Annotated in this window: 38 protein-coding genes and 1 pseudogene (2 of these 39 cut by a window edge); 21 read left to right on the top strand and 18 right to left on the bottom strand. The window is 48.9% G+C overall.

All coding sequences use genetic code 11. The features are described from left to right. From ptsP to ACO6UY_RS05220, 5 genes are all read left to right on the top strand, one after another. Window positions 1-2,412, top strand: the 3' portion of a protein-coding gene (gene ptsP / locus ACO6UY_RS05200; protein ID WP_422449817.1) for a phosphoenolpyruvate--protein phosphotransferase. The gene continues 153 nt to the left of window position 1, outside the view; 2,412 of the gene's 2,565 nt are visible here — the last part of the coding sequence; its start codon lies beyond the left edge, outside the window; the stop codon is at window positions 2,410-2,412. Between the two features lie 230 nt (window positions 2,413-2,642). Next, the gene (locus ACO6UY_RS05205; RefSeq protein WP_422449818.1) at window positions 2,643-5,135 is read left to right on the top strand and encodes a DMSO/selenate family reductase complex A subunit; all 2,493 of its coding nucleotides are present in this window, start codon (window positions 2,643-2,645) and stop codon (window positions 5,133-5,135) included. Window positions 5,136-5,156: 21 nt separating this feature from the next. Continuing rightward, window positions 5,157-5,792 carry a DMSO/selenate family reductase complex B subunit gene (locus ACO6UY_RS05210; RefSeq protein WP_422449819.1) on the top strand — a complete coding sequence of 212 codons (636 nt, stop codon included), beginning with the start codon at window positions 5,157-5,159 and terminating at the stop codon, window positions 5,790-5,792. A 2-nt stretch (window positions 5,793-5,794) separates the two neighbouring features. Further along, window positions 5,795-6,643, top strand: coding sequence for a dimethyl sulfoxide reductase anchor subunit family protein (locus tag ACO6UY_RS05215; RefSeq protein WP_422489273.1), 849 nt, complete (start codon window positions 5,795-5,797; stop codon window positions 6,641-6,643). A gap of 393 nt (window positions 6,644-7,036) precedes the next feature. Next, complete coding sequence (locus tag ACO6UY_RS05220) at window positions 7,037-7,432, top strand: hypothetical protein (protein WP_422462193.1); 396 nt, start codon at window positions 7,037-7,039, stop codon at window positions 7,430-7,432. A gap of 1,019 nt (window positions 7,433-8,451) precedes the next feature. On the opposite strand, the gene ACO6UY_RS05225 is transcribed toward ACO6UY_RS05220, so the two are convergent. The 9 genes and pseudogenes from ACO6UY_RS05225 to ACO6UY_RS05265 form a co-directional block, all read right to left on the bottom strand. Next, a complete protein-coding gene (locus ACO6UY_RS05225; protein ID WP_422467814.1) occupies window positions 8,452-8,799 on the bottom strand; it encodes a PcfJ domain-containing protein in 348 nt (115 codons plus the stop codon). 99 nt (window positions 8,800-8,898) lie between these two features. Beyond that, a complete protein-coding gene (locus ACO6UY_RS05230) occupies window positions 8,899-9,237 on the bottom strand; it encodes a 5-methylcytosine restriction system specificity protein McrC (RefSeq protein ID WP_422462214.1) in 339 nt (112 codons plus the stop codon). 9 nt (window positions 9,238-9,246) lie between these two features. Next, on the bottom strand, window positions 9,247-9,411 hold the full coding sequence (locus ACO6UY_RS05235) for a hypothetical protein (protein ID WP_422462191.1): 165 nt from the start codon (window positions 9,409-9,411) through the stop codon (window positions 9,247-9,249). Between the two features lie 7 nt (window positions 9,412-9,418). Next, the gene (locus tag ACO6UY_RS05240) at window positions 9,419-9,727 is read right to left on the bottom strand and encodes a hypothetical protein (RefSeq protein WP_422462189.1); all 309 of its coding nucleotides are present in this window, start codon (window positions 9,725-9,727) and stop codon (window positions 9,419-9,421) included. Between the two features lie 33 nt (window positions 9,728-9,760). Continuing rightward, on the bottom strand, window positions 9,761-9,928 hold the full coding sequence (locus tag ACO6UY_RS05245; protein ID WP_422462187.1) for a hypothetical protein: 168 nt from the start codon (window positions 9,926-9,928) through the stop codon (window positions 9,761-9,763). A gap of 3 nt (window positions 9,929-9,931) precedes the next feature. After that, window positions 9,932-10,273: pseudogene (locus tag ACO6UY_RS05250) on the bottom strand (hypothetical protein); the annotation flags it as partial. Between the two features lie 4 nt (window positions 10,274-10,277). Further along, complete coding sequence (locus ACO6UY_RS05255) at window positions 10,278-10,448, bottom strand: hypothetical protein (RefSeq protein ID WP_422462186.1); 171 nt, start codon at window positions 10,446-10,448, stop codon at window positions 10,278-10,280. Then, window positions 10,441-10,683 carry a hypothetical protein gene (locus ACO6UY_RS05260; protein WP_422462184.1) on the bottom strand — a complete coding sequence of 81 codons (243 nt, stop codon included), beginning with the start codon at window positions 10,681-10,683 and terminating at the stop codon, window positions 10,441-10,443. Before ACO6UY_RS05260 ends, ACO6UY_RS05255 begins: the two co-directional genes overlap by 8 nt. A 5-nt stretch (window positions 10,684-10,688) precedes the next feature. Continuing rightward, complete coding sequence (locus ACO6UY_RS05265) at window positions 10,689-11,039, bottom strand: hypothetical protein (RefSeq protein WP_422489275.1); 351 nt, start codon at window positions 11,037-11,039, stop codon at window positions 10,689-10,691. A gap of 1,588 nt (window positions 11,040-12,627) precedes the next feature. On the opposite strand from ACO6UY_RS05265, the gene ACO6UY_RS05270 reads away from it, so the two are divergent. Genes ACO6UY_RS05270 through ACO6UY_RS05280 form a run of 3 tightly spaced genes read left to right on the top strand, consistent with a single transcriptional unit; the run spans window position 12,628 to window position 14,387 of the window. Further along, window positions 12,628-13,548: a reverse transcriptase domain-containing protein gene (locus ACO6UY_RS05270; protein ID WP_422489298.1), complete on the top strand. Its 921-nt coding sequence runs from the start codon at window positions 12,628-12,630 to the stop codon at window positions 13,546-13,548. After that, complete coding sequence (locus ACO6UY_RS05275) at window positions 13,529-13,981, top strand: group II intron reverse transcriptase/maturase (RefSeq protein ID WP_422489277.1); 453 nt, start codon at window positions 13,529-13,531, stop codon at window positions 13,979-13,981. The genes ACO6UY_RS05270 and ACO6UY_RS05275 overlap by 20 nt, the downstream gene beginning before the upstream one ends. 1 nt (window position 13,982) lies before the next feature. Beyond that, on the top strand, window positions 13,983-14,387 hold the full coding sequence (locus tag ACO6UY_RS05280) for an HNH endonuclease (protein WP_422489279.1): 405 nt from the start codon (window positions 13,983-13,985) through the stop codon (window positions 14,385-14,387). A 275-nt stretch (window positions 14,388-14,662) separates the two neighbouring features. Here the strand turns inward: ACO6UY_RS05280 and ACO6UY_RS05285 are convergent, their stop codons facing one another. Next, entirely contained in the window at window positions 14,663-15,091 is a 429-nt protein-coding gene (locus ACO6UY_RS05285; RefSeq protein WP_422449829.1) for an HNH endonuclease family protein, read from the bottom strand. Window positions 15,092-15,795: 704 nt separating this feature from the next. On the opposite strand from ACO6UY_RS05285, the gene ACO6UY_RS05290 reads away from it, so the two are divergent. After that, entirely contained in the window at window positions 15,796-17,400 is a 1,605-nt protein-coding gene (locus ACO6UY_RS05290; protein WP_422449830.1) for a glycosyltransferase, read from the top strand. A gap of 141 nt (window positions 17,401-17,541) precedes the next feature. Here ACO6UY_RS05290 and ACO6UY_RS05295 read toward each other — a convergent pair whose 3' ends face one another. Then, window positions 17,542-20,820 carry a hypothetical protein gene (locus tag ACO6UY_RS05295; RefSeq protein WP_422489281.1) on the bottom strand — a complete coding sequence of 1,093 codons (3,279 nt, stop codon included), beginning with the start codon at window positions 20,818-20,820 and terminating at the stop codon, window positions 17,542-17,544. Between the two features lie 449 nt (window positions 20,821-21,269). On the opposite strand from ACO6UY_RS05295, the gene ACO6UY_RS05300 reads away from it, so the two are divergent. Genes ACO6UY_RS05300 through ACO6UY_RS05310 form a run of 3 tightly spaced genes read left to right on the top strand, consistent with a single transcriptional unit; the run spans window position 21,270 to window position 25,186 of the window. Further along, window positions 21,270-23,699, top strand: coding sequence for a DMSO/selenate family reductase complex A subunit (locus ACO6UY_RS05300; protein ID WP_422489283.1), 2,430 nt, complete (start codon window positions 21,270-21,272; stop codon window positions 23,697-23,699). Window positions 23,700-23,720: 21 nt separating this feature from the next. Next, window positions 23,721-24,341, top strand: coding sequence for a DMSO/selenate family reductase complex B subunit (locus ACO6UY_RS05305; RefSeq protein WP_422449833.1), 621 nt, complete (start codon window positions 23,721-23,723; stop codon window positions 24,339-24,341). Between the two features lie 2 nt (window positions 24,342-24,343). Further along, complete coding sequence (locus ACO6UY_RS05310; RefSeq protein ID WP_422449834.1) at window positions 24,344-25,186, top strand: dimethyl sulfoxide reductase anchor subunit family protein; 843 nt, start codon at window positions 24,344-24,346, stop codon at window positions 25,184-25,186. Window positions 25,187-25,305: 119 nt separating this feature from the next. On the opposite strand, the gene ACO6UY_RS05315 is transcribed toward ACO6UY_RS05310, so the two are convergent. The 4 genes from ACO6UY_RS05315 to ACO6UY_RS05330 all read right to left on the bottom strand — a co-directional run bounded on the left by ACO6UY_RS05315 (window position 25,306) and on the right by ACO6UY_RS05330 (window position 30,873). Continuing rightward, complete coding sequence (locus ACO6UY_RS05315; RefSeq protein WP_422489285.1) at window positions 25,306-28,317, bottom strand: pilus assembly protein; 3,012 nt, start codon at window positions 28,315-28,317, stop codon at window positions 25,306-25,308. Window positions 28,318-28,681: 364 nt separating this feature from the next. Beyond that, on the bottom strand, window positions 28,682-29,092 hold the full coding sequence (locus ACO6UY_RS05320) for a hypothetical protein (RefSeq protein WP_422462169.1): 411 nt from the start codon (window positions 29,090-29,092) through the stop codon (window positions 28,682-28,684). Window positions 29,093-29,159: 67 nt separating this feature from the next. Next, the gene (locus ACO6UY_RS05325; protein WP_422449837.1) at window positions 29,160-29,282 is read right to left on the bottom strand and encodes a hypothetical protein; all 123 of its coding nucleotides are present in this window, start codon (window positions 29,280-29,282) and stop codon (window positions 29,160-29,162) included. 64 nt (window positions 29,283-29,346) lie between these two features. Next, window positions 29,347-30,873: a hypothetical protein gene (locus ACO6UY_RS05330; protein WP_422489287.1), complete on the bottom strand. Its 1,527-nt coding sequence runs from the start codon at window positions 30,871-30,873 to the stop codon at window positions 29,347-29,349. A gap of 510 nt (window positions 30,874-31,383) precedes the next feature. Between ACO6UY_RS05330 and ACO6UY_RS05335 the strand changes: the two genes are divergently transcribed. Further along, window positions 31,384-35,310: an ankyrin repeat domain-containing protein gene (locus ACO6UY_RS05335; RefSeq protein ID WP_422462164.1), complete on the top strand. Its 3,927-nt coding sequence runs from the start codon at window positions 31,384-31,386 to the stop codon at window positions 35,308-35,310. 81 nt (window positions 35,311-35,391) lie between these two features. Here the strand turns inward: ACO6UY_RS05335 and ACO6UY_RS05340 are convergent, their stop codons facing one another. After that, a complete protein-coding gene (locus tag ACO6UY_RS05340) occupies window positions 35,392-35,775 on the bottom strand; it encodes a hypothetical protein (protein ID WP_422489288.1) in 384 nt (127 codons plus the stop codon). Window positions 35,776-35,955: 180 nt separating this feature from the next. On the opposite strand from ACO6UY_RS05340, the gene ACO6UY_RS05345 reads away from it, so the two are divergent. Beyond that, entirely contained in the window at window positions 35,956-36,138 is a 183-nt protein-coding gene (locus ACO6UY_RS05345) for a hypothetical protein (protein WP_422489289.1), read from the top strand. Window positions 36,139-36,224: 86 nt separating this feature from the next. On the opposite strand, the gene ACO6UY_RS05350 is transcribed toward ACO6UY_RS05345, so the two are convergent. Then, window positions 36,225-38,081 carry a hypothetical protein gene (locus ACO6UY_RS05350; RefSeq protein ID WP_422489291.1) on the bottom strand — a complete coding sequence of 619 codons (1,857 nt, stop codon included), beginning with the start codon at window positions 38,079-38,081 and terminating at the stop codon, window positions 36,225-36,227. A gap of 569 nt (window positions 38,082-38,650) precedes the next feature. Between ACO6UY_RS05350 and ACO6UY_RS05355 the strand changes: the two genes are divergently transcribed. Continuing rightward, complete coding sequence (locus ACO6UY_RS05355; protein ID WP_422468369.1) at window positions 38,651-39,973, top strand: TatD family hydrolase; 1,323 nt, start codon at window positions 38,651-38,653, stop codon at window positions 39,971-39,973. A 241-nt stretch (window positions 39,974-40,214) separates the two neighbouring features. After that, entirely contained in the window at window positions 40,215-40,784 is a 570-nt protein-coding gene (napF, locus tag ACO6UY_RS05360) for a ferredoxin-type protein NapF (protein WP_422468371.1), read from the top strand. Window positions 40,785-40,917: 133 nt separating this feature from the next. Here napF and mutL read toward each other — a convergent pair whose 3' ends face one another. Continuing rightward, window positions 40,918-42,882, bottom strand: a complete 1,965-nt coding sequence (gene mutL, locus ACO6UY_RS05365) for a DNA mismatch repair endonuclease MutL (RefSeq protein ID WP_422462902.1) — start codon at window positions 42,880-42,882, stop codon at window positions 40,918-40,920. Between the two features lie 466 nt (window positions 42,883-43,348). Here mutL and ACO6UY_RS05370 point away from each other — a divergent pair, with 466 nt between their 5' ends. From ACO6UY_RS05370 to ACO6UY_RS05390, 5 genes are all read left to right on the top strand, one after another. Continuing rightward, window positions 43,349-44,329 (top strand): transposase, encoded by a 981-nt coding sequence (locus tag ACO6UY_RS05370; RefSeq protein ID WP_422449846.1) that lies wholly within the window; start codon window positions 43,349-43,351, stop codon window positions 44,327-44,329. Between the two features lie 572 nt (window positions 44,330-44,901). After that, window positions 44,902-46,155 carry an ankyrin repeat domain-containing protein gene (locus ACO6UY_RS05375; RefSeq protein WP_422462900.1) on the top strand — a complete coding sequence of 418 codons (1,254 nt, stop codon included), beginning with the start codon at window positions 44,902-44,904 and terminating at the stop codon, window positions 46,153-46,155. 113 nt (window positions 46,156-46,268) lie between these two features. Beyond that, window positions 46,269-50,915, top strand: a complete 4,647-nt coding sequence (locus ACO6UY_RS05380; RefSeq protein ID WP_422489292.1) for a DUF4116 domain-containing protein — start codon at window positions 46,269-46,271, stop codon at window positions 50,913-50,915. 218 nt (window positions 50,916-51,133) lie between these two features. Beyond that, a complete protein-coding gene (locus ACO6UY_RS05385; protein WP_422468547.1) occupies window positions 51,134-53,188 on the top strand; it encodes an ankyrin repeat domain-containing protein in 2,055 nt (684 codons plus the stop codon). Window positions 53,189-53,309: 121 nt separating this feature from the next. Further along, window positions 53,310-57,671, top strand: the 5' portion of a protein-coding gene (locus ACO6UY_RS05390) for a DUF4116 domain-containing protein (protein WP_422489294.1). The gene runs 252 nt beyond the window's last position; only the first 4,362 of its 4,614 coding nucleotides appear in the window; the start codon lies at window positions 53,310-53,312; the stop codon falls past the right edge of the window.

A 57,671-nucleotide genomic window follows, 5' to 3' on the forward strand; every position in this document is an offset into this window, starting at 1 on the left:
ACGGACTCTGTGGTACTGGCACCGTGCGCCGGTACCATCAGCCAGCTCCATGACGCCAGACATGCCGTGGCGATCAAGACAGATTCCGGTGTGGAAGTGTTGATCCATGTGGGCATCGATACGGTTGTTCTGCGTGGTGAAGGCTTTGAGACCAACGTTAAAATAGGCGACAAAGTGTCTGTTGGTCAGCAGCTGTTGTCGTTTGATCCCGAGTTTGTCGGAGCCAGGGCGGCCAGCCTGCAGACCGCGATTATGATCACCACCGGGGAAACCGGTGTGGTGGTAAATCCCCGTACCGAAGTAACAGCGGGGCAGGATACCGTATTTGCCATTGGGGCTGAGCCTGAAAAGGAGATGTCCACCGAGAGCAAATACAGCCGCCAGGACAGCATTACCCTGACAGACGATTTTGTGTTGATGAACCCATTGGGTCTTCATGCCCGCCCTTCTGCCACTCTGATTCAGATTATCAAAGGCTTCAATTCTGATGTGATGATTCTGAACAAAGACACTGGCAAAGAGTGCAAGGCCAACAGTCTGACTGCTCTGATGGGGCTGCAGACGGTGCTGGGTTCTAACCTGCAAATCACCGTCACCGGCCCTGATGCCAAAGAAGCGATGGCAGCCATTCTGGATGGTTTCCGCAGTGGTTTGGGTGAAGCCGTGGCCGACGTGCTGCCGGGCGCTGATGAAGCCATGGAAGAAGAAGCGCCACTGCTTGGACCGGTAGAAGGCTCCGATGGTCGTTTACCCGGCGTTAAAGCGGCACCGGGTATGGCCATTGGCAAGCTGCACCATCTGGTTCATGAACTGCCCAGCTACCCGGAAGAGGGTGTTGGTGTCAGCGATGAACTGGGTCAGCTTGGCTACGGTATCCAAAAAGCCCGGGAGTCCCTGCAGCAGCTGGTGACTAAAATGGAAGCGGATCATGTAGGTGGTCATGCAGAAGTATTTGTTGCCCATCAGCAGTTACTGGACGACCCGGCGATCAGTGATCGTGCCCGTGAACTGATTGAAGCAGGCAAGAGCGCCATGTGGGCATGGCACCGAAGTTTTCTGGCCGAAGCGGATGAAATGCGCAAGCTGGATAACCCGCTGCTGGCGGCCCGGGCCATCGATGTAGAAGACGTTGGTCTTCGGGTTCTGCGTTACCTGATGGGCGTTGAAGGCGGCACCGATCAGCTGCCGGAAAACACCATTCTCTGTCTGGAAGACATTACGCCTTCTGAAGTGGTGACTCTCGATCGCCAGCGCGTGATTGGTATCGTGACCCTGCACGGCGGCGCGACTTCCCATGCGGCGATTCTGGCCGGTTCCCTGGGTATTCCTTACCTGGTCAACGTACCGGGCAGTGTTCGTCAGTATGAGAACGGTACCGATGTTATCCTGAACACCAACAAGGGTTACATGCTGGTTAATCCTACTCAGGAAGAGATCGACAGAACCGTTGCCCGCCAGGAACGTGCGGCGGCGGAACATGCTGCGGCGCTGCAAGTGGCGGACCAGCCTGCGGTGACTCTGGATGGCCATCATGTTGAGATCGCTGCCAATATCGCCAACCAGGACGATGCGGAAAAAGCGGTCAAAATGGGTGCTGAAGCGGTAGGTCTGCTGCGTTCCGAGTTCCTCTATATGGAACGTGCAACCGAACCCACCATGGATGAGCAGATAAAAGCCTACGAAGGTATTCTGGACGCTATGGGTAAAGACCGCCCGGTCATTATCCGTACTCTGGACGTCGGTGGTGACAAGCCTCTGGCTTATCTGCCCCTGCCAAGAGAGGAGAACCCGTTTCTGGGTGAACGTGGCGTGCGTATCGGTATTAACCGTCCGACCATGCTGCGCAAGCAGGTTCGTGCGATCCTGAAGGCGGCTCATGCCGGTCATGCCCGTATCATGTTCCCGATGATCAGCTCCCTGGATGAATTCCGTGCCGTGAAAAAACTGGTGCTGGAAGAGCAGGAAACGACAGGCGTCACCGTTGAAGTGGGTATTATGATTGAGGTGCCGTCCGCTGCGCTGCTGGCCGATCATTTTGCTAAAGAAGTGGACTTCTTCTCCATCGGTACCAATGACCTGACCCAGTACACCCTGGCTGTTGACCGTGGTCATCCAAAACTGGCGGCACGGGTCGATGGTCTTCACCCGGCAGTATTGCGCCTGATCGATATGACGGTGAAAGCAGCCAACAAAGAAGGCAAGTGGACGGGTATCTGTGGCAGCCTGGCCAGTGACCCGAATGCGGTGCCTATCCTGGTCGGCCTGGGCGTTCAGGAACTGTCCATCAGTGTCCCGGCAATCCCGGTGGTTAAGGCCCGTGTTCGCAGTCTGAACTATAAGCACTGCCAGAGCCTGGCCCGTGAAGCGCTGACTCTGGATTCAGTAGAAGACGTAAGAAGTTTGACTGCCTGATCGCAGACGATCGTCTTTCTGAAAGCCCCCTGGTTTTGGCCATGGGGCTTTTTTATTGCTGTCTGAAATATGTAGTTTTCCTGAGTTAGTACGTAGTTGTACTTTAAATCACATGGTCTTGATTCAGGTCATCTGCCGGTTAATTACTGTCCAATTATAATGCCCACCATTTGGTTGGCGGCACTTTTTGTTCACACCTTTATGTCTGCAGGGAAAGCAGAATCTGATAATTGTCTGAGCAATCTGTGATCACGACCAGTATTTATGATGGGGTGGCGATATCAATGAAAGAAATTGTGGATAAAGTGCTTGCTTCCACGGTGAAGCGAAGAACGTTTATGAAGTGGGGAACCGCTGCGGGCGGTGCGGCAGTCGTTGCTGCGCGCACACTACCTGTGAAAGCTTCTGCGACAGAGGCCAAACCTGCGGTTGAAGAGATCAAGTCAGTGTGGTCTGCCTGTACGGTCAACTGCGGCTCCCGCTGTGCACTGCGTCATCAGGTAAAAGACGGTGTGATCATCCATACCGAAACCGATAACACCGGTGACGATATCTATGGTGACCACCAGGTTCGGGCCTGTCTCCGTGGTCGTTCCTTCCGCAAGCGCGTCTACAACCCTGACCGTCTGAAATACCCAATGAAGCGTGTCGGTAAGCGTGGTGAAGGTCGATTTGAGCGCATCAGCTGGGATGAAGCGTTTGACACCATCGCTGATAACCTGAAGCGCATCAAAAAAGAGTATGGCAATGAAGCCATCTATCTCAACTATTGTACTGGTACGCTGGGAGGCACGGTTTCCAAATCCTGGCCACCAGCCGCCACACCGATCGCCCGTCTGATGAACTGCTGGGGCGGTTATCTTAACCACTATGGTGATTACAGTACGGCCCAGATTGCCGTGAGTTTACCGTATTTGTACGGCGGCAGCTGGGTAGATAATAACTGTACGTCAGATGTTGTGAATACCAGGCTGGTGGTCAATTTTGGCAACAACCCGGCGGAAACCCGGATGAGTGGCGGCGGTATTGTTTATCATCTGACCGAAGCCCGGCAACGCAGTAATGCACGTATGATCACCTTTGATCCGCGCATGACCGATACGGTCCTGGGTGCCAATGATGAGTGGGTTCCTCTGCGACCGGGTACCGATGCCGCAATGGTAGCCGGTATGGCGTGGGTGATGATTAGCGAAAACCTGGTGGATAATGAATTCCTGGGCAAGTACACCATCGGCTACGATGAAAACTCACTGCCTGCCAGCGCACCGAAAGGCGCTTCCTGGAAATCCTATATTCTGGGCAAAGGCGATGATGGTGTTGAAAAGACCCCGCAATGGGCGGCAAAAATAACCGGTGTCCCGGCAGACACCATCATCCGTCTGGCCCGTGAAATTGCCATGACCAAACCCTGCAATATTATGCAGGGCTGGGGACTTCAACGCACCGCCAATGGTGAGCAGGCCAGTCGGGCTATCTGTATGCTGGCGGTAATGACCGGTAATGTGGGTATTCCCGGTGGTGGTACTGGTGCCCGTGAAAGCAGCTACTCCATGCCCTTTGCGGTCTTTCCGACACTGACCAACCCGGTATCAACGTCCATTCCCATGTTCCTCTGGACGGATGCCATTTACCGTCATGATGAAATGACCGCGTTGACTGCGGGTATTCGTGGTGCAGAAAAGTTGACTCAGCCCATCAAATTTATCTGGAACTATGCCGGTAACTGCATCATCAACCAGCATGCGGACACCAATCGCACCCATGACATTCTCCAGGATGACAGCCAGTGTGAAATGATTGTGGTGATCGACAACCACATGACGCCCAGTGCACGCTATGCGGATATTCTGCTGCCCGATTTGACCGCGGCTGAACAACCGGATTTCGCCCCTAACGGGTACTGCGGAAATATGGGTTACACCATTTTCTGTGATACTGCGGTTGAGCCGTTGTATGAATGCCGTTCTGTCTATGACATGTGTACCGGAATTGCCAAACGTCTTGGGGTAGAAGCACAGTTCACCGAAGGTCGGGACCAGGAAGCCTGGCTGCGTCATATTTATGCAGAATCCCGGAAAATGAACCCGACACTGGTGGATTTGGACTTTGAGACTTTCCGTGAGCAGGGCATTGTCAAGCAGAAGAATCCCGGTGAACCTCATGTTCAATTCCGTGAGTTCCGGGAAAACCCCGAAAAGCATCCACTGGATACACCCTCCGGTAAAATTGAGATTTATTCAGAACGCCTGGCGAATATTGCCTCCAGCTGGACGCTGGGGGACAGCGATATTATTCGGGCACTGCCTGAATACGTTTCTTCCTGGGAAGGGCATGAGGCAGACCACGCGCAGCAGTACCCGCTGCAGATGTTTGGTTTCCACTTTAAAGCCCGTACTCACTCCACTTATGGCAACGTCGATGTGCTGCGGGAAACCAACCGGCAGGAAGTGTGGATCAACCCAGTTGATGCTCACAAGCGCAAGATAAAAGACGGTGACATGCTGAAGGTCTGGAATGACCGTGGCGAGATCCGTGTTGCTGCGAAAGTGACTGAGCGCATTATGCCCGGCGTGGTCGCCATGGGGCAGGGCAGCTGGTACGCACCAGACCGCAGTGGCGTGGACCGGGGCGCGTGTATGAATACGCTGACCACCCAGCGCCCATCGCCACTGGCCAAGGGCAATCCCCAGCACAGCAACCTGGTTAACATTGCCAGGGCATAACAGGACAGGAATTAAAGTTCGATGAAACAACCCTCAATAAAACAACTGGGATTTTACGTCGACACGGCCAAGTGTACGGGCTGCAAAACCTGTCAACTGTCGTGCAAAGATGAGAATGACCTGAAAGTTGGCGTGAACTGGCGCCGGGTTTATGAATACGGCGGTGGTAGCTGGCTTCAGAACGAAGACGGCACCTATGCCCAGGACGTGTTTGCCTACTACACCTCCATCAGCTGTAACCACTGTGCCAAGCCAGCCTGTACCAAGGCTTGCCCAACCGGTGCCATGCATAAGCGTGACCAGGACGGCCTGGTGGTGGTTAACGCCGACGTCTGTGTTGGCTGCCGTTACTGTGAAATGGCCTGCCCCTACGGCGCACCGCAGTTTGATGCCGAGAAGAAAGTCATGACCAAGTGTGATGGCTGTTTCGACCGGGTTGAGCAGGGCAAGCAGCCGATCTGTATCGAATCCTGCCCGCTGCGTGCCCTGGATTTTGGTCCGATCGAAGAACTGCGTGCCAAATACGGCACGGAAGCGGATATCGCGCCACTGCCGGACTCTTCTCTGACTGAGCCATCGCTGGTAATAAAGGCGAGCCGTCATGCCAAACCTTCCGGCGACAAGACCGGACGCATTATGAACACTCGGGAGGTATAACCATGCATGAGTTGTCACTGGTATTTTTTACGGTGCTGGCACAGGGCACCGTTGGCCTGTTCCTGGTACTGGCCAGCCTGCTGATGGCGAACAGTGATACTAAGCGTCAGCAGTTGTTGAATAAACTGCTGATGGTGGTTCTGGTGCTGCTGGGTATCTCCGGCGCTGCCGCCATGACTCACCTGGGGCAGCCATTGCGTGCCATAAACGTGATCTTTGGTCTGGAGCACCTGTCGGCACTGAGTGTTGAGATCATCACTACTGCGCTGTTTGGTGGTGCTGTTTTCACTTATGTGGCCATGGTGCACTTCGGTATTCTGGCCAAGTTGCAGAAGCTGGTTCTGGCGGGAGCCATGGTATTGGGCGTGCTGTTACTGCTGGCCATTGCCAATGTGTACACCCTGGCCACAGTGCCTGCCTGGAACAGCGGCTGGACCATCTTCCAGTTTGTTATGACCGCTTTTGTGGTGGGTATCCCGGCAGCGGCGCTGATGCTGAGAAGTCAGTCGGCCTCTTTGGGTGCTTTCCAGAAAAACGCTGATCGTGCGCTGGCCACCCTGGGCTTTATCGCGTTGGGTCTGGTGCTGGTGGGTTACCCGCTGTACCTGTTCTGGCTGGGTCAGGTTGACCTGCCTGCTAACCCGCTGGGTCTGTTTGACTACCACGGTCGTCTGATGCTGGCCCGTCTCGGTCTGCTGTTTGCCGGTCTGGGCGTTTGGGTGATGGCTGCCACTCGTGGTAATAACACAGCGGCAGGTCTGGCAGGGGTGAGTACCGTCCTGGTGCTCACGGCGGAACTGTGTGGTCGTATCTTCTTCTATGACCTGCATATGTTTGCCAGTGGCATGTAAATAAGTACAAAGTTCCTCCTTCACAAATGAAAGGAGGAACTATTCAAAAACTCCGGACGCGTGAACGCACAACAACTGTTACCAGCTTCGCCTGATCAGGCCGTGGTCATAGCAGCCCAGAATAGTCAGGAAGAAGACACCCATATTTACTGGAAGAAACAGGGGCTATTTTTTGGAACTAACGTAACAAAATCACGAAAATCACAAGCCTTTTGCAATATTTACTTTTTCGTCTTTTCTTGGTGTTTTGGTTAATTTAATACTTTCGTATTATTTTTGTGGAGCAGGGTAGACAATTAATTTACACCTTAAAAACAGTTGTTGAAACTTTTTAGTAAAAATGAAGTCTATTAAAGTGAAATATTCCGATAAACTTTGATAGAAGTAATTTTTATGGATGTATCATGCTCAACTGCTAAAAGTTTTTTCTGTCCCCCCGGGACTGAAGATCCCTACAAATTGGCTGTCATAGTATGTGCAACGGAAGGTTATATTCTTGGTGGGTTTTGTACCTGTGCTAAGGTGTCAAAAACTTTCGCTTATTTTTGTCTCGGCGCTTCTGGGGGCGCGGTAGCAGGAGGTGCTACAGGCCTTGCTGCAGTGAGTGGAGTCGTTACCTGTTGCCAAGTAGCACAACGTAAAATCGCTCACCAATCTTCCATTGAACCCAAGGTGATCACACAACAGCCCGGTTCGCCCTTGATTATCTCTCATGCTCCTGAAGTAACTGTCGTACCGACAGAAATTCAAGGTGAAGTTGGATCAACCAATAACGAAACCGTGTTATGACCCCCACCCCCGGGAATTCCAGCACCATGCACCATGATCTCTGAGTTTCATGGGGTATGGCGGTGGTGACCCGAGTCGGCTGTTATCCCCTGCGGGTGCGCATGGGAACCGACCTTCGTGAAGTGTTGTTCAGGGTTTTACGACAATCTCATTTACCTACAGGCAGCTAAGCAGACAGATAATTAGCATGAATTATCCGCGGCCTGCTCTTTTAATTCCCCGAGCTTCTGTTGCTCTTAATCCGACAGCCTCCAGGCCACGAGAGTGAATCTGATGACATACTGGCAGCCTCTTCGTGGTATTGCGATGCTTGTAGTACTATCGTATATTAATTACGGTTACAGCGTAGGGAATTAATTTACAGATTAAGATAATTTGCAGAAACTTTTTAGAAAAAATGAAGTCTAAACAGTGAAACATCCTGATAAATTTCTAAAAAGGTAAAAAAATATGAACTCTTTAGGCCAATGTGCTGCTATTAAGGATTCCTTATGCCACCCAGACACTCACGGTGCATACAAGTTTGGTGCTGTTGCAGGTGGAGCGTTAGGTTATTTGGGTGGTCTGCTTGTGACGAAAGAACCTCTCCGCGTAGCTGTTTTCAGCAGTTTGGGATGCGGGACAGTAGGAGTTATTTCAGGCCTTTCATATGTGGCTACATACGTGGCCTGTGTCAACTTAGTTCCTGATTGTACTTCTTGTCCACCTCCCATAGACTCCAGAGTGATCACAAAACAGCCCGGGATGTCCTCGATTATCACTCAGGCTCCTGTATTAACTGTCGAATGGACAGAAACTCCGGATGAAAAGGAACCAGTTGATAAAATAGCCGTGTAATGCCCCCGGCAATTGCCTGCACCATGCACACCCGAACTAACCACCATGATCTCTGAGTTTTACAGAGTATGGCGGTGACGGACTCAAGTCGGCTTTTATGCCCTGTGGGTGCGCATGGGAACAGACCTTCGGAGAGTGTTGTTCAGGAATTTACGACAATCTCACTATCAGGAGGTGTTTCATCAGGTAATTGTCCAGGTAGAAAATGTGTTGGAACCTGCCGTCAATAATGCCAATGGCACCTTCAGGCCAGGCTCCCAGGACGCTCTATCATTCAGCACTCGCCTTAACCAAGACATGACAATGTCATAAGCACCCTTTTCAGGCGTATGATTTCTGACACCCTTGATCTGATCATGGCCGGTAATGACACCATTTCTGATGTTGACACCAATGGTCAGGGGCTGTGGAGAATGCATGTGGTAGACAAAATATTGTCCCTCTTGCACCCGGCGGGTATAGCTGGCCACGCAGTGTTTCATTTGTTTTCCCTCATTCGCCAGATCTTCGGGTGTTAATATCGGTATGATATCAACGGTTCCGGGATCGGGTTTGAACGAAGTAAGTCAGCCATTTCCAGTCTTTTTAACTTTTCACACCAATAGATGTGCTCTTGAGATTTCGCCAGATTATCCTGTTGAAGCGAATGAGTTCCTGCCATAGGCAAACATCTGGTAGAAGTCCCCCTGTGACAAGGCAAACTTATCCGTACTGTTTTCTTTGTTGCTATCCAGCAGTTTCCACTTGGTGTCCAGTACCATCAATGGTTTGCCATCCTGCTCAATCAACAGGTCTGGCTTCAGCCGCAACCGGGGATCACTGTTGAAGTGAACCTTGGAACTTGCCTGTTCCCTGAGATGGAGTGAGGCAGGGAGTTGCTGCTTTAGTATGCGGACAACATAGGCTTCAAATACCGATTCCATGGGGAACAGTAGTGAGAAAGCCCGGGTTTTCCCGGATACAGTCAGTGGCTAGAATCAATCTGGCCCAGGATAACGGGCTTTGATAATGATCCATTCCCCGGCTGCGCCATTGCAAAGTCTTGCCGGATCAAAGGAAGCCTTGCTTATTCGACGACAGCGATCGCTTTCAATCCGGGTGCTGAGAAAGTCGTGTTCAAAAACCGAAATAGTATTGTTCATCGGTTTCTCACTGACTGATTACTCTTAAATAAGCATCCGGGTTGGCGAAGGCGTCGTCATTAATGGCATACACTTCGCGGTCGTCTGATAACTCGTCAGAAGGAAAGTCATCACCAAAGAGATAGCGGACATCGCTTTCCTGTTTTGTCACAAATTGCAGCGCAGCCTCACCTTTCCGGTTATCTCCCAGTATCAGGCGAATCTTGCCCCAGTCCTCAAAGAAATACTCCTGTAGCAGAGGCAGAATTTTCTTTTTGAATATGGAACCCAATTCATCAAACTTGTCATCTTCACTCTCTCTTTCAGCGATAGGCATAAAGAAAGCGTGGCCAAGTGTGTGCTCACGGTCTTAGAGATACTCGATACGATCATTCAGCGTGCGCAACAGGGCTCCTATGTTAATGCCTTTCACCGTCATGGCATCCAGCTGTTGGTAATCGGGCATCATTTCAATAAAATCAAAACGACGACGTAGGGCAGTATCCATCGTAGCCAGAGAACGGTCTGCTGTATTCATGGTGCCGATGATATGCAGGTTTGCCGGAACCGTAAATGTGTCGCCTGAGTAGGGGAGCTGTACCGATAAAGCCTCTTTCTGCCCCGCCCGTTTGGAAGGCTCAATCAGGGTAATCAGTTCGCCAAAAATTTTAGAGATATTACCACGGTTGATTTCGTCGATGATCAGTACGAACGGCTCAGGGCTGGATACGGTAATCGACTCATCGAAAACAGGTACATCGTACTCTTCAACCAGGTGGCTCAGAATCGCTTTGACATATGAAGGGTTATAAATTCGTTCATGGTTAACCCCCTGATACTCATTCCAGAGATGTTCAATAGCTACCGGGTAGCCCCTTTCCAGATTTTCATTTAGCCTTTAACAGAGCATCGTACTCTGCTTTCAGTTGATCACGATCCTGACAATCGTTGAACTCTGCCTGGGCAGTTTTAACGGCCTTTTCTATTACATGGTAAGTTTTGCCGGTTCCGGGAGGGCCGTAGAGAATAGTATTTGTTCCGTTTTTCACGTTATTCATAGTTCCCTGCTTTCACATAATCAGTGGGCTGACATTCAGCAATGGCCGGTGCTTCTTCCAGGTCGTCTGCGGTGAAATTGCTGGCTTTTTGATAGAGCTTCCAAAAAGCAATATTTCTTTGGTAGATATCCAATTCATCGGAAAACAGCGGTGCAGTCGCCTTTAAAACATTGAGGTTAACCTGACTCCAGTTCCCACGCGTTTCTACATTCACCAGGAAGTGTTGTTTTAACACTTTTGCTAATTTTTCTGTGCGGATTGTAATACTAAAAGAGACAGGGCACCTTCAGAGTGATTCAGCCTCACAGCTTCAAAACGGAAGCGAATCTTGCGTTTTATTTGTGATGGATCACGAAAATCAGGCTCAGCAAAGCTTACTTTGGTGACTACACCTTTGGCAACAAGACCACGGGGCTCTTGACCGGTGCGCATCAAATAGACGATGTCGTTTATTTTGGGTTGTTGGCTGTAGCACGACCAGGTGATTTCATCACCAATTTGGCAGGATGAATCGTCTTCTTCTCCAAATGAGAATAAGTTGGGATTCCATGTCAGAAGGTATGCACTCATTTTATCGCTGTCGTAGCTCACAGTAAAATCGATAAAGGCAGGAATATAATGGAAAAAAGATGGTGATGGTTATCAGTTAAAACCGCAGGCTATAAACGGTTGAACTGAAGGCAATTGTCGTTTTTACAGCCTTTGAGGATTACGCTGTGAAAATTATTTTGGAGTGCAATAAGCGTTTCTGTATTCATACTTTCCTTACCCTGAATTTGCAACTCACTATTGCCATTACTGGTCTCTGCAATAAGCTGGCCTTTCAGAATTGACTTGGATTTTCAAGATTCACTGCCCGGGTTTGGCAACAATTACTTTGTGGCCTTCTCTTGGTATTACGGTGATTGCAGTACTTTCGTATCAGAATTACGGTTACAGAGTAGGGGAATTAATTTACAGCTTAATAGAAATTGCAGAAACTTTTTAATAAAAATGAAGTCCATAAAGTGAAATATTCTGATAAATCTCTAAAAAGGTAACAAGTATGAACGCTTTAGGCTCATGTACTGCTACTAAAGATTGCTTATGCCCCCCCGGCGCTCACGTTAACTACAAACTTTGTGGTGGGTCAGGTGTAATGATAGGCGGTGCTTTTGGCATGCTGTGTTCATGTTGTACAAAACCTATCGAGGTAAGTACTCTCATCTCTTTGGGAAGCGCGGCAGCAGGAGGTGCTTCAGGTCTTGCATTAATAGCTGCAGGCACGTCCTGTTATCACTTGATTCGGAACGATGATACCATTAATCAACCTTCCATTGGCTCAAGAATAATCACACAACAGCCCGGGATGCACTCGATTATCTCTCATGCCCCTGTAATAACTGTCGAATTGACAGAAATTTCAGGTAAAAAGGGAACAACCATTAAAATAACCGTCTGACACTCCCTGCCCTTCGGGCGCGATAGGGCGGGGAGTGTCGTGCGCCGTGTAAACGGTGTATTGGAGTGCCACAAACGTGGCTGAGATTGCTGGTATATCTCATACCTACTGTAGTTAGGTACGCCTGGTAACAGGCTGAATTCCTGAAAAGGAGTGCTGAACATAGCATCTACAGAAAAGGCTGAGCAAAGGGGAGCAATCCGAACGATGCCGGTCAAGGTAATGTGCCTATGGTTAAGACCATACCGTTTAAACCCTAGTCATGGCGTTTCACCGCACCCGCAGCCCATGATTGCTATTGAGTTGCGCCGACCTTTGAGAGACCTCTGTGACGCCTGGGTCTGCGAATGCAAATCTCGACCAACAGGGTCGGGCCACCTGAGATCAGAGCAGGATAAATGACGGACAGGGAACCTAAGGGCATAGCATCTCTTATACACTGGAAACATGGGATCGCCTAAGCTGGTCTTGACCTGTATGGCGACAGAGTCTCCGTAGTACCCAATGTCAGGCTGTAATGGTACTGGCAGTCGGTAAACAATCCGGCCTATCCGGACGGTATAAGCAAGCAGTGATGCGAGTGAAAGCCGAAAGGGAGAAGGGGGGCAGTGTTGTGTGATCTTTAATTTTCGACGGTAATGGATAGTGAATATGCTTTCCGGAAGAACACAACGAAAATTAGAGGGACTTGAGATTTGTTCTCGAAATGGGAAGTACCGATGTCGAGACTTGTTCAAAATGGCGCTAGAGTGCCGTGACCTCTGGTTGCAGGCATACGCCAATATCTATGCCAACAGTGGTGCAACCGCTGTGGGAAGTGATGGTGTGAGCCTTGATGGGCAATCGATTGAAAGAATTGATCATCTGATCAGTCTTTTGAAAAACAACGAATACTTCCCAGTACCATCAAGACGAGTCTACATACCCAAAGCAAATGGGAAACAACGCCCTCTGGGTGTTCCATCGGGTATGGATAAACTCGTTCAAGAAGTGTGGCGCATGTTACTGGAAGTGGTCTATGAACCAACATTCAGTATCAACTCCCATGGTTTCAGACCGGGACGATCCTGTCACACAGCTTTGAAAGAAATCCAAACCAGTTGGACAGGCTCCAAGTGGTTCATCGAGTTCGACATTAAAGGGTACTTTGATAATATCGATCATCAGAAATTGGTGTCGATAATAGAGAAGCGCATTGATGACAGGCGATTTATTTCTGTAATCAAGCGGATGTTAAAAGCCGGATACATGGAAGAGTGGCAATTCTACAAAACCTACTCTGGTACACCGCAAGGTGGGATAATTTCACCTATTCTTGCGAACATTTATCTCAACGAGTTAGATGATTACATCAAGGAGCTTCAAGCCTCAGTTACATGCGGTAAGAAACGGCGGGATAATCCGGATTACAACTGCATTAAGCGTCAGAAAGCCAAGGCTGAGAAAGAACTTGAACGTGTCAGGCAGCATGGTGATCAAGAGGCCATAAAGAGAGCAAACCAAGAGGTGAGGATTCAGCAGGAGTTGCTTTTTAAAACCTCATCAACGGATCAGCATGACCCCAGTTATCGTCGGTTGAGATATTGTCGCTACGCAGATGACTTTCTACTGGGATTTATCGGTTTAAGGCAGGAAGCTAATGCGATCTACAGCGCTTAAAAGCCACGTTGAGACCGATCTGAAGCTTGAAATAGCAGAAGAAAAGTCTGGGATCAGGCATGCGCCGACCGAGGGATGTCAATTTCTTGGGTATAACATTGACGCAAAACCAACACCAAAAATACTGTGGGTCAAGCGAGATGGCAAACGCTTCAAGAAGCGAACAATGGCGCAACACATCTCACTAAGAGTTCCAGCTGAAAAGCTGCGTGGCTTCGCTCGCAAGAATGGCTATGGCAACTATGCCAACAAGACAGCCATTCATCGGGCACGGATGTTAAGCCAAAGCGACGTGGAAATCGTGTTACAGGTGAATGCGGAATTGCGGGGCTTCTCGCAATATTATTCGCTGGCCAATAATGCGAAAACGGAGCTTGCGGCAATTGTAGAGGTTAAGCATGCTCAAAACATTGGCCTCGAAACACAAGTGTAGTGTGAAGACGGTCAGTGGAAGGCTTCGAGCAGGCAACCGGCGAGGAGTAAAAGCCGCAGACAGATTCTATCCACTGTGGACGCTCAAAGATCTCAGAAAGTCATTGCCAGCCAAACCTGATTTGCTCCCGGCCACTGCAAAATACAGTGGTAGGACAGAGCTAATTACCAGAATGCTGGCAAAACGCTGTGAATATTGCGGCAAGACTGAAGGGAAATTTGAAGTACACCATGTACGCAAGCTGAAGGACATTAAAGATGGTACAAAGACATGGCAAAGACTCATGATAGCGAGAAATCGCAAAACTCTCGTACTCTGTGTTGAATGCCATGACCTGCTGCATGCTGGCAAGCTGCCAGACAACAGGTACAGTCCTCGTAACAGCATGGAGAGCCGTGTGCAGTGAAAGCTGCACGCACGGTTCGGAGGGGGGGAAACGGCAACCTGTTTACAGGAGCACGTTCCCTACCCACTAGGAGGCTGTCCGAGAATAGCGCCCGTAGCGAGGATGGCAGAAAATTGAGGATAAAAATTCCGTTTTGTGAGGTGAATAGCGGGGCTATTTGCCGAACAAAAAGGAATTTTTAGGCCAATTTGCTGCCACCGCAGTAGGGCAGTCTGACTTACCCACAGGCTGTTGTTAAGCGATGGTGAGAATTAACGACAAATATATTGTATAAGTTATCCACGGCACTTCTGCTCTTCTAATTCCCTGAACTTCTGTTGCTCATAGTCTGACAGCACAAGACCATAGCTTTTTACCACGCGAGTGAATCTGGCAACATACTGGCAGTGGAAAGACTTCGAAGGTGGTAACCACTCAAGGGCACCTGATGCCCCTTTCTGGCGGTTGACACTGGCCTGGACGGCAAAAAGGTTCACTTCATCATTGGCAAACTGCACTCTTTTTGCCTTCGACCATTGATCAGCCCCACGATCCCACGCCCATCTCAGAGGCACTAAATGGTCGATATCAACCTGGCGAGCTTCATAAAACGTCTTTCCCGTATAGGGATCAAGCCATCTGCCCCGATATACTGCGCACTGGTTCCCGGCGGTATCTATCGCGCTGGTACTCTGCTTCATCAGAAGCTCGTGGCGAGTGTTCATACAGTCCCTGTCTTCATCAGCCCAATCACCAAAATATGAACGGTCATATTTTGCCGGACTCTGACGGTACGTTGCCGCATTCGACTTTTTTAAGCCTGATCCTTTAGGAAGTCTGCCGCCGGAGCTGAGGCAATCATTGAGAGAGTAGAAGGCAGTATAGTTTTTTGTTCTCTCATAGCTGGAGCTAGAGATATCGTGACAGATGCCTGACTTGCTCTTTTTTACCAGTTCTGCACTATTTACAGAGGTGCTCAAGAGTGCCAGAAACGTTATCAGGAGGTGTTTCATCGAGAAATTGACACAGGATTGAATATTAGACGACAAAATACATTAAAAGGACTATTGAATAAATACCGCCTCTTGTACGGTGCTGGCTCAGGGAACCGTTGGCTTGTTCCCGGTACTGGTCTGCCTGCTCCCGCTGGGCCTGTTTGACTGATATGGTCGTCTGGTCTGGTTCGTCTACAGAGTCAAACTCGGATAAATATAATTTTTTAAGTAGGAACGTTGAAAAGCTATAATGGCGTAGCGGGAAAGAAAATAAAAGCGACGTTTGTTGTATTACTATATGACCATTTCCTTATTATCAAACACTCGTACATTAAAGTATGAGAGTCGAGTAATAAAAATATTTGATCACTATCGAATGAATAACCTACTGTTTAATCCTAATGATAAAAACTTGCATATTTAGTGAGTGTTAAATGAAGCCAATTTCATCAACTCAAGTTACAAATTTATGCCTGCCAGATGATGATCAGAAAGTTAAACAAAACCACATACACATTTCTACAGAAGGTTACCGGTACACTGTTGGCGGTAACGGCGTTTTTGTAAACACCTTTTGTAAGGCATTTCACGAGCGTAGTTGTAGAAATATCATGGTTCTTCCACTGCTTGATTTCGTAGAGGATACAGATGTAAAAAAATCAATCACTGCTGGCTGTCAGCTTTCTTCTGGTGAATTAATATTGGTTGAAAGATGCAGTGATATGCCTGAATGTGATGTCTATAGAGTCCAACCAACAGGGGGGCAGAAAAGGTATTTTGAAAAGCATATTAATTCATACAATATAGAGCAAGAATACAAAGACTCTTTGGCAGAGGATCTTTACTTTAAAGAACAAGGAATTAATGATTCTGATGAAAGGTTGAAATTTGCTGGTGCTATATCTCTAAAAATGTGTGTGTTTAACCAGATAGCGGCAAAATTTGTCAACGAAGTGCTTTTGCCAACAATGGGAAGCAAAAATGTATATATTCATGATCATTTTTTTGGAGGATCCCTTCAATACGTTAATCACTTCGAAAACGTTAAAAAAGTGAACTGGGTACATTGCTTAAGTCCCCATACGGGTTTTAGCGACTGTATGGCCAATAAAAAGCCTGTTTATACAACCCAGAGCTATATGAAGATGGATGAGAGCAAGTTCTGCAAGCTACCGGATTATGAAAAACCTGCAAGAGAGAGGGCAATTAAACATGCTGATGTAATTTTAACAGTATCGAAATATGCCCAATCTTTTCTGACATTTAAACATCCTCTCATATCAAAGTTCTTGAGGATTCACAAAAAGGCGATCCGCTCAATCAAAAGCTGCTCAGATTTATCAAAATTTAGCCTGGGTGCTACCGCCAAAAAATACGGGTTAGAAGGAACTCCGGAAAAAAATATCAAATCAAAACTCAGAGACCTTTTCTTTGCTGGAAAATTGCCTTTAAAGCCACCATTGAATAGCAAAGGATGTGTGAACCCAGTCACTAAAAACTTACCAATTGTTTTTTTTATGGGCAGGCCTCATTTTGAAAAAGGGACAGAGCATGTACTGAATATGGTAAAAAAACTGGATTGCCTGTTTTTTATTGTTTCTAACGGAACAGAAAAAGATCCATTTATTCAAGCTATTCAGGAAACAAAAGCAGCAAGAAATAACCTCGTTTTACTTACTAAAAATCAAGAGCATAAGCAACTCTTAATGGCTGTTGCGGACTATGCCGTTATTCCTTCTCTGGCTGAGTCCTTAGGCTTGATTGCCGGTGAATGTCATTCTATGGGGCTGCATGTAATCAACTCGGATGTAGGGGGACTGCCTGAGGCGTCACCTCCTTGCGATGAATGCAGAACAGAAGTTCATTCAAATGCTGAGTATGGCCATTATTCAGAAGATACAAATAAAGCATTCCTCCAGGTAGTTAGTGAAAAGTTAAAAGCCGGAAGGCCCAGGTCATCTCACATTGTTAGGCATGCCAGTTATTTCCATTCAATGGAGAAATTTACTACTTCAATAGAAAATGCTCTTTCTAATTAAACGTATTTCTTTAATCGTGTGGCAATTCCAGCCTTCAAAGGCTATTGCCACTCTATAGCAACTTGTCTGAGCAAAAACGAACTGGCTGCCAAGCAGGGTATCCTGTGTGCATCTTCAGTCATCATAAGCTTCAAACTCAGATCAGTACCTGCCTTGGTTATTTTCAGGCAAGGTAACAGGATCAGCCTCGTCATCATACTCTGGTGGCAGCAGCAAAAAGTTCCTTGCAAGTGTGGAATTGGGCATCATTTGGTAAAAAATTTTCCCGTCATGTACGCTCGACTTCACAGAATAGCCGCGCTCACTGAGCAGTCGGGCACCCGGAGAGTCCGGCTGCCGGAGCATCTGCTCCAGTTCAGATTGTTCCAAGGTACCAACAGAGGGCAGGATGGCCTTCTGCTGCAGTCGTATCGTCTCAGTTTCCAGGGCATCCCGGATGTCAGCCGACATAAGTTTTTCCAGCCCGGGTTGGTTCGCCACCACGATCATCTTTTCTGCCAGGGTCATTGCTTCGGGTAACCGGACTTGTCGAAGTTCCCCTTCATTGTGCAGGCGTCGATAAGCACCACCGGACCCGGTATCCGGATCCCAGCAACCAGGCGGTTGGTGATCTGTATGCCGCCGGTGGTGTTTTGCTAAGCAAGGTGAAATACCGGCTTTCTCAGCGATAGCAAACCGGACCAGATCGTTCAGGCACTCACGCAAACACTGATAGGGGTCTGGTGCCTGCTCAATCAGTAATCGTCGTTTATGGTTATCAACCGGGAGATGGTATTGACTGGTGAACGGATTGGGCACCTGGTGATGCCATCCCCCGGTAATGCTGGCCAGATCCCGAAAGCTCAACATGACGGACTGGATCAGCAGGGTGAAGTCCGGGTTGTTGACCACGGACAGCAGTTCAATCTTTTCTGGCTGAAAATAGCTATCATAGATCATTTCACTGGTGTCAATTTCTGCTGAGTCCGGTGTCAGCCTGATCGTCGGAAAGTCCTCCCGTGGTGGTTTGACCCGCAGGATATCCACAGTATCCCCAAAGCGCAGCACCTGACGCAGCAGTAACTCTTCCTCTGTGCATTGGTGGTCAGGAGTAAACGACGGATTTTCAGCACCTATCATTGTGCAGTTTTTGTTTCTCAGGGCGCTGGCCACCAGGGTAACCAGCTGCCCGGGGTACTGTTGCAACCTGGTCATATCACGCTGAAACAGTTCTGCTGCCCGTAGCTCTTCAACATTTTTATGCTCATCTTCAGCGACAGCATCGTGGTAGAGTTCGGCAATGGGTAGTAACTCTTGCAACTCGGGATGCTTCAGCAGTAATTCCCGGAATGGCTTATGAAAGTCGGGCAAAACTTTACTATCCATGAGGAACTCGGTGGCCAGCTGTGTGCGCAGGGCGTGATCCAGTCCGTGCCATTTGCGGTAATAGGGTTTTATGCCATTCGCCAGAATGGATTGTGCCCTGTTGGGATGGGGAAACTGGTAATAATACTCACCGACTTTCAGGGTAATTGACTTATAGCGTCCATCAGGCAGGATTTCCATGCCCTCAAAGGTGGGCGGTGATGCCAGAAAATTCACCAGCCAGTCCGGCTGGCATTCTCCCTGTTCCTTTCGCCGGACCACAACGGCAGGCTTGCAAGTGTAATATTCCCCCGGAAAAATACTCAGCCTTTGATCAATGGATCGATTGAGCGTCGCTGTATTCTTTAAATGCTCTCGTAACTGTTCATCACTGTATCGAAGGGGTGAAAATCTATTTTCCAGAAATTCTTTAACTGCATGCCCATAAATCGGCTCATTGGTAAAAAAGTGATCATAAAACTCCTCGCCAAGCAGTCCAGCAGCCTCCCGATGGTGATCTGAACTATCCAGCTGGCGGTGATTCAAATGCTCGTGCAATGCTTTTTTCAGGATCGATACTCTGTTCGCTATCATATAATGTTTAGTAACGGGGCCGTCCTCATCATTGCAAAGAAGTTCCCACAGCACCTCGTTACGAATGGCATTGGCTTCATCGTCGGTCAGCAGATTGGCCCGGAGAAAATGATTGGCAGATGTTAATATTTCAAGATGATCTGCAAGCTGGGTTGATGTTTGATAATTGAGATAGATTCTTGCGCCGTAAGCGATGAGCAGGCAACACACCAGTGGATTGCAGTGGACAGGTGTTGACTCCTTGTACCCTAATAAATAGGGAACAAACAATTTGTTATTTAATAACTCCCGGCAGATGACCGCTTGTGCGGCAAAGGTGGGTTTAACCTGCTCGAAAATGTAGTCCCAGCTAGACTGCTTGTCGTGTATCTCGAAATCATAATATAGCCAGGGAAAGTGTTTATGAAACGGGGTCTGCTCAAGCAAAGCTTCCAGTAATAGATTCGGTAAACCCACTTTGCTGTTGACCCCGTCCACCCGGGCTGGAAGTTCGCTTAAGAATGTTGCTGAATCACAGTTCTCGATGGCTGTCAGGATGGCTTTGATGTCGGTGCCAAGCGCCTTGACACTGGCTGATACTGTGCTGACCTGCTCCGGAATATTTTTCAGCAGCTGCAGAAATCGTTCACCACCGGACTGACTCAATAACTGGTAAAGCCTGAGTTCCTGTCCAGTGAAGTTGACATATTGAGAGAAGGCACGGATGTTTCGCCGCAGCATTAGCGCTTGTGTACGGCTGATTTCCACCGGGGGAGACAACACCCCCTGATAACTGTTGTACAGGCACAGTTTTACAGGCTCACGGAACTCATCACCGGACGCGTTACCTTTATTTTGCTCGAGCGTCAGAATATTGCCCATGACTTCTTCAAGACGGCGAAAAGAAAACTCCCTGGTAAAGTCCAGAAGGTAGCCATAGTGCATGCGGTCAAAATTAATGTGACAGAGAATTTCCGGATATTTGCCTGCTCCTTTAATGATCCGTTCAGACGGTTGGTGCAGTAAATAGCCATTTACACCAAGGTGTCCTGAGGTTAAAGGTGATTTGCTAAACAGGGAGTGCTTTCTGTGGTAACTCTCTGCTATTTTCTCTTCCAAAACATGCCAGCTGGTAATTTTCTTGGTGTATGTGAACCAGCTGCACGGTTCCCCCGAGTCATTCGAACTGACATCTTTTTTATAAGCCCAGAGCATATGGCAGCCGGGCGCAGGTTTCAGAACCGTAATGACCTGGTCTGGCCTGGTTCCAAATTGATCCGGCCGCTTGGCTTCTATTGCATATTGGGCACCGGGTGATAATAAACTCACTGGTCTGTATTGATCGCCTGAACCGGCAGCTTGTAATGCATTGACAACACGAACCATCATTCCGCCAAACTGACCGAATGCGGCAACAGGATTGTATTCCTCTTTCTTGCCGCCTGTCGGTGGTGGATGAAATCCTGACGAACCAATGCTTGCTTCCGCCTGAGGTATGGACATATCAAGGGTCTCAATGAATTTAAAATCGTATATCGGACTGCATGGGAGTAAGGCTCCGCCTGAGTGAAATGAGCACAAACTTCAGACACCGAAAATATCGAAAGGTTCCCCGTAATCTGGCAGCCCGGGCAGGTGCCATGCAAAGCACAGCGGCGGAAGTACCGCCGCAGCCATGTCACCGAAGTGGCAGTGCAGTTTTGTCCTCAATAATCATGATCAATTACAGGGTGCGCCGTGCTCTGTAGCGTGCTCGAATAAGTTCCTACCCTCTTCAGTAATTGCCTCAAACCCGGCAAAAAATTGATCCAGGTCAATCGGTTGTTTGTTGACCAGCTCGTATTATCAGCACTATTTCACCAGTTCATTATTTGTACAGAGATGCATTTTGTCAGGGGTAACACTACCTGTTTGTGTGCTGGTTTCCGGTTTTAGTGATAACGGTAAAATAAATGAAGAAACTTCTCGATAGTGCGCTGTCGTCTGTCATCAAGCGAAGAACGTTTATCAAGTGGGGGACTGCTGCGGGGAGTGCCGCTGTTGTCGCTGGCAATGCGTTGCCTCTGAAAGCCATGGCAACGGATTCAACGCAGGCAAGAGCCGCTGGAGACAAGGTGACCTGGTCTGCCTGTATGGTGAACTGTGGCAGCCGCTGTCCTCTCCAGGTGCATACCAAAGATGGCGTTATCACCCATGTTGAATCGGATAACCGGGGCGATGACGTATACGGTGATCATCAGATTCGCGCCTGTCTGCGCGGTCGCTCTATCAAGCAACGGGTATACAACCCTGATCGTCTGAAATACCCCATGAAGCGGGTTGGCAAGCGTGGCGAAGGCCGCTTTGAGCGCATCAGCTGGGATGAGGCGCTGGATACCATCGCCAGACAGTTAAAGTACACCATCGATACTTACGGTAACGATGCGATCTATTATCAGTATGGCTCCGGAACCCAGGGCTATAAAACCGACGGTCCTTTTGCCTCCAAGCGCCTGCTGAATATGCTCGGTGGCTTTCTGCCTTATTACGGTAACTACAGCTGGGGACAGATTCAACGTGCGCTGCCGTTTACTTATGGCGGTGGACGTCCAGCGGCGTTCGGCAGTTTCACCAGTGAAATCGCCAATGCAGAATTGCTGGTCATGTTTGGTTACAACCCGGCAGAGACCCGCATGAGTGGCGGTGGGGAAATCTACGAGCACATCAACTCGGTGAACAGCAAAAATGTGCGTACCATCATTATTGACCCGCGTTATACCGACACCATGCTGGGCAAAGAGTCTGAGTGGATTCCAATCCGCCCGGGGACCGATGCTGCCCTGGTAGAAGCCATGGCCTGGGTGCTGATCAACGAGAAGATGGTCGATGAAGCATTCCTCGAGACGTTCTGTGTTGGCTATGATGAAAAAACGCTGCCAGCCAGTGCACCGAAGAACGGCCACTACAAAGCGCACATTCTGGGCCGAGGTGCTGATGGCATCGAGAAAACCCCGGAGTGGGCGGCAAAAATTACCGGTATTCCAGCGAAAAAAATCATTCAGCTGGCCCGGGAAATTGGCAGGGCCAAACCTGCCTACATTATTCAGGGTACCGGTATTCAGCGTCAGGCCAACGGTGAACAGGCGAGCCGTGCCATCTGCATGCTGCCAATTCTGACCGGCAATATTGGCCTTGCCGGCACCAACACCGGCGAAATGCCAGGAAACTATGGCTTCCCGGTGAAAACCCTGCCCATGGGTACCAACCCGATCAAGACGGCGATTCCATTCTTCAAATGGACAGATGCGATTCATCGTCACCATGAAATGACGGATAAGACCGATGCTCTGCAGGGCGGCACGTCACTGAAGAATCCGATCAAATTCATCTGGCAATATGCGGGCAATATCACGGTTAACCAGCACTCTGATATCAACCGGACCAAAGAGATCCTGTCTGATGAGAGCCTGTGTGAGTTTATCCTGGTGTTTGAAAACCATATGACACCTACCGCACGGTTCGCGGATATTCTGCTGCCGGATATCACCACCATTGAAAATTATGAAGTGGCCAGCAACGGCTATGCCTCGGGCACTCTGGGCGCGGTGATTCCGCTGGTGCCTGCTATTGCCCCGATGTACGAGTGCCGCAGCGCATACGACATCTGTGCAGGTATTGCCAAACGCTTTGGTCTGGAAGCGCAGTACACAGAAGGCAAGACCCATGAGCAGTGGGTGGCGGAACTGTACGAGCAGATGCGTAAAGAACAGCCTCAGGTGCCAACACTGGAAGACCTGCGTCGTGACGGTCCCTACAAACAGCTGGCACCGAAGCATATTCGCATCGCTCTGGAAGGTTTCCGTAAGGATCCTGTGAACAATCCTCTGGGAACCCCATCCGGGAAAATCGAAATTTACTCCGAACAACTGGCGACCATTGCCGCCGAGTGGGAGCTGCCGGAAGGGGATGTGGTGACACCGCTGCCACAGTACGTCACCACCAGGGAAAGCCATCTGGATCCTTTGACTGAGAAGTATCCGCTGCAGCTGATTGGATTTCACACCAAGGGCCGTGTGCACTCCACATACCACAACGTCGCTTTCCTGCGTGAAGCAGTGACCGATGCCGTGTGGCTGAACCCGGCAGATGCACAGGCCCGGGGAATCAAAGATGGCGACATGCTGAAAGTCTGGAATGACCGTGGCGAGACCCGGGTTCCGGCTAAAGTCAGCCCCCGGATTATGCCGGGTGTTGCTGCCCTGGCCGAAGGTGCCTGGTACGCACCGGGTAAAGACGGTGTTGACCGTGGTGGCTCATTCAACGTGCTGACCACTCAGCGCAGTACGCCGCTGTCCAAGGGTAACCCGATGCACACCAATCTGGTTGAAATTGCCAGGGCATAACAGGATAGGAATTAAAGTTCGATGAAACAATTGGGATTTTATGTCGACACGGCCAAGTGTACGGGCTGCAAAACCTGTCAATTGTCGTGCAAAGATGAGAATGACCTGAAAGTCGGTGTGAACTGGCGCCGGGTCTATGAATACGGCGGTGGTAGCTGGTTTCAGAACGAAGACGGCACCTACGCCCAGGACGTGTTTGCCTATTACACCTCCATCAGCTGTAACCACTGTGCCAAGCCAGCCTGTACCAAGGCCTGTCCAACCGGTGCCATGCATAAGCGTGACCAGGATGGCCTGGTGGTAGTTAACGCCGACGTCTGTGTTGGCTGCCGTTACTGTGAAATGGCCTGCCCCTATGGCGCACCGCAGTTTGATGCCGAGAAGAAAGTCATGACCAAGTGTGATGGCTGTTTCGACCGGGTTGAGCAGGGCAAGCAGCCGATCTGTATCGAATCCTGCCCGCTGCGAGCCCTGGATTTTGGTCCGATTGATGAGCTGCGTGCCAAATACGGCACGGAAGCGGATATCGCGCCACTGACGGACTCCTCTCTGACTGAGCCATCGCTGGTGATGAAGGCGAGCCGTCATGCCAAACCTTCCGGTGACAAGACCGGACGCATTATGAACACTCGGGAGGTATAACCATGCATGAGTTGCCACTGGTATTTTTTACGGTGCTGGCACAGGGCACCGTTGGCCTGTTCCTGGTACTGGCCTGCCTGCTGATGGCGAACAGTGATGCCCGCCGTCAGCAGCTGTTGAATAAACTGCTGATGGTGGCTCTGGTGCTGCTGGGTGTCTCCGGCGCTGCGGCCATGACTCACCTGGGTCAGCCATTGCGTGCCATGAATGTTATTTTTGGTCTGGAACATCTGTCGGCACTGAGTGTTGAGATCATCACCACTTCGCTGTTTGGTGGTGCTGTCTTCACTTATGTGGCCATGGTGCACTTCGGTATCCTGGCAAAGTTGCAGAAGCTGGTTCTGGCGGGAGCCATGGTATTGGGCGTGCTGTTACTGCTGGCCATTGCCAATGTGTACACCCTGGCCACAGTGCCTGCCTGGAACAGCGGCTGGACCATCTTCCAGTTTGTTATGACCGCTTTTGTGGTGGGTATCCCGGCAGCGGCGCTGATGCTGAGAAGTCAGTCGGCCTCTTTGGGTGCATTCCAGAAAAACACTGATCGTGCACTGGCCACCCTGGGCTTTATCACCCTGGGTCTGGTGCTGGTGGGGTACCCGCTGTACCTGTTCTGGCTGGGGCAGGTTGATCTGTTTGCTAATCCGCTGGGTCTGTTTGACTACCACGGTCGTCTGATGCTGGCCCGTCTCGGTCTGTTGTTTGCCGGTCTGGGCGTTTGGGTGATGGCTGCCACTCGTGGTAATAACTCATCGGCAGGTCTGGCAGGGGTGAGTACCGTCCTGGTGCTCACCGCTGAACTGTGTGGTCGTATCTTCTTCTATGATCTACATCTGTCGTCTATGTGATCAATATAATTATTATGTAAGCGAGTAAATGCAGGACACCTGCAGTTATAAGCACAATAGCCTGAAAATCCCTATACAGGGCTTTTCAGGTTCTGCTGGTTCTTTTTACCCTCAACTGTTCACCGGTTTTCTCTCCAGAAACTTCGCTTTAGACGTTTCAGGTTGGCCGGTTCCAAACGCTGGTCTTCACCGACAAGGCATTCAGAACCGATGCACACCTTCATTTCTCCGCCTTTGGAGATCACAGAGGGTTGAGGCGCAATGGAGCGACTGTTCAGTATCATTCTTCGACCGTGTGAGCCCATATTCTCCATAACGGATACATTCAACACGCTAGTACCATCCTCAATATTCACGGCATAAAAATAATTGAGCCCGACGCCCGGATTACAGCTGTTAGAGGACATTTGAGGAACAAAAGAGCTAAACAGCAGCATGCCATTGATCAGTGAGGCCCGGCCCAGGATTTTCTCGCCGGGATCTTCCAGTCTCATATACCAGCCAGCAGCTCCGCTCAAAGAGCCCAGTGCCGCATTTTTATCCCACTGGTTACCGTGTTGAATGATGTTGGAGGTCGCATCGTACAGTGACCACTCAGTAATGACCCCACCGTTGGCATACCGGTAAGTGGTCGGCTTGTTAAAGATATTGCGGTCACGAATTACATACATACGATCCTCCACCGCCGTATTCATGGGGCTGGGGCGGGTACCGCTGCCTATGGCGATATTGAGATATTCGCGATTGCTGTCAACGGCTACAGTGGGTGCCTCAAAAAAACGCCGGGCATCCACTTCAGACTCGCCTGCCAATTGGGCAATCAGACCACCATTGGCGAAATTCCAGGACCCGGTGTTATCGGGATTGATATCAATACGGAACACCTGACCGCCAATATCCACTGCATAAAAGTAATCGGTCAGGCCATCCTGGTTGATATCAACCAATGTCAGATCTGCCGGAATACTGTATTCCATTTCCGGGATGCTCAGGTTACCGTTTTTGCCGGCATGCCAAAGCATTTCACCGGAATAGGCATCGACCATATATATTGCCCGGCCTATGTCGTTTTCCTCAATTTCCGCTTGCTGGTCAGCATCTTCGTCATAGCCCCCGCCAAACAGCAACACATACCGTTCAGACCCCTGCCACTTGACCTTCGTTAACTGCGCCTTTGACCAGGTTTGTCCCAACTCCGAAAAGTCGGGATTTCTGGATGGATCGTCGTCAGCCTTGTTATTGGAATCCACATCCCCTTTGATAACCCATCTAAGCTTCGGGGTATTCCGGTTAGTGACGTCCAGAGAATAGATATTACTGCCTCCCCTGCGCATGGTCAGGAATAAGTAGGCATGCCCATGACCGTCCGTTATGTTGCCATCGCCGTTCCAGTCCCTGAAAAAGACAGTTATCGGTCCATCCATGCCATATATTTTGGCTCTGCCAGGGTCGGGCTCCGGTGGTGGAGCTGGCCATTCATGCCTGGGCCTGATATCACAAACAGTGTCGCCGACCAAGTGTGGAAAGTTGTAATGCCATTTACAATATTCAGGATGTGCACACCTTGCTCTTGACCAATCCCAATCGCATTCATCATCGTTCGTGGGTGTCGGGGGGATAAGACGACAACTCTCGCTCAGGTTTAAATCTCCCCACTCAAACCTTTCTTCACAATAACGGGCCGGCACACAGGCACCGGGTACCTGGTAATTCCACACACACTGTGAATCCGATGTTGGCGCACCGGATATCGCCGGGCGAACCGTCCCCTCCCGGTACATTCGCAGGTTGCCCAGCAATTTCTTGGGAATGAACGAGAAAGTAGTGTACCCACTGGTATCCACAGCATGGAGAAAACCATCATTGGTGGTAAAAAAAATGGTTTTATCCACATCACCATGCCACCCCCAGGGGTTATAAGTAACAATGACCGGCTGAGTATGAATAGGGTCACCCATACTGAACCGTGGTTCTATCAACACACCATCGCCATCGTCGTCATCAATATCAATGCCCCGTGCCCACTGCAGCAGCGATATTTTCTCCAACATACCAGTAACGCCCAGAGTACCGTCAGGAAAAGAAACAAAATTGCCTTCGTTGACCCTATTCGAATCGCTTGACAGCTCCACATCCCTGTCGCCAGTTAAATTGGTATAAATCGGTCGCGCCGGATCCAAAAGCGATGCAGCCCCACCGGCTGTAACGACTTTACCATCCGGTGCAGCGCTCCAGATACTCTGGGCATTGTCAGAAAAAAAGCCAGTCACCGGATCAATGGCCAGATTCCCGTTGGCATCATATATCTGATTATCATCACCCAAACGGTAACGTTTCAGGTTGCCCGTCCAGTCTGGTCCGGAGCTAGGGGCAAAAACGGTGTAGTAAAGTTCATCGGTGGACTCAAGGGAGTTAAACGCATTGACGGGGACGGTCGGTGAAGCAAATGAGGTGGATTCCGAATTGACCCGAACCATAATATCGGCAAACGCCTGACTCAGCTGGTTAGCATCCTCTGCCCGGTAGTACTTCCCGTTACCGGCCCTGACGGAATTGGACAGTACATCTGACGACCATTGATCCATTTCACCAAAGCCAATAACGCTTAATAAGACGTTCTGGTCGCCATTAAAACCGCTGTGAATATCATGATTGGCCATATACCAGATAATTTCATTAAGGCATTGGTGACAATCGTGGTACAAATGACTTGGTATGGTCTTACCCGCGATCATCCGCTCAATGTCAACATCAGCACTGGTATCATAGGAAGGTGCGCCATCAGTCAGCAAGATGATATTGTTCTTTTGGCATTCTGTGACAATGGGGGAACGATAATTCGCGCCTGGATTCCAATAGGCACGGAAATCGCTGCCAAAGGGGTTCGACGCGAATTTTGTGTACTGCCCCGAAAAATAAAGGTAGGCTTCATACAACGTTTCAGCCATTGGTGAAAAGCCGTTTGGAATCAAACTATCAATGGCATCCATAGCCCCCTGTCGGCCCGTGTCAATATCTTCAGATGCGAATATAACGCGGCCGCCCTCATCATAGTTAAATCTCATTACACTGATGTTGATATTCTGTGCATCACTGATAAAGTCCTTGGCCACTTGCTTGGCTATATCCATGCGGGAGGGGCCAGAATACTGACAATTCCCAAAAACACCACATACCTCGGGCCTCGCGAACATGCTCGCTGATGTATCCATAATCAGCATCACATTGGGCTGGGCTCCAGTGGGAAGGTCGGCAACAAACAGATCAATATCATTTCCCGCCAGTTCACAAGATAAAATCAGGGAGAGCAGAAAACACGCTGATGTCCTTAACCATCGAGAGATGGTCTGCGAGTATTCTGAATATTCATATTTTGAATGATCGTTGCTAAACATTCCTGACATTTTTATCCACTGTTCTGTTGTTATGCCCAGCCAATGCTCATATCTACGAAGGGTGATACTTTTATCAGGCAATAGCAGAATTGACAGTTCCTTACTCCGGTGCCGAACCCTGCGGTGGTGTGATCAACAGAACTTGCAAGACTTGAGCCGTATTTTCAATCCAGATCACCAGCGCAGGCTGCTCCGGGGAGTCCCGGGACTCCTGCAAGTCCTCCAGGTCCCGCAAGTCCTGCAAGGTTGCCTTCTGACTACCACCACCCAGTCTGCCCACTTGCAACCGCTGGTCAAAGACCAATCGTTTTGGCAGACAGGTTGCACAGGGGTAGGCCCAGATCAAGCCACTGGACTCATTGCGAAATTCAACTTCTATCTTGCCGAACTCCTGGTCAACTTGCCTGCCCGCTGCGTTGCCATGGACCGCCAGGCATGACAGCCATATTCCTGTCATGGCAGCCAATAGCCAGTAGCGGACATGACTGTCATGGTGTTTGCTCAGTAACATAAATCTCCCCCATGCTCTGGCCTGACCGGGCAAACTTCATTGATGGCATTGTTCTCTATCTGGTAAATCAGACCAGAACACTGACTCCCAGAACCAGCTTCTTCCCACTGACGGCAGCAGCCGTCATGTACTGATCAATATCGGCAGTCCCCCCGGAAACAACACCATTAAGCACCTGCAACCGTGCCACGCCATGTACCGGGGCAGCGGCATTATTTCCTGGCCGGATCCTGAACAGATATAGGGTGGCCTGTTTATTCAGCCAGTTGACCGGTTACTGGTTGTTCCTGAAGTGCAGGGGAGGGTTTATCAATGCGTTCAATACCCCATTGCTCCAGCTTTTCTTTCCATGTTTTTCGAAAATCCGATGAAGTCTTGATCTTTCCCAGTGTCAATAGAGGTTGAGGCATTTCTTTTCTCAGACACTCGCCAACCAGATTCATAAACCATGCGGAGTTTTCAGCGGCTTGTGCAAGGCTGTCAAACCCTTTAAGACTTTCACCAAGGGCGTTCAAGTGCTGAAGGTCATCAAGCATTGATTCCCGCACTTCCTGCTCCCGCGCGTACCGGGAAGCAAACAGTCGTGACTTCATCAATCCACCCGATCGACAGGTTTGCAGTGCAGGTTGATCCAGTATTTCAGTCGCTTCAGACAGTACCTCCTTCACGGAATAATGGTCTTTAAACCGAACCAAAGGGCGCTGGCGCTGATCCGATGGAACGGGAAAACTTTCCCATATTGAAGCTATGTATTCCTGTAGCTTCTGATTCTTGAACTTAAGCGAGTTCTCTTCAGCCACCAGCATTTCCAGGCTGAGTTTTTCAAGGTCATCAGCGGTGCTGGCAACACGAAATTCCCGATAATCGGACAACCCCACAGGCTCTTGCCAACAGGAATCAAAACGAAAAATCTCTTCAGCAACACGCTTGGTTATTGTGCATTTCTCAACTGCGAGCCCATTCTCCTGGCGCAGTCTCTGAATGTTGCCCGCCAGCTCTTTTTTTAAATTTTCTTCTTTTAGTTTTTTTTCTTCCAATGCTTTGTTTCTTAATCGTTCCTCACTATCGGTGCGTTGAAATTGACTGACGCCGGGAGGGCTGTTGTTATCACAAGCCGTCTCAGGCTGCACTGACGAATCGGCAATCCCCGGGGCTTTCATATGCACTGACCAGGTTCTTTTTGTCATTGCCGGAGACAACGACAAACCCAAAGGCTCAAGACTTTTTATTAATTCCTTTGCTAATTTTCCACCCGCCCCGTGCCCTTCCAGTAAACTTGCTATTTCTTCTGCAAATGCTTCAAATGTTGGCCGCATGTGTGTCACTGTAACGGAAAGCTCGTCCTCAGTGCTTTCCGACAGTCTGAAGACAAAATCTTCCGGGTTTCCTGCCAGATAACCCATAAGATATTGGTAATACTGGCAACCCTTCTGCACATAGGCATTCAGGGCGTTTTGATAGTGTCGGGCAAATACAGGGATGTTTTTCCTGTACACACTTTCAGCAGTTTCAGAGTCGAGGTAGTTCTTACTGGCAAGTTTCCTGAGTCTTTGTTCGCCAGCCTCCCGGAGTTGTTTCAATGGCTGTTTCAGTGCTGACGACCCTGTTATTATGTTGTCCTTGTCTTGTGCCCGCTTCGTGGCAGCTGACACTGCTTTTGCTATCTTGCCCTTAAATAGCCCTTTACCCGGTTTCGATTTCCCACCTGATTGAATATCCAGCATCGGTGTAGACATATTTGCACTTGATGCCGCCTGCTGACTGAGTGATAGGTTATTCATAAACTCCGGACTCGTGAATGCACAATAATTATTATCAGCTTCAATTATTATCAGTTTCGCCTGATCAAACCCTGATCATCGGTAATCAAGATAGTCAGAAAGAAAGAAAACGCCCATATTTTCCCGGCAGACAAACTCTTCAATCAGGTTGATCAGGGTGCATGAAGGTAAGTAGTTAACCAAATGAAATCGTATTTTCTGACTAAGTGGACAGTCACTCCCGGCAACTGCTCCTGCGTTGCTCTAGCTCCTGCATCCATGCAGTCGTGCGGCGTTACAACTACGGTCACATAGCTACGGCTATGCTCCCTACGTTGTGCCTTGCATAGTAACTGACCACTTAGCCAGAAATATACGATTCCATTTGGTTAACTACTTAAACGTAATCATCATTTCAGGCTTAAACGAAACTAAAGAGGCAGGGATAATGAACTTTGACTATTAGAAATTGTCACAAAGTGCGTTGATACAAATTTAAGATCAACTTTAAAAACAACAGTGGAGTCATTTGTGGATTCAGTCAATGCACCAGCTACAGCGACCAAATCAAATTTTCAATGCCCTTTTTGCTTAGAAGATGATTTGGAAGCCCGGTTTAATGATTTTGTCGTGACCCATTGTTGCAAACAACCCTTTCACTTCGATTGCATGGAACAGTGGAAAGCCAATGAATTAAGCATTCAGGGCAGGGAGGCCTGTACGGTTCCCGTCAAACCATGCCAGACTTATTTGAGCTGTATGCATTGCCGACAGAATGCCCTGCCTGTCGTTAATCTGAACACCCTGGCTTATAGCAATAGCCACAGCACCGGTTACTGTTTACCGGATCTTGCTGACTTTCTGAAAAAGCGTACTAACAGTCGGCAGGCAAGCTCATCCGAAAACGATCAGGGTGGCGCAGAGGGGAGCAATAACAGCACAACAACAATGGCAAGCGGCTCAACGAGCTTGCCAGCAAGCTCAGTTAATGATGCGAGTATCAGGGGCAGTGAAGACCATATCATTCCTGATTTACCGACCCTGGTCAGTCAGGGGTTGAAGCGCCGTCATGAAGATTTGCGCTCTGGAATTGAAGAGCTACTGGCAGTTCAGGCCTGTGTCATTGGCGATCAGGACATGCTTCAGGAGATTGCACAGCAAGCTCCGCATATTTTTAGCACCACTCAGGAAACTGTCCTTTATCAGGGACCTGTACCTCTGGCTCTGGTGGCTGCTGAACATAATCATGAAACGTGTGTTAAGAAGATGGCCGTTAACCCGAACATGTTTCGACAGTCACTGACGCATGCCCTGGAAGACAATGATGAAGGCACATTGGCAATGCTGATCAGGAGCGATAAATTGGGGTTTGCCGATTTGCACCTGCTCCGGGCAATTGAACGAAAGGACAAGAAAAAGGCGAAATCGCTGTTGGCCGCTGGCGTTGATCCCTATCCGATAGCCCAAAATGTCATTAGGGCTGACCACAGCCCGGCAATGATAAATTTCCTGCACAGCATCGGACTCAGTGGTGGCAAGATTGTTCTCATGGCCGCAAAGGCAGGGAACAGGGTGCTGCTAGGTGATTTTAAGGAATCGTCTGAGCTTCGCAACATCATCAGGGATGGCCATTTCATTGAGGCCATAATCCTTGCTGCACAACAAGAACACCGCGGCGCATTGCGGGAACTGACAGCGTTTGTGACGCTGACAGACGCGCTGTGCATCTGTGTCCGTGCGCATAATGAACCCGCCATTGCTGCGTTGCTCAAATCGGGGGCGTGTTTGGTGGATGCCATGGTGCAGGCCGTTTCTAAAAGTCAACTGGAACTGTTTGAACAATTACTGGCCAGGAACATAGATGACGGTGGTCACTATTTAAGGCTTGCTGCACAAAGTGGTGATGAAGGACTGGTACAGGCCCTGCTCAATGCCGGCATTGATGCCAGTGGCGGGGATGGTCAGGCTGACACGCCACTGGTTATAGCCACACGCAATAGCCATGCCAGGGTGGTCAGTATGTTGCATGACGCTCTGGGGCCTGACCAACGAGTCAATATTATTGTCCGGTCGACCAGGGAAGGGACTGAAACGGAATTGCGATCACTGCTGGCTTCCTACCCGGGGGCGGGACAAATGTTCCGTGAGATGCAGCGGGTCATTAGTTATTTGCGTAATCAACCTGGCTACGGTGAACCGGCTATCAGACGGCTGTTAGATAAAATGGATGTCGGTAAAACAGTGACCATTCTTTCTGAAGCCCTTAAGAATAACGATGACAAAATGCTGGCAACGCTACTGGCGGTCGGGGTCGATCCTAATATCACTGATTGCAATGGCTTGCCTTTGCTGCACGCTGCTGCTGACAGAGGAGACCTGCAGATGGTTCAGCTATTGCTGGAGAGGGGGGCAATAGCTGATCTGCTGAATATGGAAGGGAAAACTGCCTTTTCCATTGCTGTCCGAAAAGGCTATAAATCGATCGCTAACCAGCTGATCAAAGCGACAGGTGGCGTAGATATTGAAAGTGAAGTAACCGCAGCGGTTGGTCGGGCAGACGTTGAAATGCTCAGGCCTTTGCTGGGTATAGCTGACCTTGGTGGCACAAAGTTCCGGCAACTGTTCCGTCAGGCTGCTGTGAGCGAACAGCGTCAGGTGGTCAGTGTCTTCGCCACGCAAACAACCTTCAGCGTTGAGATTGCCTTTGCCATGGCGCTTGGCGATAACGAGTTGCAGGTGGTTGATGAATTTCTCAAGGCCGGTATGGATAAAAGCCGTTGCTGGTCGGCGTCGGGCTTGCTGATAGCGGCAGCACGCAAGGAGGAAGAGAAGGTTAAAATGCTCATGAACAATGGTATTGATCCCGCTAATGACATTAAACTTGCGGCACAAGCCCGGGAAACGGAAGCCCTGTCAGTACTGCTATCGTCTTTTGATAATATTGAAGAAAGAAACAGCCAGGTTAAGGCACTGATTTTCAGTGAGGTGGACAATCCGCCAGTGTTCTCATCGCTGGTGGATGTTGAGCGTGAGTCCGGAGCTGCTGGTCTCAGGACTATCCTGGTGTCGATTTTGGCCATGAGCAAACAAGTCCGTACCGATCTGGAGAGTGTGCTGACAGCAAAGCAGATCATTTTGGCTGAGGACAGGGATGCAAACAGGGATGCAAACAGAAAGGGGAAGCCGGAAGATTCCCCCGCCCTTAACCGACAGGGAGGCAGGCAGCGGGATATAGTTGAGGAGCCGCCGGGTCATGGCAATGTGAGGATAAAATCCTGTGATGATGCTATCAATGACCATCAGACTCATCTGGAAAGGAATGAAGCTGTTATCCGGGCATTGATTCGCGCCGGAGCCGATCTTGATATCACCGACGAGACCAGGGGCTCTCTCCTCTCTCAGGCAATACAGGAGAACTGCCATGACAGTGTCCGGTCCATTCTGGCTTTCTTGACACGGTCAGGCCCGACTGCCAACACCCCTGCTGCATCGAGCCAACACTCCGGTGGTTACATCAACAGAGATCTTTCAAGGGTATTGACCGATGCTTTGGTGTTGGCCATTGGTCTGGACCGGCAGCCAATGGTCAAGCTGCTGCTGGACGCGGTGCATGGGATGAAACATGTTCAATGGGATCTCTCCCGGCTCAATGGCACTAGCGACCTCCTGCTTGGTGTTGCCCAAACGGGAAATATCGATCTGTTGCGAGAACTCTGGCAACTGGGTGTCCGGGCTACCCCGAGTCTGATTCGGATTGTGCAGCGTGTAGACGAGAACAAGCTGCACCAGTTTGTCAGGGCCGGGATTAAACTGAACGCTGCGGATGTTGGCAGAGGTCTGCATCCGTTGCTGCTGGCCGCCATTATGTTCGCTGAAAATAGCTTTACACGAGTGGTGCGTTCCATTGTCTCGATCACTGACAATGTTGACGACGTTATTTGTGACCAGCAACTGACATTACAAGAATCGGTGCGGTCAAAGCTTTGGCAAATTGTGGCTGAACAGCATGACCGCATAATGAGTGTGCTGGTTCGCGCTGCTGATGGAGGAAATCACCGACTTTTCGAGACACTCGCGGGCAACCAGGAGATGGCGGATCCCCTTGGCCGATGCCTGAGCGATGCGGCACGCCGTGGCCATCGCAAGGTGGTCAGTGAACTGATCAACATTGATGTTGATATCAACTCCGAACCGGAGGTATTTCTGTATGACGTAGCCCTTGAGCATCCCGATATTGCCAAAATGGTGGTGAACTATTGGGCAGGAAAAGCGAACAGAAATCTCCCGGTTATTGTCGAGTCAGCGCTTACTTTGGCAACAGAGAAACTGACGGAGCAGCCCAGTGCTGATCGGCAGCAGACAGAGCAACTTTGTCTCTTTTTAAAGGGCTTGCTGGGAAACACCGTGCCCTCTCAATCGACAGACTATCAAAAGCCCTCTGGCGTAAAAAGGCACTAATCCCCATACAACCACCAGAGCCTCCCTGGCTCCGGAGGCTGTTGTTATATAGATAGCCAAAGCGGCTTAAGGAACTTCATCCTATTTGTCTGGTTTTGCGTAAACGCTTTGGTAACACTTGGGTCGCTCTCTCTGCTGCTCCTGATAAGCGGGTTCTCTGCGAACAACCCTTTCGAGCTCAGCGGTAAAAGCCTGTTGCGAACGATGGTAATGCTCCTTGCTGACATATCCCGAGTCCATGCAAGCTTTTATTTCTTCTAACTGCGCCTGTCGTCTGGCAAGACGGCTTAGTATTTCAGTAAAAAGATCAGCGACGGTTTTGTCATCGGCCCCGTTGCGACGGACTACGTTGAGTTGTTCCAGCAATTCATCCCGTTTATTTGCCCATTTGGTCGGCTCGGCCCACACGGCTTCTGCTATGACGTAATACCAACTCCACCTTCTAAATATGAACTGCGCAGCCATTTTGAACCGCTGGATCTTCGTTGGAATTCCTCGCAATAGCCCTGCTATTACTCGTCATTCCGCCTTGCCCAGCGGTCCAAAATGACTTGCTCGTTATCATATTTAGAAGGTGGAATTGGTATAACAGACATCAAATGCTTTTATGTTGCGCGTACCCCATCAAGAAGCATTGCTGATATCTTGCGGACAAAACGTCAGTGTGAACAGGCACTGGGTATTAAACAGCCGTTGCCTCTGGTTGTTTATTGCAAGCACAAGGGATCTGTCCAGGTCTGCTTTGATGATGAGCTTGATAGTGAACATCTGGCCCTGAATGAGGCATCCCTGGATGAATTTGCCCTATTCCATAACCTGTCCCAATGAAAAAATTATTTCCTGTACTGTTTCCGCACGTTAAGGGTTTAGGCTGCAATTTAGAAAATTTATTGTTTATTTTCCTGCTTATTCTTTTACGACGATTCTTTTGATGCCAACGGTGTATCTGCTTCACTGTTTTCCAAAGAACCGGTATCTTCCGGTTTACTCGTCTCTTTAGCTAATAATGCCTTAAGGTTTTTGTAATATTCACTGAGAGTTATACCTTTTCCCGCACTGCGTAAACCTTTCCTTTTAATAGACGGCACTTCCAAAGTATTTTTATTTTTATCACGCAGGATAGAGCATGCTTGTTCAATGATTTCACCAGGGGTGCTATCGTGACCCGGTCTTGTTTCTTTAAGATGTTGTTCCGAAAATCGTCTAACACTGTTTCCAAGTTCCTCTATCCCTGAATTAATTTGTTTCTGCATTCTTCTTTTTCTATCTTTTTCTAATTTTATTCGTTCATGATGATTCAGGTTTGTGCGTGGTCTTTTTGCTCTTGGCTTTGCAGCCCGGAGCAGTAATTCCTTATCATCATCAATTAATCGAGCTGCCAGTTGTAGAATCTTTCCGACAGTGCACTCATTGTTGTTCAGTTCTTTAATACGCATGAACTTACTCACTTCACTGCTTAATTTTGATACATTAATCTGGCTGCTCTCAACTTCAGGATCAGCAACAGGAATCGATTCGCCCGAAGTACGCATTTTTTTCAGAGGAGGAGGGCCATTCAGGGTTTCCAGAACCCAGTTTGATGAATTTGAAGAACTTGCTTTAGTTTTTTTCTGCTGTGCCTGGTATTGAGAAAAATTTTCTTCAAATGCGTTCTTAATGTGCTTTTCAGTGGTTTCTGCCAGTATTTTATCGGTATGTTCTCGAAGTTGTTTGTTTGCTTCCTCCAGCCTGGTTTCTAATAATGGCCTGATTGCTTCTGAAACCGATTTTACAAGACGGGGTTGCATGCCCGGAATAGTTGCTGTTATTGATGATGAAACAACTTGATTTATTTGTTGCTGTAATAAGGGCATCGTAGCTTTGACAGCATTGGTTACCTCACTTTTGATTTGTTCCCCCAATAGTTCCCGCATTACATCAGGCATTATAGCTTTGACCGTGCTGGTTATCTCCGTTTTAAGCTGAGGAATGACGGTGTTAGAAATGGCTTGTGCTACAACTGACAATAGCCGCGAGGATTTTCTTGCAGGGTTGTGGGGGGGCACCGTTGATGCATTGTGGTTACCGATTTCCAGGGTCGGCCTGAAGGTCAAATCGGGAGTCGCTGGTGCACTTAACACTGCAGCATTGATCTGCGAAACCAGAGGGTGGTTTGGAGGCAGAGGCAGCTGAAGCGAAACCCGGGAAACCTGTCGGGGCAGATTAGCCTCTACAGGGGTGGGGGAGAAATGAGCCAGTCGTTGACTTGGTAAACGGGGAGCCGTTGCTTTTGGAGAGGCGTCTGACATTAATGGGGGACGATTGGATCTGATGAGTACACCGGACGACAATAAAGGATCCTGACTATCAGGGCGCAGGCCGGAAACTGGTGGTGATTGCAAAAATGACGCACTTTGATCTGGGCAACTGAATCGATAACCCGGGGAGCGTTGTAAATTTGGATTGTAGATCCTGCTAGACGTCAACATGGGGGGCGTTTCTTTACGGTGCTGGGGGGGATTTATGAATTGCCTGTGACCCGCAGGGGCAGCATGCATTACCGGATTTATATTGCAATGTGTTGTCTCTGTTGCCTTGATATTCCTTTGTTGTAATTGAGTAGTGATACTCTGTCCGGGCATCATTGACATTGGCTCAGACTGACACAAACCCGGAGTTGGCGTATTGAAAACACGGGGCTGGGTTGCATCTGTGATTAAAGTACCTTGTCCTCCGTTAAAATTTAAAAAAGAAGGAAAACCATTGCCCATTGATAAAGGAGAATTAAACATGCCCTGAAAACTACCCTGAATTTGTAATAGTACCTTAAAATTATGACCTTTTGATTAACTATAAGTTCAAAACTGTATTTGCCATGAAAACTCGCTGGGTTCTAATGTAAGCCATAAATCCCTTTCCTTGAGGTCAGTTAATAGATATTCCATTGATGCTTACGCAAAGTTAGTGCCAAGGTTTTTTTAAAGGGATAATTCAATAATTTATAGAGAAAAAGTGATGCTGATAAGGCTTTATTCTATGTGGATAAGCCAGAAATCGGGGATATCTGCACTGCAACGATACACACCAGAGCAGATATTCATGATTTCATGATGCACAGTGCTTATTGGGTTAAACAGGTGCCAATACCGTTTGAATTATTATCAGCATTAACCAGTACCATACTGATACTGTCGTTTTCTCAGCCTGGTCAGATGGGAGAACACACCATGAATATTGTCGTGTACAGTGGCAATTGTCGCATCCGTTCACTAGCCTGATCGTTCAAGTTAAAAGTGCCTGTGTTCCGTGAAAATGTTGACGGTAACTTCTAATGATGTGAGACAGGAGCGAGCTGACTAATATGACTCCGGCCAATATCACGTCATCCAATCCCGTTTCCTCTCATGACGTTAGCAACGAAGGTAAGCAGGCGGCTGCCGACGAATCGGATCTGAAAGTCTGGCAAGAAGGCAGTTCGTCAAAAGCCCGGAAAACTAAAAAAAAGAAGAGCCGCTCAGGTGCTTCTGATAAGCCTTTTTCAGGTGCATCCCCCTGTGCATCCCGATACCTGGACAACCCGGCCTATCCTGCCGTCCAGGAGCAGCAGACCAGGCCCGACAGGGGGCTGAAGTCCCGTCATTGCCAGCGCTCAACCAAGACAGCTGCATCACCTGATGTTACTGCCAGAGGTTGTGATTCTTCTGATTTTCAGTTAGTTGCCCGACCAGAGTTGAGCAAGGCGAATTTGACGCCTGCGGAGTTCAGGCCTCGATACAAGACGCCATTGGTTGATATCGGAGCCAATCTCATCGGACACAGGTTTGATGACTTGTCCCGGGTTATTGCCGATGCTTCCCGGTCAGGCGTAGGTCGCATCATGATAACGGGTACTTCTATTGCTTTAGCAAAAAAGGTGCAGAAAACCGTGGATAAATGGCTGAAGCAATCTCCGCATTCTACCAGGGCCGCTGGAGCCTGTGCGTCTGCCGATTCCTCCCGATGCTCTTTGTATTACACAGTGGGATGTCATCCACACAAAGCCAGGAATTTTAAGCAAGATGGTGGCATACCGGAAATGGAAAAAATTATTGAACGGGGCGGCAGCCACTGTATTGCAGTAGGTGAGTGTGGATTGGACTTTGTGCGTGAGTGGTCTCCCAAAAATGTCCAAAGAGATGTGTTCAGAGAGCAGCTGGAGCTTGCGGTACAACTGAAAAAGCCACTGTTTTTGCATGAGCGGGGTGCCCATAAGCAATTCATTGAAATTCTGACAGACTACATAAATCAACTGCCTTCTCCAGCCATGGCCTGCGTTCATTGCTTCACCGGTAACAGTGAGCAGCTGCAGGCTTATCTTGATCTGGGCTGTTCCATCGGGATTACCGGTTGGATCGGCAACACGCGTAATAAAGATCTGGTGGGTGCGCTGCGCTCTTTCGGTTGGGAAGCCCTGCGTGACCGGCTGATGGTTGAGACCGATGCACCTTTTTTAAAACCTTATCTGGTTATGCCCCGGCAGCCTGATCATGGCAGTGGTGGTCGTGGCAAAAGACAAAGTGATAATGAACCGGCCAATCTGCCCTATGTGATCCATGCGCTGAGCCAGGTCCTGGGTGTGGATGGAGAAGAGATTGCTGCTGCAACCACAGAAAATGCCCGCCGGATATTCTCACTCGTCGACTGACACCGCATCGGTAAATAACTGGTTAAAATGATTGGGCAATAATCAATCAATAAGATATAAAAATTAGCCAACCAAATGTTATTCATCCCGATTGTTTTTGACTGGATACGCTGTAAATTCAAGCCAAACAAGGCAAAGGAGCACAGGGCGAAAAGTGTCACGTATAAATACCGGTTTAATCATTCTTCAAACAGCGTATGTTGGGTCACAATTTTCAAGCCTACAGGCTTCTGGTTAAGTCGTGTCCGATATACAGAGAACAGAAGACGAACAGTTGGTATCCCCGGCAAGGCGGGCTTTTTTCCGGCGTTTCGCCCCTGAACCCGAGCAGGTGATCCCCAATAGCCGCTATCCACGGCCGCCATGGGCAGTAGATAACACACTGTTTCTGGCGCTGTGTACCGAGTGTGATCAGTGTATTGAGCAATGCCCAATGCGGGTGCTGGGACAATCCGATGAGCAAGAAGAGATTCTTTCTGGCCGTCCTGTACTGGACCTTTCTTACGGTCGTTGTGACTTTTGTGGACAGTGCGTTGATGCCTGCCCATCGGGAGCCTTGAGCCGTGAACAAGGGAAAAAGCGGCAGGTGATTCCCCAACTTGCTGGCAGTTGCCAGGCAGAACTGGGGATGTACTGTAACCTCTGTGAGGAAACCTGCCCTGAACAGGCGATCAGCTTTGCTGCGGATAATAAGCCGGTGATAGACCTCAGTCTCTGCAGTGGCTGTGGCGAGTGTGCTCTGGATTGCTACAGTCGTGTATTGGTTATGGCCAAAGCTTCCTGGGAGCCTGTCGGACTTAAGCGTCCGTAGCGAGGATTGCGAGAAATTGAGGATAAAAATTTCTGCTTCTGAGGAGAATAGCGGGGCTATTTGACGAAGAAGCAGGAATTTTTAGACCAATTTATTGCAACCGCAGTAGGACAGTCTTAAGTACGACAGGCTCCTAGCGCCCCCTCAAAAACAACTTATCCAATTGATCCATAGTGAGCATGGTCCAGGTTGGGCGACCATGGTTGCATTGTCCGCTGCGCTCTGTCTGCTCCATATCCCGAAGCAGGGCGTTCATCTCTTCAATGGACAGTTTTCTGTTAGCCCGCACCGACCCATGACAGGCCATGGTGGCCAGTATTTCATTGATATGGGCTTCAATGCGGTCGCTGGTACCGTGTTGCATCAAGTCTGAGAGCACATCTCTCAATAGCTTCTCAACATCGGCATTCTGCAGCATCACCGGTATCTGACGCACCAGCAGCGTTTCCGGCCCCATCCGCTCCAGGGTCAGTCCCAGACGGGTAAAGTATTCGCTGTTTTCTTCTGCACAGTCTGCCTCACGTTCACTCACCGATACAGATTTAGGTACCAGCAATGGTTGGGCAAGAATCCCCTGTTCCTGATAGGACTGCTTCATGCGCTCATAGGTAATCCGTTCGTGAGCGGCATGCATATCCACCAGAATCATCCCCTGGTCATTTTCCGAGAGAATATATATTCCTTTCAGCTGGGCAATGGCATAGCCAAGAGGCGGTGCCAGAGAGTCATTTTCCGGCAACGGCTGCGCCGACACCTGAGCGGGAAATGCGACGCCGGGTTCCTGTACCGCATGGTCACCCACGGCTTTCGCCTGACTGGTAGTTACAGGCTCTGCTGAGGTGGCATATAGCTGGCTATAGGCTTCTATCTGTCGTTTAACCTGGCCGGGCGATGGCGCTTCTGATAAAGCAGGGCGACGGTCAGGATTACCACTACCGCCGGAGCTTTGATTGGCATAATGCCCGGTACTGCCGGATGCTGTCGGGGCGGTTGCAAGCTGGATGGCTTCCTGCCCCTGAAACTCACCGGCATCAATACCCGATGCCGTGGGTTGAGGCGGATTGGTCAAAACCGTGGGTGGTAGCTGATCTTCCGGGCGAACTTCACCCAGGGCACGATTTAAAGTACTGAACAGAAAGTTATGAACCGTTCTGCCATCCCGAAAACGGACTTCATGTTTGGTAGGATGCACATTGACATCTACCATGGCCGGATCCAACTCCAGGTAGAGGACAAATGTCGGATGACGCCCGCTGTAAAGTACATCACGGTAGGCCTGACGAACTGCGTGAGCCACCAGCTTATCCCGAATAACACGACCATTAACGAAGAAGTACTGCAGATCAGCACTGGCCCTGGAGAACGTAGGCAGCCCCACCCAGCCGTACAGTTTCAGGCCAGAGGCGGCAACATCAATAATAACCGCATGTTCAATAAATTTGGGACTGCAAAGTGCAGCTACCCGGCGATCTTTTTCCGCCTGGGTAACTGCGGGACGAAGCTGATGGACACTGCGTTGATTGTGGCGGAGGGTAAAGCCTACATCAAAGCGGGATAGAGCCAGGCGCTTAACCACCTCTTCAAGGTGAGAAAATTCGGTCTTTTCAGTACGGAGAAACTTACGACGGGCCGGCGTATTAAAAAACAGGTCTTTGACTTCTATGGTGGTGCCCACCGGATGCGGTGCGGGCATAACCTGCGCTTCCATATCCCGCCCTTCCACTCGGGCCTGCCAGCCTGACGCCTGTTCTGCCACATTAGACGTCAGGGTGAGCCTGGAAACTGAGCTGATGGAGGCAAGCGCCTCTCCGCGAAATCCGAGGGTAGCCACACCTTCCAGGTCTTCCAGTTCAGATATCTTACTGGTGGCGTGGCGGGAGAGTGCCAGTGCTAACTCATCCCTGGGTATGCCATGACCATCATCACGGATACGGATCAATTTGACACCGCCATTTTCCACTTCAACCGTCAGACGCCTGGCACCGGCATCAATGCTGTTTTCCAGCAGTTCTTTGACGACTGAAGCCGGACGTTCCACCACCTCACCGGCAGCGATCTGGTTAGCCAGTCGGTTATCAAGAAGACGAATGGGTTTCATGGTCGATTATTGGGTCCAATAAGAGTTCTCAGGCCAGCCTAATGTAACAATACCGGGAGGAAGTTTCCCCGGTTTTTACCATCGAATATCGAGTTTTGAGCAAGACTATCAGTTAAAGGGTACTCTTTACATGTTTACTGTTCAGCATGATGCGGGGGGGATGTACACAATGACCGTTTGCAACTCACAGATCATTCTGTCCAACAGGTACCGGTAGAAAGAAGAAAATAAAGGACACCCAAAAGAAAGGGAAAATAAAAGGAAAAAATAAAGAAGAAAAAATAAAAGGAAATAAAGGACACCCAAGAAATAAAGGAAATAAAGGACACCCAAAGACAAGCGGAAATAAAGGACACCTAAAATTTGACTAATCGGCCACACTGTCTATTTTTCTTCTGGAGCCTCTCAAGGGCATTACGGACATATACCCAGTAACCAATAAAATACCCCTAACCAATAAAATGACATGACGACTGCCCGAAAAAACCTCATAGATCCAGCCAATACGCCCTACTACCACTGCATGGCACGCTGTGTTCGCAGGGCTTTCCTATGCGGCAAAGACAATTTCTCAGGTAAAAACTATGAGCATCGCAGGCAGTGGGTGGTTGATCGGTTGAAGGCACTTTCTGGTATTTTTGCCCTGGAAGTCTGTGCTTATGCGGTTATGTCGAATCATTATCATGTGGTGCTCCATATCAATAGTCAGCAAGCCAAAAAATGGGACACCAAAAAAGTCTTACAACGCTGGACGCAGCTGTTTTCTGGCCCGCACTTGGTTCAGCGTTATCTTGCCGGCGATCAGCTGGGCAAAGCAGAGCTGCTGCGTGTCGAAGAATATGCCCAGAAGTACCGAGGTCGCTTAATGGATATCAGCTGGTTCATGCGCTGCCTTAACGAATACTTAGCCCGACTGGCCAATAAAGAAGATGAGTGCAAAGGGCGCTTTTGGGAAGGTCGTTACAAAAGTCAGGCCCTGTTAGATGAGGCAGCATTGCTGACTTGCATGGCCTATGTCGACTTAAACCCCATCCGGGCAAAAATTGCTGCAACACTGGAAACCTCAGAACATACCTCTATTAAAGAGCGCATTGAGACATACGACAGCGCAAACGGAAAAAAACAAAAGGCACACTTGAAACCGTTAAAAGCTCAGGGGCAAAACCCTGAACAGGCGATTCCATACCCACTCAGTAGCTATTTTGAACTGGTTGACTGGTCTGGCCGAATTATCCGCAAAGGCAAACGTGGTCGTATAACTGACGATGTACCACCTATCCTGGAGCGCTTGGGTATTGACCCAAATGAATGGCTGCAGACTATGCGCTGGCATAATCGTTTTCACCGCGCAGTCGGCAAGCTGGCTTCACTGAAGTCTTATGCAGAAAGCACCGGAAAATGCTGGGTTCATGGTATGTCTGTGAGCAGTAATCTCTATCCTGCCTGATCAACACATTTTCATTTACTTTAATGTGGCCAGAGTTTTCTGAGAACTCTTTCTTATATTGTCTCGATAGTATCTTCTAACTGGCTGTTGCTGAGCACTTTTTGTCCTCTTCCTGCTTGGTATGAATGAGGACTTCTTAGAACAATCAATGCTAGCATTTTTAAAAATGAATAGATTAAATATTCTTTTCACTTTTTAAAAAATGGGTGTCCTTTTATTTCTTCTTTCTTTTTATTTTTTTTCTTTGTCAAAAAATGGGTGTCCTCTTTTTAAAAAATGGGTGTCCTCTTTTTACTTTCCTCTTTTTACTTTTTATCTTTCTCTTTTTATCCTCTTTTTATCCCCTTTTTATTCCTTTCCAGATTTTACTAACGAGGCAAAAAACTTTCTCACCGTGCAACTTTTATCATTTTTTTTGTCTAAATAGCAAAACAGGTTTTACAGATCTTTTATAGTCTTCTCTTTAACGAATCAAAAGTTCAACCAATAAAAAGACTGCTCAAAGTGGCGAACAACAATTAAGTACTTTAGTACAAAACAGAAGCAAAGCATTTTTTAACAGGACTATCAATATGCACATGTTGAAAATTTTCACACCCGGACCTGTAAGCATGGGTTATCAGCAATTGCCCCATGAAGACGTCTGTGATGCTTCTACAGAGCCGAAAACCAGCAGTTCATCAGTTTCCCTGGCTGCCTTTGCACACCATACTCACTCGTTGTCTATTAATCCATCTCAAGGTCTGACCTGCCAAACCCCTGTTGGTAATCGTGCGATTGAGCCGGAAACTGAGCCTCTTTGGCCAAACAATTACATCACGAAAGCCTGGACGAAAGCTCATGGTCAAACCGGAAAAAAAACAAAAGCAGACAGTAAACAAGCTACTAAAGACCTCCACGATGCACTCATTTTCACTGAGAATCCGGAGGATCTGACCAATGATGACATCCTCGGCCTGATTGAAAAAGGAGCAAATATCAACGCGAAAACCAAATACTATGGCAAAGAGACAGCTCTACATTTAGCCGCTTTACGTGACAGTAAAAGAATAATTGAATTGCTTGTTAACAAGGGTGCTGACGTTAACGCCAAAACTTCTTATGGCTGGACAGTCATGCAGTGTGCTCACAAGAATGGATCCATTACGCCCCTGATCCGCTGTATGGTAAATGCCGGGCTCAAGATTGATGCGAGGTGTGATAATTGCGGTTCAACAATGCTTGCTCATGCGGCCAGGGAGCATAGCTGGGAGCTTGTGGAATTTTTATTGGGTAAAGGTGCCAGGGTTAACGCTGAGATAAATATCAGGGGAACGGCACTCCACCTTGCAGTTCGTGAGGGGCGGCAAGATGTCATTAAGATGTTGATGCTAAAGAGAAAGGCTAACCCCGGTTTACCAAGTATACGTGGGCGTTCAGCTATCCATTATGCTGTGATGGACAGAGGTTTTGCAGATTTGCCCACTTCGGAAAATCTGGCACATCGACAAAGCATCCTTGTCGAACTGATTGAAAGCAAAAAAGTGGACATCAATGCCCGGGATGAACGTGGAATAACAGCACTACACATCGCAGCGAGTGGAGGCTATATAGTAATGATTCCGGAACTGCTGAAGCGAGGGGCTGATTTCAACCTTCTGGATAAAGACAATATGACAGCTTATGACTATTGCAATAGGCAGAAAGCCTGTCTGTTAATGGCAGAACATAATGCTGATGTGCGAGGAGTCGATTTGAGGAAAGCAGAAGCAGCCGACCAGAAACACACTGCAAGCGGGTTTGTGCATAAAGTGAAAGCCTTTTTCAAGTCTGAACGAAATCGCTGAGAAGCCCTTATTTTCAGCGGTGCGGATGATATCAGAATGGTCGAAGTTTGAGCCCGAAGGGGCATTTTCCAGAATAATAACAGTGTTATTACAACTACACAGCAGATGTCGTCATGTTTAATGCAAAGTCAGATGTTATTAACCACTCTGTTACAGACTCCTGTTTCAGCTGTTTACCTGGCACCGGGGAAGCTGACATCGCCAATGATCTAATTCCGGTATCAGGCGCAATAAAAACTCACGCTTTATCTTCAAATCGAAAGTGCAAAATTTCCGGGATTGATTCCACGTTTACTTCTTCTGGCAGCACCGGCCAAAAAATCACTGAAACGTTTACACCGCCACTAAAAAACAGGCGCTTTACCGAACCGCAGCTGACCGTTGATTCCCCGACTATTCCAAATCGGAAATTGTTAGGTGGAAAAGGGATGTTCCTGACCCTGATGAAGAACGCAGGATTAGCTGTCCCGCCATTTCGCTGCATTGAGACAAGCATCGTGCAGAGCCTTGAGGCGCTTCCATTCGATGCCAGCCCATTGCTGGCCACGCTGGATGATGGCCATGAGTTTCCCCATACAACGGGCAGTCTGGTGAATATAAGACAGTGGATTACCCAAATGGCACCAGCAGGCAACCCATCGGGCAAGCCAACAACAAGACAACAGCGCTGGCTCGATGCGCTTTCTTCATTTATTGCAGGCGCGGACTTTTATCAGCAAATAAGCGCTCTACCCATTGCTGACCAAATACGCACTATTCATCAGGATTTATGCACCGACCTGGCTAAGTCCGACAGCCCGATTATCGTGCGCAGCTCCGGCGTGGCTGAGGACGCCTTTGGTAACGCCCAGGCCGGCAAGTACCAGTCCCTGGTGCATGACCAGGCGGATATCGTGGCAACCTGTCTTAAAGTGCTCGCTTCTGCTTACCGTTCCACAGTTTTTTCCCCAACAGCCCCGCAAGGGATGGCAATTATCCTGCAACAGTGCATTCAATGTTGCGTTGGCGGGGTGGGCATGAGTTATCGCCGCATTGATGACGGCACGTTATTGATCGAGTGTGGATCGGGGCAACCCAAGACTGTGGTGTCCGGTCAATACGGTATCACTCCCCATGGTTATGAGATCAAGCGCAACGGCAAGCAATGGGAGGCCACCTTTAACCCCGGCAATCCTGAGTATGGATTCATTTTGCGCACCAATAAACAGGGGGGCTATGAGGAAGAGTGGGTCAAATTTGAACCTGCTGCTGCCACGGCTGAGTTCATTGGCAAAGACCAACTGAGCCGTCTGGTTGCGGGAGGGAAGATACTGGAAGACGCGTTGTTGTGCCCTGTGGATTTTGAATTTGCCATTGATCCGGAGGGCCATGTCCTTTTTTTGCAGGGACGCCCGATTACCTGCCTGCCCGGCGGCAGCCATTTTTCCATGGCATCTCCTCCACGGTCTCTGGATCAGGGCACCGTCATCAGCGACGGTTGTGGCTCAGGGTTGGCGCTGGCCATCAGCGGCCCGGTCAACGGGAGCAGTCTGCCTGACAATGTCATTCTTTTTTGTGACCATGGTGGTGACTGGCTACTGGCCCCTGAGGTTCTGGAAAAAACAAAGGGGATTGTCTTCAACAAATGGGCCAATAACGACCATATATCCATCGGCCTGAGGCAGGAGGGCATACCCTGTGTGGGGATTAAGCAGCCTCAATGGTGGCCCGATAATGATGCACCGGAATGGGTAACGCTGGTGTGTGGGAAGTTTCAGAAAGAGTCCGGCGGGTTTTTATTGCCGGGTGATCGGGAACAGGCGTTGTTGAATGTCAGTGACAAATCGGCCACCCCTGATTATCAAGCCGCACAGGCTGCCCAGCAGGCATACCAGCCTGCAGAGCCGGAAAAAGAACCGTCGGTAGCACGTCTGTTCTCCTGGCTTGTTGAGCAAAACACCAGGCTCCTGGATTTTCTCGGGACTGAGCGACTGATTCATTTATGCCTGTCCAAAACCGGTGCTGTCCAACTGAGCATGCACCCCGGGCGACAAGAGATTGTCCAGGGATGTGTTCAGGAGATCGACAATTTTATGCAGGAGATCACGGCTTTTCTCTCTGGCTACGAACGGTTTTTAATGCTTGCAGCCGCTGATGCTGATCTTAAACAGCGATACCAGGAGGAGTTAATCCCGCTTCGCGAGCAACTGGCGCTGGTAAAAGCAAAGGTTAAACAAACCGTTGCCCAGGTCACAAGGCCATTTCTGCCTGGCAAGGAGTTACCGGCCTCAGGTTCGGATTTTCAACAATGGCTGGCCCATTGCCAGTTATTAAAAGACCACCTGCAAAGGCTTGAAGAAGTCCATCAGGTGCACAACATCAAGAGCGTTCATGAACTGATTCTATGGTTGCACAAATGTTTTCTCACCAGGCTCTGGCCCGTGGCCACCGCTTCAGGGCAGGGTGAAGTGAGCACAATAAGGCGGCCTATCTATGGAAATATCGATATTGTTGATTTCTCAACGTCTCAGGAAGAACCATTATTCGACGACACTTGCCGTGAGGCACTCAGGCAATTACGGGCCGAAAGAGTGACCGCTCTCAATATGCCAGATTGTACCCGGTTGTCGATTCAGCTTGAGCATCATGCTTGTACCATCGACCTGTTGGAACAAGCCGACGGTGGCAAACAACGGACTTTTCGGATGTGTTACTCTGAGGCGCTGGCCGATTCATTGCAAGTAACCCTGAGCGGAAAGTTCAAGCGACTGTGGTTTTTGGCGCAAACGCTGTCTCACTATTGGAAAAATAGCGGTTTCAATGCACCGGACATTCATTTCAATGAACAGACAGGCCAGGCCCTCTTTGAACTCACCCATCTGCCTGACAAAAAAGATTTGCAGCACATGTTTGTGGACATTCTGAGTGTATTGCACATTCTGGGCAATATGGATTTTTTGTTGGGGCCATTACATCTGGACGAAAGTCAGACAAACTGGAATATGGCCACAATCAGGGAAAGGCTGAATAATCCCGCTTTCGCTACAACCAATCGATCAGCCCTGGAGCATATCTACTGGTGCTCCGCTTACTCACGCACAAAATCACTGATGAGCCTCTGTACCCGGGACAGAGCGATCCGTCACCTGGTTGAAACGGCGCTGATCTTTTCTCAGGCTCCCATCAACTGTATTGAAGAAGCGCTGAACGATCAACTCGATACGCACAGGCAGAAAATACTCTGGCATTGGCTACTTTCTGATCCAGCCAAAGCCAGCCCCCTGGTGAACAAATACGTTAACTGGTTAGCTGACGAAACAACGGCCATGCGTCTGGTGTCGCAAAATGGCCATATCCTGAAATACCTTGCTCCTGAACTACGCAATCAGCGGGCAATGGTTTTTACCGCCATCAAAAGCCACACTGGCGCTATTGTCGATGTGCCGGAGTCCTTTAAAAATGATATTGAAATTATGTCTTATGCCCTGGCAAATACAGGGGATCCGGAAACCACCATTGCCCTAATTGGGCCAGAGCTATCATCAAATCCTGAACTTCTCCGGCGTTTATTCACCGCAGCCGTTGAAAACACATCACAGGCTCTTTCCTGTCATGCGGCAACTGAGTATCTGGAACAACATCCTGGATGCTATAAAGAGCTTCTTCTGTTGGCGCTGAAGTGCAGTGATAAAGATGATTCCTATCGATTATTTCACCACAATTTCAGGAAAAACCTGCTTAACAACCGTCATCTTTATCGGAAACTTGCCTTAAAAGCGCTGGCAAAACCCGGAATAGACGATAGGCTGAGATATTTTCCGGAATTGAATAATGATCGAGAAGTAGTATTCACGGCGGTTGGCTCAGACCCCTTATCATTAAAACATGCCGGACCTGAACTTCAGGCGGATAAAGAACTGGTCAAAAAAGCTGTTGGGAACGATGGGAGAGTTCTGAAATTTGCCAGTGAAGAGCTTAAGGATGATGAAGACATCGTATTGGCCGCTGTCAAAAATTATGGGGTTGCCCTGCTATACGCCAGTGAACGGTTAAAAGCGGATCCAACAATTGTTAGAGCAGCGCTGAAAAATAACGCGTGGGCGCTACGGTATGCCGACGAACAATTAAAACATGATCCGTACTACGTTCGACTGGCTGTCAGTCATCCTTATCCTTATCTTGATATAGAGCAGTGTGGAGATAAGAAATTACTGACCATTGTCGTATCAAAAGACCCTCTTTTCTTTGGAACACTCGCCAAGCAAAAATGGAGAGACGATGAAGAGTTGGTGCAACTGGCTGTGCAAGGTCACGGTCGTACTCTCAAGTATGCCAGTTGCAGACTACGCAGGCACGAGCCAACTGTCCGGCTGGCAGTTCAACAGGATGGTATGGCACTTGAGCATGCCAGCCCGGAACTGCGAGCCAATAAAGCGCTGGTCAAACTGGCAGTGAAAAATGACGGCATGGCGCTGGAGTTTGCCAGTGACCTGCTTCAGGATTGCCCGGAGGTGGTCAAACTGGCCCTGCACCAAAATCCGTTGGCGCTTCAGTTTGCCAGTGACCATTGCCGCAATGACCCGGAGCTGGTCAACATCGCCTTGCAGTACAATGGTATTACCTTGCAGTATGTTGACCGTTTATTACAAGGAAAACCCGAGATCATTGCGGCAGCGATGAACCATGTCGGGCCTGTTGCGTTAAGGTATTATCAACATTTTCATAATGGCCCGTGTGCCTCTGGCAGTCACGACCCATCCCTCATAGAGTGTTGTCCATAAGCGAATAACTGGTAAAAGTCAGTTGTCCAATACTTCAGTTATTTAACTGACGTAAAAAATATTTTGCTCTGTGCAACTATTATCATGTTTTTTTGTCCAATGGATCAAATTGGTAACTCGCAGCCTAAATTAGCCTTGGTCAACCAATAACAGCCAATACTAATGTAGCCCTATAGCGCGGAAATGAATTAACGCATTTTCAAACAGGAATTATCAATATGAACACTTTCAACGTATTCAGTTCTGAAAGATCGACTTATCAGCAATTCGACAGTGAAACAACATGCGTTGTTTCTAATCAGCCTGCAACTGGCGGTTCAAAAGTTTCCCTTGCTCCCTCTACACAACCTGCTCACACACCGCAAATTGATCCATCTCAAAATCTACCCCGGCAAATGCTTGTTTGTAATCGTGAAGTTGAGATTAAAACCGAGTCTCTTTGCCCAAAAAAATCCGACACGAATGACGGGGTGAAACATCATGAGCGTACCGGCTGTATTACTAAAGCCGAAATAAAAAAGGCGACCATGGAGCTTCACAGTGCAATCACCAACACCGAGAACCCGGAGGATCTGACCAATGACAACATCCTTGCCCTGATTGCAGAAGGGGCTGATGTCAACGCCAAAACCAAACGCAGTGGCAAGAAAACCGCTCTCCATCTTGCCGCTATACATGGCAATCAGAGAATCATTGAGCTGCTTGTCAACGAGGCCAGGGCTGACGTTAACCTCAAAGATGATTATGGCAGGACAGTAATGGAGTGTGCATTCCAATATGGCACCAATATTACGCCCCTGATCCCCTGTATGGTAAAAGCCGGATTCGACATTCATGCCGATTGTGGTGGTAACGGGGCAGGAACCATGCTTGCTCATGCGGCCAGGGGAAAAAACTGGGTGCTGGTGGAGTTTTTATTAACCAATGGTGCCGATCCTAACGACCGGATCAACAAAAATGAAACAGCACTCCACCTTGCGGTTCGTCTGGGTAAGCCGGAAATAATAGACATGCTGATGAAGTATAAGGCAGATATCAACGCAAAGACCAACGATGAAGGGAGGACAGCTCTTCACCTTGTGGCTCAATCTGGCCAACGGGACATCCTGGATAAGCTGCTTCAGCATCACGCAAATGCCAACGCCCTGGACAACGATGAAAGGACACCACTCTACCTGCTGACTTGTGCCGATGGTCAGCTGAAGACCTTTCAGTATTTCATGGATACCCTGATTAAACTTCAGGATGACATCGACCATCGGGACATCGGTAGGTCAACTCCCCTCAGCATCTTAGTCAACAGCCTTGAACATCAGGATGCCCTCAAGTATGCCATTAATACCTTGCTTCAACGCGAGGCCGATGTTGACGCCCAAAATGGAGGCGGGTATGCGCCTCTCCACTTTGCGGCTATAAATGGCAAGCTGGAGGCCTTTAGCCAATTGATTGAAAAGGGGGCCAACATGTACGCCAAAACTAACCGTGGCATGATGGTTCTGGACCTCGCCAGGCGCAATGGCCATCACTGCACAGCAAAAATACTGGAGATTCTGGACAATGCCAAATTTGATGTTAAAGCCCCCTGTGACTCCGCAGGTGGCAGGACGATTGCGTATGCCATAGAAAACAGGAAATGGAAGATGGTTGACTCTTTAATAGTTCGTGGGGCTGACATCAATGCATGGAAAAATGAAAAAAGCCAATGCACCCCCCTTCACCACGCGGCTTTAATGGACCAGAAAGATATAGTGAGAGAGCTACTGGAGAGGAGCGCTAAGGCCAATTTACGAAATATAGATGGGCGTACTGCTCTCCATTATGCCGTGTCGGCCCCCGACTGGGACTATCAGGTAGATTGGACAGTTCGACTGGCTATCCTTGCCGATCTGATTGAAAACGGAAAAGTGGAAATCAATGCCCAGAATAAATACGGAGCAACAGCGCTCCACATTGCAGCGAGTCAAGGCAGTATAGATATGATTCGAGAGCTGCTGATGCGAGGGGCTGATTTCAATATTCTGGATGAAAAAAAGATGACAGCTTTTGATCATTGCAATAGGTTTGAATATCTTTTTGGGATTCCCCTTGAAAAGGTTAGCCGGAAAGAAAAAGAGAAAGCCTGTCTGTTTATGGCAGAACATAATGCTGATGTGCGAGGAGCCGATGTGATGAAAGCCAAAGCAGCCGAAGAGAGGGCAGCAAAAGTAGCCGCCATGAAACGCACCTTCAATGGGTTATTGCATAAAGCGAAAGAGCTTCTCAAGCCTGAATGAGAATGCTGAGAAGCCCTTATTTTAGGAGCGGTATAGAGTATATCTGAACGGTCAGAGTTTAAGCCGGAAGCACCATTTTCCAAATATCATGTTTAAAAAATAGTAAACAGCGGATGTTGCCATGTTTAATACACAGTCAGATATTATTAGCCACTCGGTCACAGGCTCAGGTTCCACCTGTTTGCCCGGTGCAGAGGGAGCTGACATCGCCAATGGTGCAATTCCGGTATCAGGCGCTGTAACAACTCACGCTTTATCTTCAAATCGAAAGTGCGAAACTTCCGGGATTGATACCACGTTTACTCCTTCTAACAGCACCGGCCAAAAAATTACTGAAACGTTTGCACTGCCATTAAAAACCAGACGATGTACCGAATCACAGCTGAACGTTGATTCCCCGACTATTCTAAACCGGAAATTGTTAGGTGGAAAAGGGATGTTCCTGACCCTGATGAAGAGCGCAGGATTAACTGTCCCGCCATTTCGCTGCATTGAGACAAGCATCGTGCAAAACCTTGAGACGCTTCCAATCGATGCCAGCCCATTGCTGTCCACGCTGGATGATGGCCATGAGTTTCCCCATACAACGGCCAGTCTGGTGAATATAAGACAGTGGATTACCCAAATGGCACCAGCAGGCAACTCATCGGGCAAGCCAACAACAAGACAACAGCGCTGGCTCGATGCGCTTTCTTCGTTTATTGCTGGACCGGATTTTTATCAGCAAATAAGCGCTCTGACCATTGCCGACACCATACGGGATATCTATAAGGAGTTGCGCACCGGCCTGACTAAGCCCGACAGCCCGATTATCGTGCGCAGCTCCGGCGTGGCTGAGGACTCGTTTGGTAACGCCCAGGCTGGCAAGTACCAATCCCTGGTGCATGACCAGGCGGATATCGTGGCAACCTGTCTGAAAGTGCTCGCTTCTGCTTACCGTTCCGCCGTTTTTTCCCCAACAGCCCCGCAAGGGATGGCAATTATCCTGCAACAGTGCATTCAATGTTGCGTTGGCGGGGTCGGCATGAGTTATCGCGGCATTGATGACGGCACGTTATTGATCGAGTGTGGATCGGGGCAACCCAAGACTGTGGTGTCCGGTCAATACGGTATCACTCCCCATGGTTATGAGATCAAGCGCAACGGCAAGGAATGGGAGGCCACCTTTAACCCCGGTAATCCTGAGTATGGATTCATTTTGCGCGCCAATGAACAGGGGGGCTATGAGGAAGAGTGGGTCAAATTTGAACCTGCTGCTGCCACGGCTGAGTTCATTGGCAAAGAGCAACTGAACTGCCTGGTTGAGGGGGGGAAGACACTGGAAGACGCGTTGTTGTGCCCTGTGGATTTTGAATTTGCCATTGATCCGGAGGGCCATGTCCTTTTTTTGCAGGGACGCCCGATTACCTGCCTGCCCGGCGGCAGCCATTTTTCCATGGCATCTCCCCACCGGTCTCTGGATCAGGGCACCGTCATCAGCGACGGTTGTGGCTCAGGGTTGGCGCTGGCCATCAGCGGTCCGGTCAACGGGAGCAGTCTGCCTGACAATGTCATTCTTTTTTGTGACCATGGGGGTGACTGGCTACTGGCCCCGGAGGTTCTGAAAAAAACAAAGGGGATTGTCTTCAACAAATGGGCCAATAACGACCATATATCCATCGGCCTGAGGCAGGAGGGCATACCTTGTGTGGGGATTAAGCGGCCTCAATGGTGGCCTGATAATGATGCACCGAAATGGGTAACGCTGGTGTGTGGGAAGTTCCAGAAAGAGTCCGGCGGGTTTATATTGTCGGGTGATCGGGAACAGGCGTTGTTGAATTTCAGTGACAAATCGGCCACCCCTGATTATCAAGCCGCGCAGGCTGCCCAGCAGGCATATCAGCTTGCGGAGCCGGAAAAAGAACCGTCGGTAGCACGTCTGTTCTCCTGGCTTGTTGAGCAAAACACCAGGCTCCTGGATTTTCTCGGGACTGAGCGACTGATTCATTTATGCCTGTCCAAAACCGGCGCTGTCCAGCTGAGCATGCGCCCCGGGCGACAAGAGATTGTGCAGGGATGTGTTCAGGAGATCGACAATTTTATGCAAGAGATCGCGTCTTTTCTCTCTGGCTACGAACGGTTTTTAATGCTTGCAGCGGCTGATCCTGATCTTAAGCAGCAATACCAGGAGGAGTTAATCCCGCTTCGCGAGCAACTGGCGCTGGTGCAAACAAAGGTTAAACAAACCCTTGCCCAGGTCATAAGGCCATTCCTGTCTGGCAAGGAGTTACCGGCCTCAGGTTCGGATTTTCAACAATGGCTGGCCCATTGCCAGTTATTAAAAGACCACCTGCATCGGCTTGGGTCCGTCCATCAGGTGCACGACATCGAGAGCGTTCATGAACTGATTCTATGGTTGCACAAATGTTTTCTCACCAGGCTCTGGCCCGTGGCCACCGCTTCAGGGCAGGGTGAAGTGAGCACAATAAGGAGGCCTCCCTATGAAAATATCGATATTGTTGACTTCTCAACGTCTCAGGAAGAGCCATTATTCGATGACACATGCCGTGACGCACTCAGGGGATTCGATGCCGAAGGTGTGACCGTTCTCTATACGCCAGATTGTACCCGGTTGTCAATCCAGCTCGGGCATCATGCGTGTACCATCGACCTGTTGGAACAAGCCGACGGTGGCAAACAACGGACTTTTCGGATGTGTTATGCAGAGGCACTGGCTCATTCATCAAGAGAGCACCGACACGGAAAGTTTCAGCGGCTGTGGTTTTTGACGCAAACTCTGTCTCAATATCGGCAAAATAGCGGTTGCAGTGCCCCGGACATTCATTTCAATGAACAGGCAGGCCAGATCCTTTATGAATTCACCCATCTGCCTGACAAAAAAGATTTACAGCGGATGTTTGTCGACATCCTGAGTTTATTGCAAAAATTGAGCAATGCTGATTTTCTTTTGGGAACAATTAACCTGGACGAAAGTCAAACGAAATGGAGTATGGCTGCAATCAGGGAAAGGCTGAATAATCCCGCTTTCTATGAAGCCAATCAATTTGCCCTGGAGCATGTCTACTGGTGCTTTGCTTACCTGGAGAAAACATCATTGATAAACCGCTGCACCCAAAATATGGCGGTTCGTCATCTGGTTGAAACGGCGCTGATATTCTCTCAGGTTCCCGTCAACCGTATTGAAGTAGCGTTGAACGATCAACTCGATACCTACAGTCAGAAAGTACTCTGGCATTGGCTACTGTTTGATCCTGCCAAAGCCAGTCCCCTGGTGAACAAATACGTGAACTGGTTAGCTGACGAGACAATGGCCACACGTCTGGTGTCGCAAAATGGCCACATTCTGAAATACCTTGCTCCTGAATTACGCAATCAGCGGACAATAGTTTTTGCCGCCATCAAAAGCCACCCTGAGGCTATTACCGGTGCACCGGAATGCTTTAAAAACGACATTGAAATTATCGATTACGCCTTGGCAAATACAACAAAAAAAGATCCGGAAAAAATAATTGCCTTTATAGGGACAGAGCTATCATCAGATCCTGTGATTTTTCAGCGCTTATTAACCACAGCGGTTGAAAACACATCACAGGCTCTTTCCTGTAATGCGGCATCTGAGTATCTGGAACAAGATCCTGGATTCTATAAAAAGCTTCTTCTGTTAGCGATGGAGCGCAATAATAACGATGATTCCTATCGATTATCTCTTGAAATTTTCCGGAAAAACCTGCTGAACGACCATCAGCTTTATCGGCAACTGATTTTGAAGTTTTTGGCGCTAAGGGATGTCGGCAGGCAACTGGAATATTTTCCGGATTTGAATAATGATCGAGAGGTAGTGTACACAGCGGTTGGCTGTGACCCTTTTGCATTGGCATATGTCGGGCTTGAATTTCAAGCGGATAAAGCACTGGTCAAAGAAGCTGTCGGGAATATGGGGAGAGTTCTGGAATTTGCCAGTGAAGGACTTAAGGATGATGAAGACATCGTATTGGCAGCCGTCAAAAATAATGGGGTTGCTCTGGAATACGCCAGTGAACGGTTAAGAGCTGATCCGACAATTGTTACCGCAGCGCTGAAAAATTCAGGTTCTGCGCTGGCATATGCCGCCAGGCAATTCCGTGATGATCCGGATTACCTTTGGTTGGCTGTCAGTGACCATAACCCTACACGCCCTATTTACCAATATCTTAATGGGGATCAGTGTAAAAATAATGAATTATGTGCCATTGCCGTGTCCAAAATGCCCGTGAACTTTCAATACCTCGATAAGCAACTGAGAAATGATCAAGCGTTAGCGCAACTCGCCGTGCAAGGTAATGGTGAAATGCTCAGGTATGCCAGTGAAACGGTGCGTGGTCATGAGGGTACGGTCCGTCTGGCCGTTCAACAAAACGGTATAGCTCTTGAGTATGCCACCCCGGAACTGCGAGCCAATAAAGAGCTGGTCAAACTGGCGGTGCAGAATTCCGGCATGGCGCTG

This window comes from Endozoicomonas sp. ALE010 (assembly GCF_049310165.1).
GTDB lineage: Bacteria > Pseudomonadota > Gammaproteobacteria > Pseudomonadales > Endozoicomonadaceae > Endozoicomonas.

Coding starts and splice junctions, on each gene's coding strand:
- ACO6UY_RS05210 (WP_422449819.1), top strand. CDS start 5,157: ATGAAACAACCCTCAATAAAACAACTGGGATTTTACGTCGACACGGCC.
- ACO6UY_RS05215 (WP_422489273.1), top strand. CDS start 5,795: ATGCATGAGTTGTCACTGGTATTTTTTACGGTGCTGGCACAGGGCACC.
- ACO6UY_RS05220 (WP_422462193.1), top strand. CDS start 7,037: ATGGATGTATCATGCTCAACTGCTAAAAGTTTTTTCTGTCCCCCCGGG.
- ACO6UY_RS05235 (WP_422462191.1), bottom strand. CDS start 9,411: ATGAACAATACTATTTCGGTTTTTGAACACGACTTTCTCAGCACCCGG.
- ACO6UY_RS05240 (WP_422462189.1), bottom strand. CDS start 9,727: ATGCCTATCGCTGAAAGAGAGAGTGAAGATGACAAGTTTGATGAATTG.
- ACO6UY_RS05245 (WP_422462187.1), bottom strand. CDS start 9,928: ATGAATACAGCAGACCGTTCTCTGGCTACGATGGATACTGCCCTACGT.
- ACO6UY_RS05255 (WP_422462186.1), bottom strand. CDS start 10,448: ATGAATAACGTGAAAAACGGAACAAATACTATTCTCTACGGCCCTCCC.
- ACO6UY_RS05270 (WP_422489298.1), top strand. CDS start 12,628: ATGGCGCTAGAGTGCCGTGACCTCTGGTTGCAGGCATACGCCAATATC.
- ACO6UY_RS05275 (WP_422489277.1), top strand. CDS start 13,529: ATGCGATCTACAGCGCTTAAAAGCCACGTTGAGACCGATCTGAAGCTT.
- ACO6UY_RS05285 (WP_422449829.1), bottom strand. CDS start 15,091: ATGAACACTCGCCACGAGCTTCTGATGAAGCAGAGTACCAGCGCGATA.
- ACO6UY_RS05290 (WP_422449830.1), top strand. CDS start 15,796: ATGAAGCCAATTTCATCAACTCAAGTTACAAATTTATGCCTGCCAGAT.
- ACO6UY_RS05295 (WP_422489281.1), bottom strand. CDS start 20,820: ATGTCCATACCTCAGGCGGAAGCAAGCATTGGTTCGTCAGGATTTCAT.
- ACO6UY_RS05300 (WP_422489283.1), top strand. CDS start 21,270: ATGAAGAAACTTCTCGATAGTGCGCTGTCGTCTGTCATCAAGCGAAGA.
- ACO6UY_RS05305 (WP_422449833.1), top strand. CDS start 23,721: ATGAAACAATTGGGATTTTATGTCGACACGGCCAAGTGTACGGGCTGC.
- ACO6UY_RS05310 (WP_422449834.1), top strand. CDS start 24,344: ATGCATGAGTTGCCACTGGTATTTTTTACGGTGCTGGCACAGGGCACC.
- ACO6UY_RS05315 (WP_422489285.1), bottom strand. CDS start 28,317: ATGGATATAGCCAAGCAAGTGGCCAAGGACTTTATCAGTGATGCACAG.
- ACO6UY_RS05320 (WP_422462169.1), bottom strand. CDS start 29,092: ATGTTACTGAGCAAACACCATGACAGTCATGTCCGCTACTGGCTATTG.
- ACO6UY_RS05330 (WP_422489287.1), bottom strand. CDS start 30,873: ATGAATAACCTATCACTCAGTCAGCAGGCGGCATCAAGTGCAAATATG.
- ACO6UY_RS05340 (WP_422489288.1), bottom strand. CDS start 35,775: ATGGCTGCGCAGTTCATATTTAGAAGGTGGAGTTGGTATTACGTCATA.
- ACO6UY_RS05350 (WP_422489291.1), bottom strand. CDS start 38,081: ATGTTTAATTCTCCTTTATCAATGGGCAATGGTTTTCCTTCTTTTTTA.
- ACO6UY_RS05355 (WP_422468369.1), top strand. CDS start 38,651: ATGACTCCGGCCAATATCACGTCATCCAATCCCGTTTCCTCTCATGAC.
- mutL (WP_422462902.1), bottom strand. CDS start 42,882: ATGAAACCCATTCGTCTTCTTGATAACCGACTGGCTAACCAGATCGCT.
- ACO6UY_RS05370 (WP_422449846.1), top strand. CDS start 43,349: ATGACGACTGCCCGAAAAAACCTCATAGATCCAGCCAATACGCCCTAC.
- ACO6UY_RS05375 (WP_422462900.1), top strand. CDS start 44,902: ATGCACATGTTGAAAATTTTCACACCCGGACCTGTAAGCATGGGTTAT.
- ACO6UY_RS05380 (WP_422489292.1), top strand. CDS start 46,269: ATGTTTAATGCAAAGTCAGATGTTATTAACCACTCTGTTACAGACTCC.
- ACO6UY_RS05385 (WP_422468547.1), top strand. CDS start 51,134: ATGAACACTTTCAACGTATTCAGTTCTGAAAGATCGACTTATCAGCAA.